This is a genomic window from Deltaproteobacteria bacterium (assembly GCA_026129095.1).
Lineage (GTDB): Bacteria > JAGRBM01 > JAGRBM01 > JAGRBM01 > JAHCIT01 > JAHCIT01.
The window spans coordinates 57,672-115,342 of record JAHCIT010000010.1 but is presented as its reverse complement, the minus strand read 5'-3'; the positions used below and the strand labels follow the sequence as shown (position 1 = coordinate 115,342).

Sequence of the window (57,671 nt, the reverse complement as noted above, 5' to 3'; positions counted from 1 at the left end):
AATGTTGTTCAGCAACACGCCCCGCCCCGGCGGGATTCCCAGCACACGGACCTGAGACTTGCGCTTGGCTGCCGACGGATCAGAACCGGCGGAGCCGCCACCGATCTGCCGGACAATGGCCGCGACCATCCGCGTCAGAAGCAGCTCAGACTGCACGGTGTCGGGGATTTCCGTCTTTTCCCGGAACAGTTGCGAGCCGCGCCGGACCTCGTATACCTTGGCGGTCACCACGAATCCCGACGAACGGAAACCCTCAATGTCCACCAGGATGAACTGCTGGACGCCCTGCGCACGGGCGCGGGCGGCCCAGCACCCGATATCCGGGCACGGCCGCTGCATGGCGAGTGAAACCGGCGCAATCCCCGCCTCCCGGAGCGCCTTCTCGAACTCCGACTGGAACTTCGCAATGGTTCCGGCATCACCCACTCCGGAGGCTTCATAACCGCCGATGCCTATCTGGCTGGCACGGGCCTCCAGCACCGGCACCATTGACAGGGCCACAACCAGTGCCAGCATGCGGAGCGGCTCCCTGCACCAGAAACGTACGGCTTCCATCCCGATACCTGCCTCAAATGACAGCGCCGCCGGATATTCCGGCGGCGCCTGAATCAAACTCAATGAAGGGCGGCCCTGCCCTTCTTCCATTGTCAGCGGAGCCAGCCCGCAGGTGCTCCGGCCTTGCGCCCTTCCTCACGGATGGCGGCGCACTGCCGCCTGAAATCCTGGAGCTGCGCCCGGGTCTTTTCGAGTTCCTTGAAACGCTCCTCGGCACCGGCCTCGGCACCCGTGAGTTCCTCACTGAGCAGACCCTCGCGGTGCTCGACCGTACGGAGGTCGCGCTCGCACTTCTCGATCCGCCCCCGCCAGTATTTTTCATCTTTGACCGGACCATCCGGCTTCTTCTCGCCTTCCTTGGCAGCTTCCCCCTCGGCCGGTTTGGCGGCGCCCTCCTCTCCGCCCTCCGTCTTTGCCTCCTCGGCGGGTGGAGCAGACGGCACTCCAGCCGGACGGCGGAGTTCCATCTGCTGCCGGTATTTCGGTGGCACCTTGTTCATGGAATCGACGACATGTACTTGCCCGTCATCATCAGTATATTTGTACATTTTCGCGCCGGCTGACCCGGCAGCAAGCAGCAAACACATGGCGGCCAGAATGGCCGCACTGGTCATGCCCATTGGATATTTCTGCGTCATCATCTTCTTCCAACGCCCCGTAACTGGATGGCCACTAACGCCATGCCTGCATGGTTTCGATACTAGCCGGTTGAGAGCCGTCTGGCGAACCCCCTTCCCTCGCTTCAGCACATTGACGAACCGGCAGCCGGTCATTCACCTTGCCTTCCGTCATGGCATCCAGAACGCGTAAACCTGCTGCAGTCTCCACAAAACGGTCGGCCAAGGCGCTGCGCCGCGCCCAGAACCAGTTCCCGGGCGGGGTTAACTCTCCCGTCCGAGCATTCGGAAACGTGGGCGGCACTCCCCGGTTCATCGCCCGGGCACGCGGGGCCTACCTCACTGACATCGATCACAACATGCTGGTGGACTACGTGGGCTCCTGGGGGCCGATGATCCTGGGACACGCCGATCCGCGAGTCGTGAAAGCGCTCCGCGAGGCCGCCGGACGAGGCACCAGCTATGGCGCCCCGACGGAAGCGGAAAGCGAACTTGCCCGCATCATCCAGTCGTTTTTCCCGTCACTGGAGATGATGAGATTCACTTCGTCGGGAACAGAGGCTGCAATGGGGGCGCTCCGGGCCGCCCGCGGCTTCACCGGCCGCGACAAGATCATCAAGTTCGAAGGATGCTACCACGGCCATGCCGACTACCTGCTCGTCAAGGCCGGGAGCGGCGCCCTCACGTTCGGCGTGCCTGATTCGGCTGGCATTCCCGCCGCGATGGCCGGGCTGACCCTGACGGCCCGCTACAATGATGCCGCCCACGTCGAGGGACTCCTCAAGGCCAATGCCGGCGAGGTGGCAGCTGTGATTGTGGAACCGGTCGCCGGGAACATGGGGTGTGTCCCCCCCGTGCCGGGATTCCTCGAATCGCTGCGGACGCTCTCCAGAAAGCACGGCGCGCTGCTCGTCTTCGACGAAGTGATGACCGGCTTCCGGGTTTCGGCCGGGGGAGCACAGGAACTCTACGGCATCCGGCCGGACCTCACCTGCCTTGGCAAGATCGTGGGAGGCGGAATGCCGCTCGGAGTTTACGGCGGACGCCGGGAGATCATGGAAAAGATCGCTCCACTGGGTCCGGTCTACCAGGCCGGCACCCTGTCGGGGAATCCGATGGCCGTCGCCGCCGGTATCGCCACGCTGAAACAGCTCCGGCCCAGCCTTTACAAGCGGATCGACAACTACGGGGAGCGGCTGGAACACGGCTACCGTGAACTGCTGGCCAGGCACCGTCTCACGGCGGCGTTTAACCGCGTGGGTTCGATGTTCACGCTGTTCCTCGGCGTCGGAAAGGTAAATAGCTTCGAGACAGCCGCCCGGAACGACCGTGACCAGTTCCGCCGCTATTTCCACCGGATGCTGGAACTGGGCATCTACCTGCCGCCGAGCCCCTTCGAGGCGGCCTTCGTGTCGGCCGCCCACGGCAGCCGCGAATACCAGCGGACGATTCGTGCCGCGGATGACGCACTCGGCCTGCTAAATGGGGCTTAACTAGTTGATATTTAACATGTTTTATGCCGGTTGCATTTAATCATTGCTCCGCTAACATCCGCCCGGCCAGCGAAGGGCCCGAAGGCCATCCCTGATGCCCGAAAATCCGAAACCGCCGCCGCACTGGGCCTCCGAACTGGGAGCACTGTCAGGTGTCGGGATGACGATCGGCATAGCCACTGCCGCCGGGGTTTTCGGCGGCCAGTGGGCCGATGGGAAATGGGGAACCGGTCCCTGGCTCACTGTCGCCGGGGCATTTGCCGGGTTCGCGGCGGGAATGGTGAATCTTGTCCGGGTCTACCAATACTTCAGCAGACAGCCCGGGAAACGGCCAGATGGCGCCGAATGATCCGCTTCTGGCGGCCCGGCGCATCCGGCACCGGACGCTGTTCATCGGGCTCGCCGCCACGGCGATCAGCATCGTTGCCGGAGGCGGATTCCGGCTGGCAGGGAGCATTGCTGCCGGGACGGCCCTTGCGGCCGGAAACCTGTGGGTTATCGAGCAGATCGTCCGCCGCTACTTCCGGTCGGGAACAAAACGGTCAGGCGGGGGAATGGTGCTGGCTGGCAAATTGCTGGCGATGGTGTTGATTCTCTACCTCATCGTCCACTATGTGCCGGTCCACCTGCTCGCCTTCATGGGCGGGTTCGCGGCCCTCGTTGCCGCTTCCCTGTGGGAAGGGCTGGCGCAGGCGCCGCAGGGCGCGGCGAAGCCGGAGGTGAACTAGAGTGAACCTGATTCCGATGCACCAGATCGTGACCCAGGCCGGCGGCCATGCCACCTGGTTCAACCTGTTTCTCGACGAGCACATCACCCACAACTACACGAACGTCCTGATGGGCGCGACCGCCCTTACCCTCATCATCCTCTGCGGGCTGATCGTTCGCGGCGCTTCGGTAGCCCGGTCGAAAGAACTGGTCCCCGAAGGCCGCACCACGTTCCTCAACTTCTGGGAAATGTTCGTCGAGGGGCTCTACAACATCGTCGTGTCAGTGCTCGGCGAGAAAGAAGCCCGCCGCCAGTTCTGGTTCTTCGGCTCGATCTTCGTCTACCTGTTCTTCTCGAACGCACTGGGCCTCATCCCCGGCTTCCTGCCCTCGACCGACAACCTGTTCACGAACTTTCCTGTCGCCCTGTCGGTGTTCATCTACTACAACTACCAGGGTATCAAATCACACGGCGTCAAGAACTATCTGGCCCACTTCTGGGGACCGCTGTGGTGGCTGGGACCGCTCCTGTTCGTGATCGAGATCGTGTCCCACTCGGTACGGCCGGTATCGCTGTCGCTGCGTCTTTACGCCAATATCTTCGGCGATCACAAGGTGCTCGGCGCGTTCCAGGACATCTTCGCCTATGTGCTTCCGATACCGCTGATGGCGTTCGGCCTGTTCGTCTCGCTTCTGCAGGCCTACGTCTTCATGTTCCTGTCCCTCATCTATGTCGCACTGGCGACCGAGCATGAGCACGGCCACGACGAGCATGGCCACGGGGAGACCCACGAGGGCGCGCACGCACACGCCCACTAAGAGGAAAGGCAAAAGCGTCTATCTCCGGCGCGGCACGGGAGGCTCCATCCAGAATGAGACCCCCGAACGCTCCGGCGGCCAAGACAGTCCGATAAACCAAGCAAACGAACCAGGGAGGTTCACTGAAATGTCCAAGCTAAACCGTATTTCCGCATTCATCGTCGCCGCCATCGTCCTGGCCCCCGCCATCGCGATGGCCGCCGAGCACGACGGCGGGGCATCCAGCCAGGGCTGGATCGCCATTGCCGCCGCCCTCACCATGGGCATCGCCGCCGCGGCGGGCACCTACAGCCAGTCCCGTGCGGCCACCGCCGCGCTGGAAGGCATGGCCCGCAACCCGTCGGCCTCCGGCGACATCCGCGGCTCGATGATTCTCGGCCTCGCGCTGATCGAGTCACTCGTGCTGTTCGCCTTCGTGATCGCGTTCCTGCTGCAGGGCAAGATCTAGGTCGCACGGCGCGGCCCCTGGGCACCGGCCAGCAATGAACCGGATTCCAGCGGCTTTCGGAACGGCTGTCCTGGCGTTTGCCGGGGCAGCCGTTTCCGTTTCCCGTCCGGCGCATGCTAACGACCCCGCCGCGCTGACGGCATCACGATCCCCAAAGCCCGCCACCGCCAAGGAGTCACCCATGACACAGGAACGCGCCGGCGCCATCACCGCCCGCGGCAACCCGCTTACCCTCATCGGCCCCGCCCTGAAGGCCGGCGACAAGGCCCCCGCCTTCACGCTCACCGGACAGGACATGAAGCCCGTCACCCTCGCCGACACTGCCGGCAAGGTGCGTCTCATCTCCGTCGTCCCGTCGCTCGACACGCCCGTGTGCGACACTCAGACCCGCAAGTTCAACGAGAAGGCCGCCACCATCCCAGGTGTGGAGATTCTCACTGTCAGCATGGACCTGCCGATGGCGCAGAAGCGCTGGTGCGGAGCCGCCGGCGTGGACAAGGTGAAGACCGCATCCGACTACAAGGATCACGGTTTCGGGAAGGACTGGGGCGTCCGGATCAAGGAAACCGGGCTCCTCGCCCGCGCCATCTTCGTCGTCGGAAAGGATGACAGGATCACCTACGTTGAGCTGGTACCGGAACTCACCCAGGAACCCGGTTACGACCAGGCGCTCGAAGCGGCCAAAAAGGCGGCCAACTAGCCCCCGATTTTCCTGCCATAAGGTCCCAAGGAAGACGCCCGGCGCCCGGAAAGGGGCCGGGCGGCTTCATTTTCGGGCGGCCTGCAAACGGTGTACACTGGTCCCGTGAGCGACATGTGGACCACGCCCGTCGAGGAGGCTGTCGACCGGGGCGCCTACGAGGAAGCCTTGGGGCTTCTGGATGGGTTGCGCACCGGTTACGGCAGTACGCCGGAGTTCCTTTACTGGACCGGCTATTGCCAGCTGCATCTCAGCCGGTACGATCTGGCGCGGGAATCGCTGACCAGCGCACGCCGGGCGGACACAGACAACGCCAACCGGTTCCGGATCACGATTGCGCTCGCCAACCTGATGCTCCGCACGGGCAAGTACCGTGATGCCGCCGTGCTGCTGGAAGAGCTGCTGGGTTCCGGCGGACATGAGGACACCGACAGTGTCGTCCTGAACTATTCGCTGGGACAGGCCTATTTCTATCTTGGCAACTTTTCGCAGGCGCTTCCCGCCTTCAACCGGGCGCTCGACACCTACGAGAAGCTCGGCAACCGGCGCGGCATCATCAGCACCCGGCAATCGATTGCCGCTTCCTGCCAGCTCATGCACGAGCCCCAGGCAGCCATCGAGCAGTACCTGAAAGCCTACCGCCTCGCCGAGGAACTGGACGATCCGCTCTCGCTTGGCCTCATTTACCTGAACCTCGGGTCGCTCTACCAGGACCGAGCCCACTACCAGAATGCCCTGTCCTACTACGAGCAGGCACTCGCCCTGATGACCCGGCTGGGGCGGGCCAACTACCAGGCGGCGCTCCTCAGCAACCTCGGAAATCTCTACTCGATCATCCGCCAGTTCGACCGTGCCCGCGACTGCTTCAACCGGGCCGGCGAGATCACCCGCGTACCGGAACTCAGTCTCTACCAGGCCCATCTCGCTGTGTACAAGGCGGAAATGCTGCGGGAAACCGGCGAGCTGGAGGCTGCTGCCGCCGAGCTGGACCGTGCGGGAGAGATTTTTCAGGGCTTCAAGAACTCCAACGACTTCCTCCTGCTCCTCGGCGCCCGGACCGAACTGGCGCTCCGGAGCGGCGACACGGCTGCTGCCAGTGACTGGCTTGGCCAGTTCCGCTCGATGGCCGAGGGACTCAACACCCCGTCAGCCCAGCATCAGATGGCCATGCTGGAAGCAAAAGTGGCGATTGCCCCCGGCGGCCCGAAATCTTCCAAACGGCTGCAGAAACTGCTCGCCCAGGCATCCACCTTTTACCGGAAGGCCGGTTACCTCGCCCAGCTCTGGGAAGCGGAAGTCCTGTCTGGACGGATGGCGCTGGCCCGCGGGGAGGCAGCCCTTGCCCGCGAGAAGTTCATGCGTGCCTACGACATTCACGAGGAAATCCGGGGCAACGTGCCGGCGGCGGCCCGCGAGGGCTTCGACCAGCGCCCTGAATTTGCCGCCTTCGAGCGCGATTGCCGGCAACTGGCCCTCGACAAGTCGAGCTTCGTGCTGCTCAAGATCCTCGCTTTCAACAAGCGGCTGAACGCTGGACTGGACGATACAGACGCCGAGGGGTTCCTTTTCTCCATACTGGAAGAAGCGATGAACCTGTCCCAGCCCGATGAGGGGTACCTCTTTATTGGTGACGAGGTGCGTGCCGCCATGTCGGCCGAAACGGGCCGCATGAACCCCCATCAGGTGAAGGTCGCCTACTGGGATATCGTGCAGCCGCTGGCGGAGAAGGTCCGCGTCACCGGCGAATCGGCCCTCAGCATCGAGAGCGCGCTACCGGCCGATCTCGACCAGACGATGCGCGACCTCGAAGTCCTCTCGGTCATGGTGGTGCCGATTCGTGCCCTGGGACGGGTGCTGGGGCTTGTATACCTGCACAAGCGCCATTCGCCGGGTGCCTTCAGCACTGAAAACCTGTTCCTCATCGAGGCGTTCTGCGATCAGGCCGGACTCGCCCTGTCGAACTCCGACCGCATCCGGCGCGTACGTGAGCATGAGGCACAACTCTCCACGGAACTGAGCTACCTCAAGAACCAGATGGACGCGGAGTACGCAGTCGTAAGCCCCCAGTCTGCCCGTTTCCGCGAAACCCTGCGTCTGGTCCGCGCCGCCGCGCACGGCACTGGCTCCGTGCTTCTTCGCGGCGAAACCGGCAGCGGCAAGGAAGTGCTTGCCCGCGAAATCCACCGCCTGTCAGACCGTTCCGGCGGTCCGTTCGTCCGGATCAATCTGCCGGCCATCCCGGCGAGTCTGCTGGAGTCCGAACTGTTCGGACACGAGGCTGGCGCCTTCACCGGCGCCACGCGCCGCAAGACCGGCCTGCTCGAAATCGCATCCGGTGGAACGGTTCTGCTGGACGAAATAGGCGACCTGCCGCTCGCCGGGCAGGTGAAGCTCCTCCGTGTCCTGGAGGAAAAGGTCATCACGCGCCTTGGCTCCACGCGGGAAACGCCAGTCGATATCCGGGTCGTCGCTGCCACCAACCGGGATCTGGAGACCATGATGGCGCGGGGCGAGTTCCGCGAGGATCTTTTTTACCGCCTGAATGTTTTCTCTATCGATATCCCGCCGCTCCGCGAGCGGCGGGATGACATCCTGCCGCTCGCGAGTGGATTCCTGGAACAGCTTGCCCGTTCTTTGGGGCGGGACGTAACCGGGTTCTCCGAGCATGCCCGCGCCGCGCTGCTCGACTACCCCTGGCCCGGGAACGTGCGCGAACTGAAGAACGTCATCCACCGTGCCCTGCTGCTCGAGGACGGCCCGGTCCTGGAGCTGGCGAGCTTCGCGCCCGCACCGGGCAGCCTGCCCGGTGCCATGGACGGTTCCCGCTACCAGAACCGGCTGGGGCAGACCCGGGCCGAATCGGTCCGGGAGGCGCTCGCCATCACCGGTGGCAACCGCAAGGCCGCCGCCAAGCTGCTCGGTATCAGCCGGTCCCGGCTGTATGAACTCTTGAAAACGCTGGAGCCCGAGGCCGGTCAGGCCAACTAGACTCCCGCTGGCTCCGCACCTCAGAGCGGCAAGAATGTCCGTTTGGAGTGGGCTATGTCCGGTTTTCCGGACATAGCAGATCATGCTATGACGACAGCCTTACAGGTGTAGGCTAACTACTTGAAATAATTACTGAATACTGGCATTGGGGCGGTTCGGCCAGCGGCACGGGATTTGCGTATCCTTAGTACAGAAGCGCACGAAACAGCAGGAAAGGCCGGAAATTGCTGAGAATTTTCACCGGAGCCGCATCACGCACGGGGCGAGGACTCGCTCTCGCGGGCCTCTTTTGTGCTGCCGCCGTGATACCAGCCTGCCAGGTTGGCGGCCCGCCGCCAATCGTCGAGCCGGGCCCTCCGGTGCTCCGCGCCCAGGCCGAACGGATCGCTGTCGCCCCGTCGATCTTCCCCGCTTCCAACCCGCCCGCCTCAATCACAGTCGAGGTGAAGCTGCGCGGCGACCTGTATCCCGAGAGCATCCTGTTTCAGGCCGAGGCCCGGCTCTCCTACCTGTCGCCCGATGAAACCGGCGAGATCATCTCTACCGATCTGCTGACCATGACGCTGCAGGATCCGGCGCGGGAAAATCTCTTTACCGGCCAGTTCGACACGGCGGCACTGCTTGATGGCCCCGCCACCTCAGGCGGCACGATCCGGCAGCGTCTTGCCGCGCACGGCGCGGATCAGGTTTCGCTGCGGCTTATCGGGCGAATCCTCGCAGCCGGCATCGATGCCGACACCCCCTGGGACGAGACGAACGTGCTCGACAGTTCCATGCCGCAGCCGGAGATCGTGAGCCTGTCGGCAGCAGCAGTGCTGCCGGGCAACACGCTTGAGATCACCGTCACCGGACACAATCTGGAAACGGTCACTGCCGGCGTGATGGAAGGCTTGGCGGGACTCACCGTCGACTCCATTAGTGGTGCCACTGCCGACACGGTGCAAATCAGCCTGACCGCAGCTTCCACTGCCGGGCCCGGTCACAGAACCCTTCGGCTGCTTGGTTCGGGCGGGCTTTCCCCTGTGACCCAGCTTGCCCGGATCACCGTTATTGACATAACAAAACCCGCGATCCTGTCGCTGACTCTTCCCGCCGGAAACCAGGGGACTCCCTACTCGTTCCAGCTTCTTTCCAGCGGCGGCACCGGCGCGGTCAGCTGGGCGTTCCGCAGCGGTTCGTTCCCCTCGGGCATGACCATCAGCTCCGGAGGGCTCCTGTCGGGCACACCAGCGACTGCTGGTACTTATGTATTTGACCTCTCAGTCCGCGACCAGGATCTGAATGAGGATCGCCGCACGTTCCTGCTCACCATCGTCCCGCCGCCGGGCGACGGACGTGATGCACTTCTGGTTCCCTGTGATGCCTTTGCCGATTCCGTCGCCGCCCAGAACGGCACCCAGGAGGCCGACCGCGCCACCGGCGCGCCCGATCCCGTCACGGCGGTTCTCAGCGGCTCGCAGCCTCCGGTCGTGGGACTTGCTCCGGCGAATCTCTCGCTCGTCTCGCAACTTGCCAATGGAGCATATCTTCTCCTCGACATGGGCCCCGATCCCTGCGAATGGATTCAGGCCCGTCCCTCACGGGCAGCCGACGCCTGGCTCGATATGGCGGGCCCCTACCGGTCGTCGGTGCTGGTATGGCTGTCGCAGACCACTACCACGCTTGCACGGCTGGCGCTTGCACAGGCTCCCAACTCCGGTTCGATCGGCTCCGGCCGGTTCGCTCTCGATGCGGGCAGTGACGGGACGCTCTACCGGTACGTGACCATCGCCCTGAACGACAACACACCCGCCAAGGTGGACGCTGTTGAGCGGGCCAGCAACGACCTGCTGGCGCCAGAAACCTATTCCCCGGACATCGAGATCCTGGCGGGTGGAGTTCCGCAAACAAACGGCAACGACCTTCGCCTGACCCTTTACGGCGATGACACCCAGGGCGGATCCGACCCGGCGGGGAAAATCGCCTCGTTCACGATCCAGCTTCACAACCTCACGACCGGCATCACCGAGCCTGACGCCAGCGCCGAATCGGCAAACGGGTTCACCGCTGCTTACGAGGCAACTGGTCTCGATGACGGAAACTATGAATTTTCCGTCTATGCGGTTGACCTGTTCAGCAATGCTGACCCCGTCCCGGTTACCGGCGGTTTTACCATCGACACCACCGGTCCGGAGCTTTCGGACCTCGACTTCACCGCCTCCTCGACGGTGATCTCGACTGGCGGATCGGTTTCTTTGCAGGTGACCGTGCTTGCCGGCGATCCGCTTTCTGGAGTCGCCGCTGTAACGGCAGCAGTGTCAGGCCCCGGCGGGCCCTACAGCTTCGAGCTGGCAGCCCTTGGCGAAGGTCTGTGGGGCGGAACCCTCGATGATGTTGACCAGGCGGGTGCCTATACGGTCCTCGTCGAGGCAGCAGACGGGCGCAGCAATACGTCAGACCTCGCCGCCGGACCGGTCACCCTGACGGCCAACATGCCCCCGGCGGTAGATGCTGGCCCGAACTTCTCCGCTCCTGAACTCACGATGGTGATTCTCGACGCCTCTGGTACCAGCGACCCCGAGGGCGGTGCCGTCACCTTCGAATGGGTACAGACCGGCGGCTCTCCCTTCGTGACCATCCAGGGGGCGGGCGCCATTGTGAGTTTCTTTGCGCCGGAACTGCTGAGCAACACACCTGTCCTGCTCACGTTTCAGGTGACAGCGACTGACCCGGCAGGCGCTTCGGCGTCGGACTCAGTCATTGTGACGATTACCAATGTCAATCAGCCCCCACTCGTCAGTGCCGGACCAGACGTCACAATTCCGGATAGCGCGCCTTATTCGCTCTCCGGTTCGGCCGTGGACCCCGAAGGGGATTCCTACTCGCTTCTATGGACCCAGCTTTCGGGACCGGACGTGGGCATCACCGGACAGACCACTGCGGATCCATCGTTCAACCCGCCGGATGCATCGGGCGGCGACATTACGCTCATCTTCCAGCTCACCGCGACCGACGTCTTTACAGCCAGCGCATCGGATACCGTCATTATCACGATATCGACTTCCAACTACCCGCCGGTCGCCAATGCAGGTCCCGATCAGTTCGTTTTCGACACGACGCCCCTGTTTATTGATGGCACGGCCTCCTACGACCCGGAAGGCGGCGGCCTCACCTACCTCTGGAGCATGACCGCCGGCAATCCCGCGCATATTCCCGGCTGGGCCGCCGTGAACAAGACGACCTCGACCATTACCCTGGCTGCGATCAATGCCGGGACGGACACGGCATTCACATTCCAGCTTCAGGTAACCGACAACCAGTTCCAGACGCACACGGACACGGTGACGGTCAACGTGAAACGGCTGTGTGTGCAGCCGGTCAGCCTGACCAGCGCTTCAAGGCAGTATGGCCGCGCCCTCAACCAGGCTGTTGATGGCGAACTGCAATTCGTCCTCCAGCAGGGTGTTGCCTCGCTGTTCTACCGGGACTGGGCGGCAGGCACCCGGCACGATTTCGCCCTGCCCGGCGGCGCCGGGAAAATGATGGCGCACGACACCGTCCGCCGGCTTCTGTGGATAGCAGGCGATGCGTCTCTTGATCGGGTGAACCTGGACGACCTGTCGGTCACGACGGCCGCCACGCTTCCCGCGCCAGCGCTCGACATCGCCGTTGATACCGGCACCGGCCGGGTGGGTGTGCTCACCAGCAACACCGGAGGCCGGCTCGTCTTTTTTGATACCACAGGCGGACCCAGCACCGGCTCGGTCGATCTGGACCGTGCGAACCCCGGCGCGCTCTCGCTCATCGCATCACCCTGGTCCGGCCGGTTTGTGGTCGCCGACCGGGACAACCGGCGGATCGACTTCGTGAACCCCGCCATCCCGGCAGTGCTTTTCGATGTTCCCTTCACACCGGAAACAGAGATCACCGGAGTGACTGCCAACCCTGATACCGGGGTCATTGCGGTCATACATGCCGCAGGGATCACGGAGGTTTCCGATGACGGCGCGGTAATCGTGCACCGGAGTCTCGGGAACGATCCGCCCAGCCGTTACGACGCCATATACACGCCTGAAGGCGAACTGGTGGCTGTCCGTGGTCTGGGCTCCGGTGAGGCCACCACAAGCCGCAGCCTTTACCGGTCAATGCTGGCCTTCTTCACCGGCTCGGTGACTGACTTGCCCGATCTGGGAGATGTCGCGCTGAACCTTCCGGCGAAAACCCCCTCACGCGCCGGGGATTTCATCGCCACGGCCAGCGTAGACGAGTTTGCCATCCTGGAGGCGAGGAAATCAGGCGCTTCGCGCCTGACCATCGTTACGGGAACCGATGCTCCGTACGACACCCGGACGATTGATCTAACCAATGACGAGCCGCTGTCCATTCGTGCCGCCGGAGGCCGCTACTATGTGCTCACGGCGGGCGGCGACCTCGTTCGGGTCGTTCCCGGCGAGAGCGACGTCATCTCCATCGACCGGCCTGCGGCACAGGCAGGCATACTTGCCGTTGACGACACCGGGCGGCTGCAGGTCACCGACCGCCGGGCACGGCGGCTGTGGCAGGTTGCGGGCCAGAGTCCCACGATTACTGTCTCACGGCAGGAACTGCCGGGCCTGCCGGCAGCACTGGCCACAGCCGGCTCAGAACCGGTCGTCGGGCAGATTGATACAGGCCGTAGTGGCGGGCGTTACACGCTGCTCATGGCTGACGGATCCGGAACCGTCTGGTCTGGTCCCGACAGCTACACCGGTACGCATATTACCCCGCCCGTCACCGATGGGACGCGCACCTACTCATACCGGCACGGACAGGAGCAGATCGAGGTTTACCTGAACGATACCGGCATCCTGGACCGGGTCATTGCCGTCACGATCAGCCCGGTCCGGCTGGCTGTCTCGCCCGGCGGCGATACCCTCGCCGCCATTGATCCGGATGCCCGGATGGCGGGCCTCTACAGGCTGGACGATGACGATGATGAATACCTGATCCCGACCGGAGAAGGACCGGCTGAACTGGTCTTCAATGGGGACGGGAGCCGCCTCATCGTCAGGGAACGGACTACGAGCCGGGCGCTGGTCATCGACGTCGACAGTGCTGCCGCCATCGCCGAGCATGCGATCCCGGTGACGAACATTCCGGCTCCCACCGACCCTGCGGGCATTGGACGCCGGTCGCTCGTCTATCACCCGGCGAGCGGTTTCTTCTACCTGTCCTCCGGCATGAACCTGCTGAAGCTTTCCGGCAGCGGCTCCAGCCCCGCAGTCATCACGCCCGTTGCATTGCTTCCCATCACGTCGCTGGATGTGATCGGTAACTATGTCGCCGTCACGGACGGCGGCCGCCGGGTATTCCTTGTCAGTCCCGCGCAGAACCACCGGGCCTTCCAGATCAACATCCCGGTGACGCCGCCAGACGGGAATTTCCAGCGCGTGGCGGCGGATCCCAACGGGGAGTTGCTGTACGTGGCCGGTGAGCACACCGTCACGGTCATCGATTTCCGGAATGGGTGCACCTACCCGCGCCCGGTCAACTATGCCTGGGCAGCCCCATGGATCGAACAGGACCGCTTCGATCCTGACCGCACTGCGTACGCCTATGCCGGTCCGGAAAACCTGTGGAACCGGGTGCTCCGTCAGGCGAAGGCCGCCATGCGGGGCCTTTTCAGTTCCCTCTATTCATCCGTGCGGCCAGCTTCCGCCCGGGCAGAGTCCAAACCCAAGGTCTTCACCGTGGCCGAAGGCCACACCTGCCAATTCATGGAGAAAGGAAACCTCCCATGAAACTCAACCACCCTGTAAAACCCAACCAACTCGATGTTCCGTTCCGTGCACCGGCCTCATCGCTCGGCGCCCGGCTGGAACCGGCCGCTCCGCCCAACGGCGTTGCGAGCACGATGGCCTGGCAGAACCTGCCGCTGCCGCAGGAGGAGGAAACCCTCTCCCGGCCCCGGCGGGATCCCTACGAGGCATCCCGGCAGAAAAACCGGCGTGAGGCCATTCTTGCTGCCGGCAGTCTGCTCAAGGATGCCCTCAAGGACCGGGGAATCCCTGTCCGGACGCGGCAACCCCTCAAGCTGGTAGGCAAAAACAGCGGCTGACGGTCCTCTTCAGGGCATTATCCACCGCTGCTTGGGGCTCGGAATCCCCTGCCCAGCCAGTATTAACGCGGCGCGGTATTGATTTTACTGGCCATCCATGGTCTTAATGCCGACCCCTGTTTGCCAGCGGTGAGCCAGGGAGAGAGCAGTCAGTATCAGATGGCAGACCCCGGTTTCCGAATCCTGATCGCTCCTTCCGAACGGAAGGCTCCCGGGGGCACTACACCCTGGAGCCAGGTCAAGGCGGACCCGAAAGTAAACCGGTTTGCCGAGCTGGCAGGTGAACGCGATCGCGTCGCAACTGCTTTGAAGCAGGCCATAACCGCCAAGGTTCGTCTGGCTGACCTGTTCGACCTCAAGGGCAAGGCCCTCGAAAAGGCCATTGAAACGAATCTCGATCTGGCCAATGCGCCCACAATGACTGCCCTCGAACGATACGCGGGCGACATGTATGCGGCGATTGATCCGTCCAGCCTGCCCTCCGATGCGGTTCAGCTCTTTAAAAAGGCGGGCCTCATTGTTTCTGGACTGCTGGGGATTGTGACGCCAGGCGATCTCATTCCTGACTACAAGCTCAAGATCGGTGCCCAGCTCCCCGACGTGGGGCCTTTGACCCGGTACTGGAAGGGCGAACTGGCGCATCTGTGGATCCGTGAGCTGAAGGGCCGTGGCGTTCTCGACCTTCTACCCGAGGAACATGCCAAGACCATTGCCCCGCCGTCAGGTGCGATTGCCTGGGTTCAGGTGAAGTTCGGCAAGACGAGCGGCAAGGGTTCCAAGGTCAGGTTCACCTCGATTACCCACGGCGCGAAAGTCCTGCGCGGACAGCTCGTGCGGAGCGTGCTTGAAGCGGGCAAGTTCGACCCGAAGGGCTGGTCCCGCAAGAGCCCGGTCCCCAAGTTCAAGGTCTCGAAGGAACTGTCGAGCTACGACGGCGTTTCCGGCGAGATCGTCTTCGTCCAGGGATAACCGGTCAGTTTCTCAGGCTGGCTGAAGTCCAGGCTCCCCGGTCCGCTGCCGCTCGGCAGCGCGCTTTATCTCAAGCAGCATCAGTCCGATCACGAAATAGTGGACCCACTGGAAGAACAGCAGCCACACGAGACGGAACCATGGGTCTTCGATAGAACAGTCGGCGGTAAACTCGAGAATGGTCCGGTTGTCGTCCTTGGGATCAGGCTCCAGGGTCCAGGTCAGCTTCCCCTCCAGCGGCCCGTCCGTATAGCGCAGGCGCACGCGGTGGTCTTTTTGGACCTTGCTCACCTCGAATCCGATCTTCAGGCTCTCGAACAGCGGGTTCAGCGAAATAGCGTCCCCTTTGTCCATGCTGTCCCGGTCCGGAAAGGTGAAGCGGTAGCCCATCCGCGAAGCCGACACTTCTCCGCTGCCGGTTGTCTCCTGGGGCAATCCGAGCATCTGGCGCAGGAACCGGTATCCACCAATTACCTCAAACACGTCTTCCACCGGTGACGCGATACCGATCACGTACCGCTCCAGTTCCAGTTCTCCGGTGACTGGCCCGACGATGAACTGATCCAGCGGGTTGATCATGGGACTACCTCCGCTTCCATTTACCGGTGTCAGCCGAACCAGACACTCTCACGCCCGGCGAGATCCTCATTGACCATTTCCTGGACAGTGTCCTGTATCTCCCGTGCAATACGGCGCATCAGTTCGGGATCCTCGGTCGCATGCTCCGGGTATTCCCGATGAAGCTCGATTGGCGCTCCATAGCGAATCCGGTATTTGGTCGGAAGCGGAAGCCCCCACAGGGGAAGGGGCAGAAGCAGCATCTGGGGCGTGATGGGGAAATACGGAACACCCAGGGCTTTGGCGAGCGGCTTGATATTGACGAGCGCCGGATACTGTTCCTCGCCCCCGATCACCGATGTTGGAATAATCGGCGTCTTGTGCCTGATCGCCAGTTCCACGAAACCCACATTGAAATTGACCAGCTTGTACCGGTCGCTGAACGGCTTGCCGGGGCCCTTGGCCCCCTCTGGAAAAACCGTCACCAGTTCTTCCGATTCGAGAAGCTGTTCGAAGTTGTACCGGGTGCCTGTCACCTGGCCACAGCGCTGCATGAATGTTCCGACCGAAGGTATCCCCGAAAACACCTTTTCGATGATCCCCCTCATCAGCCGGGGATTGGGTGCCTTCTCCATGATGTCAATGTAAATCAGCAGGCCGTCGATCGGCAGCACGCCGGAGTGGTTCGGAACGACCATCGCCCGGCCCCTGGCTGGCAGGTTTTCATGTCCCGTGCTTTCTGCGCGGAACCAGCTCTGGTAAAGCGGCCGTGCCAGCAGGTAGCCCAGCAGGATTGATTCGCGCTCCATGCCGAACTGGTCGTAGCCGAAACCCAGATCGTTGAACGGGGCATTCAGAATGAGGTCCACGCGCTCGTCACCCAGCACCCGCCGGGCGAATTCGATCACACGATGCCTGTTCGACTGGTCCATAACCGTATCTACCGGCCACCTGAATGGGGCCGCCCTTCATGGGTGCCCCAGCCCCTGAAACTGCGGCACACCCAGGACGTGTGTAGCACGCGCCGGGCGCGGGACAACTGGGAGGGAAACTCATCCGCCGAACTGGCGGCGGATTTCAAGGAGAATAAGGTCGCGGGTAAAGGGCTTCCTGAGATAGCCGTCCATCCCGGCATCGAACGCCTCTTCCTCGGCGGTACCGGAGGTGTGGGCCGAAATCGCCACCACAGGGAGTTTCGAGCCATAGGACCGGAGGCGGATTTCGCGAGTGGCCTGTATTCCATCCATGCGGGGCATGGCGAGATCCATCAGGACAAGATCGAACTTCGACTTTTCCAGCTTGTTGAGCGCCTCGACGCCATCCTCTGCCAGAACCACCGCATATCCCTGCGGTTCCAGCATCTCCCGGAGCATTGTCCGGGTTTCCGGATCGTCATCCACCACGAGGATCGTCTTGCCCTTGCCCAAGCGAGAATCCCTCCACGCGCCCTTTCACTATATTCAAAATTTCACGACAAATATATGCCCGCCGCGTCAAGAGACTGTGAAAACCGCTCTTGGCGCGGCACGGCAAAGTCCCGGTTACTGCCTTAAACCGGATAAACTCCGTGTTTCCGATAGGGACGGAGCATCCGCTTGGACTCCGAAAAGAACAGGGCCTGGATGATCCGTTGCCGGGTTTCCCGGGGGTCGATCACGTCATCGACCATCGCCCAGCCGGCGGCAACGTAGGGATCTATCGTTTCCCGGATCTTGTCTGCCATCTGCTTGGCGGCATCCGGCCGCTGGGCCTCCGGCATGGCTTCGAGCATCTTCCGGGCGAAGATCGCCACCATTCCTTCCGGCCCCATGACTGAAATCTCCGCCAGCGGCCAGGCGAGGATCGCGTCCGGTTCATAGGCCGCACCATTCATCACGTAATAGCCCGCGCCGTAGCACTTGCGGAGCAGTATGGTCACCTTTGGCACCGTGGCGGTCGCTACCGCATGCAGCATTTTTGCGCCATGCCGGATGATCCCCTGCTGCTCAACCTTCGAGCCAACGACAAACCCCGGAGTATCCTGCAGAAAGACAAGCGGAATCGAGAAGGCATCACACAGCCACACAAAACGTGCGGCCTTGTCCGCGGCATTCACGTCCAGCGCACCGCCCAGGAACATCGGGTTCGAGGCGACGATTCCCGCCGGACGGCCCCCGAACCGGGCGAAGCCGGTACAGATATTCCGCGCCCATTTGGGCTTCATCTCGAAGAACGAGCCTTCATCGGCGATGAACCCGATCACCTTATGAACGTCATAAGCCCGTTTGGGATTGTCGGGAATCACATCAAGGATCTTGTCCTCAATGAGACCGTCCTTTCCGGTGTATGGAACGACAGGGGGCTTTTCCTCGCAGTTCGACGGGAAATAGGAAAGGTATTGCTTGATCTTCTCGATGCACTCCTGATCGCTGGCGGTTTCCAGATCGCCCACGCCGGAAATTTCCGTGTGAATCTGCGAACCGCCGAGATCCTGCTCCGACACGTCCTCGCCCACGGCCGCCTTCACCAGATACGGACCGGCAAGCGCCATGCTGGACGTGCCCTTCACCATTGGAACGAAGTCGGCAAGGCCGGGAATGTAGGCCGTCCCCGCCGCTCCCGGTCCCACCATCGCGCACACCTGGGGCACGACGCCTGAAAGCACTGCCTGTTCCTGGAACAGGAACCCGGTGCCGGCGAACCTCGACGCCTCACGGTCATGGCTGCCGCCGCCGATGCGGGCGCCGGCCGAATCGATCAGCCACACGATCGGAATCCGCCAGCGCAGGACCATCTCCCGCAGCCGGGCCATCTTGTTCTCGGAAACCTCTCCGATAGAACCGCCGAAGACCGTGAAGTCGTAGGCGGCCACCGCCACCTTCCGGCCGTTCACCGTTCCGTAACCGGTAACACAGCCGTCGGCCGGGGAGCGTGCCTTGCTGTCACCGTGGTGATAGCCCAGCCGCCCGAACTCCATGAACGACCCCGGATCAAGCAGCAGGTCAATGCGCTCGCGACAGGTCAGCTTGCCCCGTTCGTGCTGCTTCTGGATCTTGTCTTCCCCGCCCAGCAGCAGGGTATCGGCGCGCTTTTTGTCGAGTTCCGCAATCCGCTCACGCATGGTCGGCATGTTCAGGTTATCTCCGTTCCGTAAATGAATGGCCATTCAGCGGAAGGGAACAGTTACCCGTCCGGCCCGCAAGAGGTCAACGGGGAGGGGTTAACTGCCAGCCTACAGCTTGGTGGCGCCGCCCAGCTTGGTGTCGTCGGGGCTTTCCAGACGGTTGCGCAGACGGCGAAGCAGCTCGCCGAAGCCGTTATCCTTGATGATCTTGCTGAAACTCACCCGGTAGGTATCGACGAGAGAGGCATCATCGACCGAGTAGTCCGTGATCCGCCATTCACCTTTGGGGTTTTTCTCGAAATAGTAGTCGAGCCGGATCTCCTCACCCTTGTAGGTAATCTTTGCACTTACCACAGTGCGGCGGCCCACCTCCTCCGGCTTGCGGTACTGGATGCGCCCTTCCGAATAGTACTCGAGAGCCTTGTCCGAAACCGAGTTGTTGACAGTGACCTGCCGGAACAACGAGAGAAACTCGTCCAGTTCCTTCTTGCTGGCGAGCTTCTGGTTACGTGCGCCCAGTGCGTCCAGCGCGATGCGGTCGTAGTCGAACAGGTCATTCAGCAGCTGCTTGAGCGGCTCCTTGTCCTTGGCCGAAAGCGGCAGCGTCCGCTTGCCAATATACGCCCGTATCTCCTGGTCCCGCGACTGGATGAGCGGCAACGGACCCGCGTCCGAAGCAATCACCAGAGAGGGTACAAGACAGCAAACCGCCAGCAGAAGAGCCACAAACCGTTTCATTGTCATGGACTGGTGTCCTCCAAACCGGCCGCCTCAATGAGTTCGGCCCAGGCCTTGTTGTTCTCGAATATGGCACTCAGGAAACTTCCGCGCGTCTGGAGGTAGTTCTGGTAGGCAATCAGGAGGTTATCGGTCGTCTCGACGCCGACGCCCCAGTTCAGGCTCGCCGAACGGAACCACCGGCGGCTGGACAGGTTAGCCTCACGCAGCGCCTCCACAGTCCGCTGCGCGCGGAGCATCTCGTAGTAGGCCTGCCGCGCCTGGATACGGAGCCCCATGATGGCTGCCTCCTGGCCAATTCGCGCCTGCTCGTACTGCGCCAGTGCCTCGTCGCGCTTGGCCTCGTGCATCCACCCGCTGAAATCGAAATTCAGGCCCAGCACGACGCCACCACCAACCGACCGGAAATAGTCACCGGCGAATATCGAACGGACCTCACGCCGGGGGGCGTAGGCGGCAAACCCCTGCCCGGCGACGAACACATCCGGCTTCATCCATGACTTGAGCGTTCCCAGTTGTGCCCGGCGGGCCTCGACACCCACACCTGCCCGGCGGGCATTGAAATGGTTGATGGATGCGGAGTCCTCGTAAAATGTCACCGGGTCCAGATCGATCTCCACCGGGGCGATGTCCTCCTCGGCGAGCTGGAACTCGTCCTCCGGATCGAGGCCGAGCATCACTGCCAGCGTCGTCCGCGCCAGTTCCTGCTGGGCCCGTACCTTCTCGATCTGCATCCGGAGCTGGCCGAGGAAGATTTCCACGCGGTAGAGATCGGTCAGGGTGAACTCCCCGTCGTCCATCTCGACCTTTTCCTTGATTGTGTCCCGGTTGCTGGCGAGCTGCTTTTCGACATCGGCGACCAGGTCGATCCCGTCGCCAGCGGCAAGCAGTCCCCAGTAGAGCTCGCGTATCCGCTTGCGGATCTCTGCCCGCTTGAGCGCCAGTTCCAGTTCCGAATTCCGGATTCCGGCCTGTGCCAGCATTCTGGCCGACTCCAGCTTGCCCCAGGTGTAAAGGGGCTGGACCAGGTTCAGCTCGAACCGGAAGAACGGCCCCAGCCTGTCGAGCGCACGTGATTTTTCCACCTTGATGGTGGGACAGGCAGGATCGGTCGGATTGGTCAGGCAGACCGGCGCAGCCGCCAGGTCCGGCACACGCCGGATCTCCTGACCGGGAGCGGGCCCGACCAGGGCCCGGCCGGTGAACTCCGGCAGTATGCCCGCCGCCTGTGCCTGCCCCATCAGCGCATGGCTTTCGGCGATCTTCAGCCGCTGGATCATCACCTCCGGTGACACCTGATCGGCAATCCGGAGGCAGGCATCCAGATTGTAGATACGGGTGTCGATATCCGGCAGCGGTGGCCCCGGATAACGGTCCTGCCGCGGCTTACCAGCCTGAACTGCTCCGGTATCCGGATCTGACGCCTGGGCAAGCAGGGGAGAAAACGGTGCCGCTACAAGCAGCAAAAGCACCAGCAGGCAAGAGAGGCGCAGCAAACCGCTCATGCGGCCGCCTTTCCGGACATGACGGTGCCGTCCGGCGAACGCCACTGGTGGATTACCAGCACAACATAGCCCATCAGCGCGAACACCAGCGTGCGTGCCCGCCGGACAAGCCCGGTCGAGAGCCCGTCGCGCCAGCCGAGACCCACCGCCTTGAACAGCAGCCCATGCCCGCCCTCGTTGGCGCCAACCTGCTGCGGAATGAACGAAAAACTCACGTTGATAATGACGGTCGCCGCTGCGATCGCATGGGCCTCCCAGGCCGACATTCCGATACCAAATGCCCACGCCACCACCAGTACATCGAGCATCCGGCTCATCCGCCCGGCGAGGTGTGCCGTGAGCGCCGTCCAGAACCGCGCCCGGTGTGTCCGGTAAAAGATGGTGAGCTCGTCGTCGATCTGCTCGACCTTTTCCAGTGTATCGTCCGAAAACCGGATTCCAGCGCGGCGGAGCCATCCCACGAGCGACAGTAGCGTTTTTCCCCTGCGAATCAACGTGACCAGAATCACTGCTGCCATCATCAAAATGCCCGCCACGATAGCCTCGATCCAGGCGACCGATTCGGGCAGATCAAACACCCAAAAGCCGACGACAACGCCACTCACCATGTGGATGATTCCGGCGATTGTGAAAATCGATTTATCCAGAATGACCGTTGCCGCCGCCTGGTGGGTTTCCAGATGACGGCGCATCAGCGCGATTCGCACGGGTTCGCCGCCCAGGTTCATGAGTGGAGTAATGGTATTGATGCTCTCTCCCGCCCAACGAACGAAAAACAGCCGCCCGTAACTTACCGGCCGCACCACGCCGCCTGAACCGTCAAACGTCAGATACCAGCCGAGCGTCGAGCAGGCATTCCACAGGAACGACAGGGCCAGCATCAGGCCGAACGCCGCCACGCCGATCCGCGAGATGCGCGCCCACATCTCGCCAAAGCCTTCGTGGGCGAACACTGCTACCAGGAATACGAAACCGGCGGCCAGAAGTGCCGTCCGGACCAGCTTTCCCCTGGAGAAAGCCATATCGCATCACCCCGACACGTTCCGGCGGGCCACCGTGAAGTAGATGTTCATCAGCACAATGGTCCCGACCGTGGCGAAAAATATGAGATGGTAGAAAAACGCCGCCTGGAAAAGCCCGCCCAGAAGTGCCGCCACACCGATGGCGAGCGACCAGGAATCGCGTTTGCCCAGTATCTTGATGCTGTCCAGGAACCGGTAGACGAAGCCCGCCTTCTTTCCGTCCACCCGCGATTCAAAATCCTTGTAGACCGCCACCAGTGTGCCCGACTTCTTGTTCCGGTAGAGATAGAGATACATCCCGCCGAGGAGAAACACCGTCAGCCCCAGCGTGCCGAAACCCATCGCGTGCACGTACGGGGCCCATGCGTTGCCACGTTCCCCCGCAAACCGCGCATATCCGAGAGTAAGGCCTGTCAGATAAGCCACGTAGGTCACATTATCACCGACCGTATCCACCCATGCGCCCGAGGGCGAATCCATGTACTTGCTGCGGGCGATCTCGCCATCGCACCGGTCGAGCGCCGCACAGAGCTGGAACAGCACGCCGCCGGTGAGAAACCCGGCAAAGGTACCCAGCGAAAACGCCCAGGCACTCACAAAGCCGATGAGTGTCGTGAACACCGTGATCTGGTTCGGCGTCACCGGGGTTTCACTGAGCAGCCAGCTCACTGGAATCGAGAGTTTCGAGTTGAAATGGATGGATACCGGCCCGGATGTCGGCTTGAACACATTGCGGAAGATTGCCCGCTTGGCCGCCCACGCACCGGCGGAGTCGCTTGCCGGAATGGCGAAGTGGTTTTTCGACGGTGGTTCGCCGGTCCACAGGGGCTCCGGCTTGCCTTCCCCCAGCCGCCGCATGAGAGGCGCGCCGGGAACCTCCGCCGGGCCAGTCGCCTTGTCCAGAAGCTCCCAGACACCGCCACCCACCACGACATTCGCTTCGGTCTCCACGACCGGCAGTTCTTTCCGCGGCCCGGCCGCGGGGCCCCATGAGATATCCGCCCCACCCAGCCGCCGGTCCTGGGCAAAGAGACGCCGGGCCTCCTCAACACCCGGCCCCGTCACCTCGATCTGCTCCGCGCCCTGGCGATATCCTCCGATCAGGAGGCGCAGCAGGACGGGAACTCCCCCCACGCGAACAAATGCGGGGCTGGGTTCTGTTTCAGGAAGCCGGATGATCAGGCGGAATGCCAACGGGGCTCTCTTGACCTTTCTAGTACAGCCGGGGAAACCGGACCGGGGCAGGTGGTTATCCCACGGGAGCAGGAGCCGCAAGGAGGAATCAGGAATCGCCCAGATACAACGAGCTGTTTTCACGGACGCGGGCCAGGTCCTGCGGGAAGTCGATCTCCGCCCACTTGAGATCACCGATCGGACATATGCCCACCGGATACCCACGCCGGGCGATCCACTCGATGGCCCGGGTGTACCAGTCCGTCGCGGCCGACTGGCCGCGCACCATGTCCTCCAGTGTCGCCTTGAGCCGTTCGCGTCCCTCACCGGTAAACTTCATGATCCCGATCGATTCGCCGTCAGCCTGATCCAGTGGAATCCCCTTGTTGATCGCCTGGATCCGGTCCCCGTCCAGCAGGACTTTCATGTCGTCCTCGTCATAGGCGTCCTTGTGGGCGGTTGTGACGTGGATAGGATATTTGTTCGTTTCCTTGAGCCGCTGAAGGATGCGCCAGTCGAACACGTTATCGCCATTGATGGTGATAAAATCCTCGTCCATGTATTTCTGGGCGGACCAGAGCGAGATCAAGTTGTTGGTGGTGCTGAAGAACGGGTTGTAGGCAGTTTCGATCCGCATGCGGGCCAGCCCGTTCTGCCGCCAGCGGGAGACGTATGCCTCGACGAGCTGCCACTGGAAACCGGTCACGACGACCGTGTCGGAAATACCGGCCCGCCGGCAGTTACGGATCTGGTGTTCCAGAACGGTAGTACCGTTCAGGTCGAGCAGACACTTGGGCGTCCGTTCCGTGTGTGGAAGGAGCCGGGTTCCCTGTCCCGCTGCCAGAATGATCGCTCTCAACGCTATGTGCCCGCTACCCGCAGTCCGCCCGCTTCAAAGCCCAAAAACACGGTCCCCGCTTACCGCAAAAGACCGGTGCCAGTCTAGGGTCCAGAAGGATAGCTCACACGTGAGATTGATCACAATCCCAAGGAATTTCAATGGGTTCGGCAGTGTTATACCCAGTTTCCACATCCTGTGGATAAGCTGCGGAAGGTTTCCGATTTTGATAACGTCAGGGACCAAGAGAGTCGCATAAGTAACTGTAATCAAAGAATTATTTCCTCATATCCTCGCCGGGGTTCCCGTCCGGCAATGCCCACGATGCTGTGGAAAAACGCCGCCCTACTCCACAGCAGTCCCTGACGCCTGAACAACAGCAAAACACTTGCCCAAGGCCTCGCTCTGGAAGTGGAAAATGGACAAACGAAAATCGACAATGGCCGTCGCTCCCATCTCCGCCGCCCGGATCTGGAGGCGTGAGGAGGCCTGGTCCTTCGCCTGATCGAGGGCGCTTGCCATTCCGGGCTTCGGGGCTTTCGTGAGCGATTCGAAGAAGCCGTGCTCGTCGCACATGGCCTCGGATGACAGGAAACCCAGAACCCGTGATGGCCGGCCGCCTTCCAGGAGGGCCGTACTGGTCAGCAGCCGCACCTTTGCCCGCTGCTCGTCCTGGGTGCGTCGCTGGACGTTCGCCTCCCGATCCCGGCAGTCGCGGCATCTCGGAGCTTCCTTAAGGCAAACCGCACAGAGCGGTTTCCCGCACTCGGTGCAATGCCCCGCCCGGATGTCATTCGGATGATAGGGGCAGAGCATCCTTGGCGTGGGGCCTGACTCGATTTTCGTCCCGCTCTCCTGGGCAAGCTTCACCAGTGCCGCGTAGAGATCGGCGGTGAGCTTCTTCTGGACGTTCGGGAGCGCATCGAACTGCTTTTTGTACTGCTCGAAACTGATGCGCGTTCCGGCCCGTTCGGTAAGAAGTTTCGCCGACAGATGCCGGGTCCGGTCGCTTCCGAACTGCCGGTAGACGATCACGAAGTCGCTGGAAGGGGGCGGCTGCCACCGCTCGCCCGTCACCGGCGGGAGCGGTTCCTCGGCAGGCATGGGGGCGGTCGAGGCGGCGGCAGGGACTGGCGCAGATACCGGCGCGGGCCGGGCAGCGGGGGCCGATGCAGGCGCCGGGGGTGCTGACGGAGGCAGAACCGGGGGCGCGGCAGGCTCCACCGGCGGAGGGGGTTCAGATGCCGCGGGCGGATCGGCCGGGGGCGAAGCCTCGCTCTTCAGCACGAACATGTTTTCGCACGATCCGCACTTGAGCAGTATTTTCGCCGCGTTCCGCTGTGCGTCAGGTATAGGGACTGCCGCACCGCACCGGGGACAGGTCGCATCCATTGAAGTTACCTCGCCATTAAACTTGCCGTGACGGAAGTAGTATAAGCGCGCTCATGGGACGCCCACAACGGATTCCGGCGGGAGTTTATGGAATTACCGGGCCGGAGCACTGTTCTGATACGGTCAGCACCGTCCGGGCCTGGCTCGCCGCCGGGATCCGCACCGTGCAGCTCCGGTGGAAGGCCGCCACACCGAAGGACTACTTCGGTCTCGCCCGGACGCTTCAGGGGCTCTGCGCCCGAAAGGGTGGGCTCTTTGTCGTGAACGACCGGGTAGACGTGGCCAAGGTTCTCGGCACAGCGGTCCACATCGGTCCCGACGACCTGCCACTGGAGGCGGTCCGCCAGATCCTCGGCCCCCGCGCCATTATCGGTGTATCCACCAACACCCCGGCCGAAGCCCGGCGCATGGAAAGGCTGGGGGCGAGCTACGTTGGCTTCGGGCCGCTCTACCCCACCGCGAGCAAGGGGAACCTCCGCGCCCGGCGAAGCCTCTCCGAACTTGCCCGGACAGTCCGGGGAGTCAGCATCCCCGTCATCGGCATCGGCGGAATCAGTGAATCAAGCATCGCGGACGTCCTTGCCGCCGGAGCCCGTGCGGCGGCCGTGATCGGCGCACTGAACGGGAAAAATCCGGAATTGAAGGCACGAAAGCTCATCGAGGCCATTAGGGCCCACCCTCTCCCCTGAAACCGGCTATCATGTTTACAATGACCGACCGTTCCCCCCTTCCGTGGCTGGCGACGACCGTCGCCCTCGCCCTGCTCATCGCCTGTGGCGGCAAGACCGACCCGATGCAACGGCCCTCAACCGTGACTTCCAAGGCTGAACGGCTCATCAAGGCCGGGAACTACTACGAGGCGATCCGCGTCTGGCAAACCGCTCCGCCGGGGGCTGATACCGAGGAACGCGTGCGGGAAACCGAGAAGATCCTTGCCGAGGAGGTATCCCGGCGGATCAAGCGTGCTGGTTCGCTCCAGCGGCGCGGACGGATCGGGGAGGCGCTCCAGCAGACCTCGGAGGCCTATAAGCTGGATCCCCGGAAGACCGAGCTGGTCCCCCGGATGGATTCGCTCAGGAAGGATCTGGAAAAGCGCCGCGCCGAACTGCTCCCGCAGGCGGAGGCAAAACTGGCGGCAAAGGATATTGAGGGCGCGCACGAACTCCTGCTTCGCCTCAACTACCTCGACCCATTCGACAGCCAGACCAAAAAGCGGCTGGATGAAACCGAAAAACAGTGGAACCGGGAGGTGGCAGCCAGCTTCGAACGCGGCATGGACTTTTATGCAAAGCGTGACTTCGCCGAGGCGGCGAAAGAGTTTGAGAAAGTCCTCCAGCGTTGGCCGGGCAATACCCTGGCGCGGAACTACCACCAGCAGAGCCGCACTGATGCCGGGCCAGTACAGTCTGACCGTGAGAAGGCCGAGCGCACCGAACGGCAGCGGGTGGCCCAAGCCACCCAGGCCCTTGTCGCCCGGGCCGAGGCCTGCACAAAAAGCGGCGACTTCCGGTGCGCGCTGGAGCGGCTCAACGAGGCACTCGACGAAGACCCCGACAGCGTGAAGGCCGGGCGGCTCCGTCACGAGATTGTGGAAAAGCTCACTCCCCAGCTCGAGGAGATATACCGCCGGGGACTCGACCACTACCGGCGCGAGGACCACGAACAGGCCATCAGCGAATGGCGGCTCGTGATCCTCGTGGACCCCACCCACGAACGGGCCCGCAAATACATCGAACGGGCGGAACTGATCCTGAGGCGTCTCGAAAGGGTGCCGGGCGCGAAAGCACCAGAAGGGGGGTGAAGAAGGTTCCCGCCACGGCTCACCACGGCTCACCACGCATCGCCACGGTTTGCAGGTTTTCCGGCCTTGTTCTGAATCCAGCTGGAATCTCCAGTTATTTCAGCTAGTAAAGCCATTAGTTCAAAGTTTTCTGGATATATCACCAAAAAGGTTATATATAGAACGCGGGCGGTAATACCAAAAGCACATGACTGGACAAAAGGGTTTCACGATCTGGTTCACGGGGCTTTCCGGTGCGGGGAAGTCCACGATCACGGCTGCACTGGTCAAAGAGCTGAAAGACCGGCTGCATCTCAAGGTGGAGGTACTCGATGGCGACGTGGTGCGGACACACCTAACCAAGGGCCTGACGTTCTCCCGCGAGGACCGGGACACCAACATCCTCCGCATCGGCTGGGTGTGCGAGCTTCTCACCCGCAATGACGTGATCGCTGTCGCAGCCGTCATTAGCCCCTACCGGGAGACGCGAAGCAAGGTCCGCGAAATGGTGGGCGCGGGAAAGTTCGTCGAGGTATATGTCGCCGCACCGCTCGAAGTGTGTGAAGCCCGCGACGTGAAGGGTTTGTACAAGAAGGCCCGCGCCGGGGAGATTCCCCAGTTCACAGGCGTATCCGATCCCTACGAACCGCCCGAAAACCCCGAGGTCGTCTGCAATACCCACCAGGAGTCGGTCCAGGAGAGCACGGCGAAGATCATCGCCCGATTGCGGGAGATGAAGCTGCTCGACTAGAGCCTTCCCATGACGTCAGACCCTTCCACATTCACGCCCGCGGTCGAGGATATCGAGGCCGGCCTTCTTATTATCGGGGGAGGAGCGGCAGGCTCTTTCGCGGCAGCGCATGCCCGGAGCCTTGACCCTTCGCTCGATGTCGTCGTCGTCGAAAAGGCCAACATCATCCGGAGCGGATGCCTGTGCGCCGGAATCAGTTCCATCAATGCCTATGTCAACAAGGGCGAGACGCCTGAATCGTTTACCCGGTGGGTCGCCAACGACAACTTTGGTGTAATCCGCGAGGACCTGGTGCTTTCGCTGGCAAAGCGCCTCGATGAGGCGGTGAAAAAGGTCGAAAGCTGGGGCCTGCCCATCCTCAAGGAACCGGATGGCAGCTACACCCCCCGCGGCCGGGGTTCGATCAAGATTCGCGGCGAGCGCATCAAGCCGATCATGGCTCGCGCCGTCGCCCAGTCGGGCGCCCGGGTAATAAACCGTGTTGCGGCGACAAACTTCTGGATGGCCGGAGGGCGTGTCGCGGGCGTCCTCGGTTTCAATGTCCGCACGGGCGCGTTCGTGCGAATCCGGGCTCCCCATACCATCATCGCCACCGGCGGCTGCGGCGGGCTGTATCTGCCGACCAACACGGGCCTCGCCCGGCACAAGGTCTGGTATTCGCCTTTCAACACGGGTGCGGGACTGGCGATGGGGCTCAGGGCCGGAGCTGAAATGACCTCGTTCGAGATGAGGTTCATCGCCCTCCGGGTGCGGGATTTCATGTCGCCGACAGGAGTGCTGGCGCAGGGATTCAAGTGCAAGCAGGTGAACCGTCTTGGCGAGAACTACCTGGAAAAATACTACTCCGGCTGGGGCGGCCAGAAGATGTCCACCGCGCACCGCCTCCTGGCGACGCTCATGGAAGACCGCGCCGGGCGGGGCCCCTGCTACCTCGACACCAGCCACCTCACCGAGGCGGACATGGTGAAGATCAAGACCTCATATCTCGACATGTCCCCTTCAATTCTGCTCATGTGGGGCGACAAGCGGATCGACCCCAAGCTGAACCCCGTCCGCATCTGCGGGTCGGAACCCTACGTGCAGGGCGGGCACGGAATGTCGGGCTACTGGATCGGCACAGACCGCCGGACGACCATTCCGGGCCTCCATGCTATCGGCGACGTGGCGGGCGGCGCGCCCAAGAAGTACGCCTCCGGCGGCTGGGCCGAGGCGATGATCGCCGTTGATGACATCCTGAGCCGCCCGGACACCGGGAACAGCGGCAAAGCGGACCGCGATGAACTGGAAGAAAACGCCCGCCGGGAACAGGAGCGCGTCTACAAACCCTTCGTCCGGCGCGAGAAATACCGGGGCCCGGTGAGCGGCTACGTGCTCCCTGAAGAGGTGGAACTCCGCCTCCAGAAGCTGATGGATGAATATGCGGGCGGTATCTCGAAGGAATACGAACTCAGGGCCGACCGGCTCGACATCGCCCGCCATGCGCTGAGGAAGCTGGAAGGCGTGGTGGATCGCATGGCGGCACCGCAGATGCACGACCTCATGCTCGCCCACGAAGTGATTGACCGGATTCTCGTCGCCCGTGCACTGGTCGAGCACCTGGACTGCCGAAAGGAAACCCGCTGGCCCTGCTACCAGACGCGAACGGACTATCCCGAACGTGACGACGCGAACTGGTTGAAGTTCGTCAATACGGTTTATGACACCAAGAGTAACGAGGTCCGGGCCGTGACTCGCCCTCTGGAGAGCGGCCGGCCGTGAGCATCTTCATCGACGAGGATATCTGCAATGGCTGCGGGAAGGCTGAGGAAGCCATGTGCGTCATGGTCTGCCCCGGCGACCTGCTGTTCATGAAACCGGACCGCAAGGCGGCCATCCTGGAACGGCTGCCCGACTGCTGGGACTGCGCCGCCTGCGTGAAGCACTGCCCGGTGGGGGCGATCGACCTCAAGCTCCCGCTCGAAATCTCCGACGAGGGGATGGCCTTGCGTGCCAAGGTGCTGCACACCCGGACGCGATGGACGCTGGAGCACGCCGACGGACGGCAGGAGATTCTCGACATACCCATCGCCGATACCCGCGATCCGAGCCTGGAGATCAAGGGCGAGTCTAAGGAGTAGCGGGAGCGAGGTACAGATTCAGCCAGAAGGTTCCGCCGCATGGGCGTACTTCATCTGGCTTGCCGAGCCATCCGGGCAGGTCAGGACCGCCCCGAAAACCGAGGACAATCAGCGAACGCCTGTCTTCATGCTGACGGGAAACGAACTCCCGCCAGTAGGCGACTCCCCTCACCCGGTCATGCCGGAATCGCCAGAGCAGCGGCCCGTGGAGACGGTCAGGGACAACGGCAGCGCTGCCGGGGTAGTCCGCAACGCCCCGTTCGAGGCAGTCCCCGGCGACGCGGCTGTCCGACTGCACGGCGCGGTTCGACTCCCGCACCGGCACAAGCTCCCGGAGATCACCGAGATAGCCGCCGACCCCGGCAGCAAACAGAACGACGAAAGCGGATATCCGCCACTCTGGCTTCGCCGGGATACGCGCCGATATCCAGAACAGCCCGCCGGCCGAGAGGCACACAGCGAGCAGGACTTCCGGCAGCATGAACCGGTGGAACAACGGACTGCCCGTGATCCCCAGCAGAAAGATCACGCCGAGATGCGCCACCAGGGCAAGGCCCGGCCAGAGGAGCTTGCGGTGGACGGTCGAAACAAGCGCGATGGCGCCGCCCGCCGCCAGAAGAACGAGCCCGTCGCTCGTCATCGTGTAGATTGCGCCGCGCATCCAGACGAGAAGCTCCACCATGCCGAACCGGTGGGGGCTCGCAGCCCGCGAGTAGCTTTCCATGTTGGCGATGAGTCCGAGCCACTGTCCGTTCAGGATCCGGCCCAGCAGCAGCCAGATGGCGAGCGATGCCCCCAGTGCGGCCGCTGAACCGGCCATCCGGAAGCGCTGGTCCTTTCCGCTCTCGTCTCCGCTTTCACCCGGCCCAGGCGCTGCCAGTGCCCATGCCGGTCCCACGGCAAGCGCCACCGCTAGCCCGTCGATCCGCGACAGTGCCATCAGCACAAGCGCGGCCACCACTTCCCGGCGCCGGCCGCCCGTGGCGGCCGCCCCGAACCACAGTACTGCGGCAGAAAGCGTCGCCACCGAGTTCATGCAAAAACACAGTTCCCAGGCATGGGGATTGACCACCACGAGAACTGCTGCCAGCCACCCGGATGCCGGATATTCCTCGAACCAGGCCGCCGCAAGACGTATCGCCATCACGGCCAGCAGCCCCATATGTGCCGCACCCCAAAGGGTCCACATGATGGCAGGGTCCGGCCCTATCCGGACGGCCAGCCAGGAGAGCACTAGTTCCACCGGCTTATAGCTCGCCGCGCCAAGCCACCAGGCGCCGCCATCAGCACGGGCCAGTGCCGCATACCCGTCGTTGCCCGGGAAGGCGTGGGCCCATCGGGCGACCGCATAGCCACCCGCCGAAACAAGGCCCCAGACCGCCAACAGCAGGCCGGAGCGGCCGCTCGGGATAAATGCCGACATCATCCGGCTGTATATTCCCTTGTCGTTGCAAATTGAAGGAACAGTCCGTTAGGCTCCTGCTACGCGCCCCATCGACAACCTCACCTGCAGGAGTCCGGCGCCGGGCGCGAACTTTCGACCGGAGGGATTTTCGTCATGGCAATGAACAGCGGCTTGTACAACGACATTCTGGAACTGATTGGCAACACACCAGCCATCCGGCTGCGGCGCGTCGTCGAAGCGGGCTCGGCCGAAGTGTTCGGAAAGCTCGAGTATCAAAATCCCGGCGGATCGGTAAAGGACCGGATCGGGTTTTCGATGATCATGGGCGCTGAAAAGGCTGGACGCCTGAAACCCGGCATGACAGTGGTGGAACCCACTTCCGGCAATACCGGTATCGCTCTTGCCCTCGTGTGTGCGGTAAAGGGCTACAAGCTGATCCTCACCATGCCGGAAACCATGTCACTGGAGCGCCGCAAGCTGCTGAAAGCCTACGGCGCCGAACTGGTACTCACGCCGGGGCCGGAAGGGATGCGCGGCGCGATTGCCAAGGCGCAGGAAATCGCCGCCACCGGGCCCGACTATTTCATGCCCCAGCAGTTCGACAATCCTGACAACCCGAAGGTTCACCGCGAGACGACAGCACGCGAGATCATCCGCCAGATGGACGGGAAGATAGACGCGTTCGTGGCGGGCGTCGGGACTGGCGGAACCATTACCGGCGTCGGTGAAGTCCTGAAGCAGGAGGTGGGACCTCACGTTCAGGTAGTTGCCGTGGAACCCACCGCTTCACCCGTACTTTCTGGCGGCAAGCCAGGACCGCACCGGATCCAGGGCATCGGCGCGGGATTCGTGCCCAGCATCCTCAACACGAAAATCTACCAGCGTGTCATCCAGGTCTCCAACGAAGACGCCTTCGCCATGGCCCGGCGGCTTGCGCAGGAAGAGGGCATCCTCTGCGGAATCTCATCTGGCGCGAACGTGACTGCCTCCCTTCAGGTGGCCAAGGAACTGGGCGCCGGGAAGCGCGTCCTCTGCATCATCCCGTCTTACGGCGAGCGGTACCTGTCCACCGGCCTGTTTGACTGACGGCTTGGGCCGTCACGATCCGTTAGCGGATTACAGGGGGTCATCGGCTGGTGACCCCCTGATCTTTTTCCGGCTAGGATCGCCGCCATGAAGGTCACCATTCTGGGATCAGGAACCTCGACCGGTGTTCCCGTCATCGGGTGTCCATGCCGTGTCTGTACATCCGGAAATCCCAAGAACCGGCGACTCCGGGTTTCTGCCTACCTGGACACGGGCACTCGGAAAATTCTCATCGACTGTTCGCCTGACTTCCGCCGGCAGGCACTCGACAACGGACTGAAACGGGTGGATGCAGTGCTGTTCACCCATGACCACGCCGATCACTGTCACGGGATCGATGACCTCCGGATGATGAACTACCTTCAGGGTTACCAGCCCATACCCTGCTGGGCGCCAACACCATCTGCCGAACGGCTGCTGGGCCGCTTTGGATACGCGTTCGGCATGTCGTCATATCCCGGAGCCCCGAAACTGAAGCTGACTCCCATCGAACCGGGCCGGTTTGATTGTCTCGACCTCCCGGAAGTGGAAGCCATACCAGTGCCTCATGGACCCGCCGGAACGACCTTTGCCTACCGGATCGGCCCATTTGCATATGTAACGGACTGTAATGATGTGCCTGCCGCCGCTCGCGAACGGCTCCGGAATCTCGATGTACTGGTCCTGGACGCCCTCAGGTGGGATCCGCACCCCACGCACATGTCCATTTCCAGTTCGCTCGCCGTGGTGGAGGATCTTGCTCCCCGGCTGTGCATATTTACCCATATGACGCATGATGTTGACCATGATGAGCTGCAGGGGAAGATGCCGGGAAATGTGCTGGTCGGATACGACGGTCTCTCCTCCGAGGTCCGTGTCCCGGCCGCCTGAAGATGATGCCGGGTGCCTTCTTGATCGGTTCACTTCCATAGCCGACAAATGCACAGCTCCATATTGACAGGGGTTGGTCCTCTTTCTTACTGTTAACTTTCGGTTTTCATTGGCCTTCTGTCTTGTGGCGGTAAATTCCGGATGCCCCGAACTATTTTGATCGCAGATGCCGACCAGCCTTTTGCCGAGGCTATCAGGGACGCACTTTCCAAACGAAAGGTGCAGGCGGATATCGTCGCCTCCGGCAAGGAGACGACAGAGCGTATCGCCGGGAAGATGCCGGACCTGCTGCTGCTCTCGCTCGAACTCCCTGACGCCTCCGGATACGTCATCTGCAAGAAAATCAAGGAACAGAGCAGCCTGCCGATCATCATCGTCTCGAAGGAAGCGACCGACAAGGATTTCGAACGTCACAAGAAGCTGAAAGTCGCCGCGCAGGACTACCTCCGGAAACCGATTGATACAGCCGATGTTGTCCGGTCGATCGAGAACCTTGTCGGATTCGACGAAGGCGGCATCGACATGGATGAAGTCGCCTCGAAGATCGACGCAATGTTCGAGGAACACGCCACTGACAAGGAACTGGAGCTACGGGCCAAGGAAATCGACCGGCTGAAGAAAGAAGTAGAGGACGCCAAGGAGGAAACCGCCAAGGCGCTCCAGTCCGGCGAAGCGGGCCGTCAGGCATCGGCAAAAATCCTCCAGCTCGAGGAAGCCAACCGGAAGCTCACCAAGCAGGTCCAGGAACTGGAATCGGCCCAAGGGAATGCCGCCAGCCAGGCGACGGCTACCGAGCTCGTCCATGCACAGGAACGTATCAGCCAGCTCGAAGCCGAACTGGCGGCTGCCGCCGGCGGGGCCGATGAACACCGCCAGTTGCTTGAGCAACAGGTTGCCGAACTCAACCAGAAGCTCGCCGAAGCCGAAGCCCGCATCGCCGAATATGACAAGACACTTGAGGAGTTGCAGGCACAGGCAGCCGAGGCCGAAACGCTCAGGCAAAGCCTTGCAGAGTGGGAAAAATCATTCGAGCAGGCTCAGGCCCAGGTGAATGAATACCACGAGCTGGCTGAAAGCCGCGCTGCCGAACTGGAACAGGCGCAGGCACACGTCGCTGAACTCTCTGCCCAGGCAGAGGCCTACACAGAGGCCGCACAGGCACTGGAAGCCAAGAACGCCGAGGTAGCGGAACTGGAGCAGCGGCTAGAAAGTTTCAACGCCGAACTCCAGAAACAGGTTGAAATCGCCCAGGGACTCGAAAGCCGGCTCCGGGACGAAACCGAACAGCTTCGCGAGGAAATGCAGGCCCAGGAAGAGGAAGCAGCCAGCCAGATCGTCCAGTTCCAGCAGCGGCTTCCCGAACTGGAAGCCCACGCGCAGGCCCTGGAGCAGCAGAATGCCGAACTTCAGGCCGCCGCACAGAACGCCGACAGCCATTACCAGCAGCAGTTCCAGGAGATCGAGGCCAGCTACCAGAAACAGATGGAGGATCTGGCCAAACAGTACGAAGAACAGATGCAGTCCCAGATCGCCGATTACCAGGCGCAGCAGGAACAGTACATCCAGGAAATCCAGCAGCAGTCGCAGCAGGCCATGGAAGAATACGTCAAGCAGGCCGAGGCGGTTACGAACCAGTACAACGAACTGGTTGCCCAGTACGAGGAACTCCGCAACCAGTACGAAAACCTGTCAAAGATTTATGAGGACTCCAAGGCCCGGGCCAAGCAATCCCTGGCACAGGCGATGGCCATGCTGGAACAGCAGCAAGTGGATTGAATCTTTTGACAACCCCGGCGGCATCCAGCACCATCGGCGCTGACATGACTGGCGTTGCTCCACCGTTGGCGGATTTTCTCATTGGATGCCCCACCTGCAGTTACCAGCAGGGGGGAAATCCCGGCGCGGAGTTTTTCCTGTACATGATGCTGGCCATGCCGTGGCTCATCCTCGGCCTTTCCGGATACTATTTGTATACCATGCGCCGCCGGGAAACGGATGGCGGCACCGACGAGCAGTGATTACAGGCTCACGACCGGACCTTTCACCGTTCCCATCCCTCGATAACCAGCTGGTCGGTTTCTGGTTCATAGGCCAGCAGTATCCGTACCGGCGGCGGACGTGACCCGGCTAGTGACGGCGTGAATTCGCGGGGAAGCCCCGGCATCAGCGTTTCGTTGACCGTGCGCTCGTAACTCAGCCGGACCCGGCCGCCCATCGCTTGCAGCGTCTGTTCGGGTGATGGCACTTCAATTTGTTCGACAAATTCAACCATACGGGCAGCTGCTCCTTCCGGGTCTGGCGCCGGTACATTTCCGGCTTGCGAAAACGGGGCCACCCGCCCGTACCGGCCTACCAGGATCATTTCCCATCGCACAGGCTCCTGTGAAAACCGGATTGGCGGATAGGACCGGATGCGACGGGCCAGTTCGAAATCAATAAGAATACGACGGGAAGACCCGTTGTCAGCAAACCGGTTGATCAATCCGCCCAGCGACGCAAGATCGGCCTCGACAAAACCTCGCGGCCGAAGCAGGAACCGGTAACTGGCTTCCGACGGCCGGATCAGCCGCCGGTCCACGGCAAGGTCGTCAAACAGGAAGTCCCAGTTTCCTTCGGGTGATCTTGAAACCCGGAAATTATCCACGGCCAGCGAATTACGGAACAGCCAGGCGGTGATCTTGTCACGCCGCTCGGAAAGTATCCGGACCAGATCGCGCTGGGCGGCCGGATCGGTATATCCCGCAGCCTCGACAGCCGCCTCTATTTCCCGTGTGCCAAAGGATGACAGGATTTTTGCGGCCCAGTAACCGTCGAGTGCCGTGGCGCTCTGGAATGCCGGATTGGGAAAGTACCCGCGCCAGGTTTCCGGGCGGAACCTGAGCGATTCGAAATGGCCGATCCCGCGAACTCCGGATGCCCGGTCATTCTCGAAATCCTCCTGGTAAAAACCCAGCGTGCCGATCTGCCTGAGTACAGCCCAGGGATTGAAGTAGTATCCGTGCCCATCTCGTGGAGATCTGGGACGGCTTTCGTTTGATCCCAATGACTGTTCAAGCCGTTCAAGGAAATGGATCAGAAGTCCATTGCCATCGTCATCGGATCTGACCCAGCGGGAACTGGTGAAATGCTGGCTGGATCCGATCATATTCAGCCATGCCGCGAACCACCGGAGCCCCCGGAGCGATCTGCGGTGCTGGTTCATCACAATTCCGTTCGGGTCGTCCTTCCGTTGCCCCGAAAAGGGCCACGGCCCGCAGACTTCACCCGGTGGAACAAAGACGGCTACAGCCCGGAGCGAACCATCCGGGTTGCGGGACAGACGGGCAAACACCTCCTCCAGCGGAGGTCCGTGATCGCGCACCTCGCCATACTTGTCGATCCAGACGATCTCCTTCGCTGTCCTGAATTCGGATGTCTGGATGCGTACCAGTGCCGATGGACGGACGAAATAACCGGCTGCCCACAGCAGGCGCGATGAGACCAGATAGGCTCCTGTAGCCATCTCGGGATAGGCGCGTGAGTCGAAGAGCAGTTCCCACCGGCTGCCATTGCGATCCATCGCGGTCAGGCGCGGAACCGAGCGTTCATCTACCTGAACCACTGTCCACGGCCCTTTGAGGGAAGCCACCGCGAGCGGGCCGCGAACAATTTCGTCTGCCGTGAGCTGCCGCTTGCCCATGCGATTGATGAAATAAGCCGAATCTTCCACTTCACCGTATGGCGTCAGGTCGCTCGCCTCCCGGTCATCGAGGAGTGCCGTCCAGTACCCCACCGCCCGCATCCACTCGACTGGCCGGAGCAACGATCGCACCGGCCTGATAGCCGTCTGATCGATCATGTCGGTGCGGCGGCCAATCTCGCGCCGGGAACAGCCGCCAGTAGTCAGCCCTGGCACTGACGCCACCCAGCCGATTTCCGGTGCAGGATGCCCAGCAAATACCGGCGGGGCCATGCCCAAAAGCCCCGCCGTCACAACTGTCACTAGCTGGATCGCCCGATTCACCTAAAACTCCTGATTGAAGGAAAGATTCAGCCGAATCCCTTCCTTGCTCTGTGCAAAAACGAACCGCCAGAGGAACAGATCCCGCCGCCGGGACCGGATGCTTGCACCCCACGACAGATGCATGTCTGCAAAGGAGATCGAACCGGGGCCGGACATGACCCGGCCCTCATCAGCAAACACCGTAAAATCCATAAATCGCCAGACCGGAAACCGGTACTCCTGCGAAAATACCATCGCCGTCCGGTCACGGAACCGGCCGGTGGGAAACCCCCGGAGGAAATTGTCCCCACCGGCTGCAGGCAGGTCGAACAAGCCAACCTCGCCTCCACTCAGAGGATGTACGGATTCAATCCATGCCCTGAGCACCAAGACACGCCCCCGGTGAATCAGCGGCTGGAACCAGGCCGCATCCACCGACCATTTCAGAAACCGGCTGGGGTTTCCGCCCGGAGAGGCAAACATACCAAGCGTCGCCAGCAGCCGGTACCCCTCCAGTGTCTCTGCCCGCCAACGACGCCGGTCGAATCTGGCCACACCGGCAACTCCCAGCAGCGTCTTGTCATGAATTACCCCAAGCTGCTCCGGTGTCACTCCAGCTGTTGTCCCTGGCGTGGCGGGCACTGATGGCCGGATCTCCGAATGGTCAACGGACAGGGCGATACCCACGCCCAGGTTACGTCCTTGACCATAGCCAGACTGAATCGTCACTGATTCGTAATCCGACCGGAACGAATACCGGTTCGCCTTCAGGCTCTGGTTGCCCAGCCCGTAATAGCGGGTGTCCATGTAACGCCCGAACTTCTGATCCATGCCCGCATAAAAGCTGGATCCAAGCACCGAGGGATCGGTATAGCGAAACCGCTGGGTGACTGAACGGTCCATGTCCCAGTCCATGGAAATCCGAGCCACCTTGCGTTCATTGAAAAGGTTCCGGTGAAACGCCCGGATGCCGACCCGGTTCAGCCCTTCATTACCAAAACTGGCGAACGGGTAAATCGCCGCCGTTCGTTCGTCATTGGTGAGAAGATCATAAACCCGACGGTGGATCCGGTACCGGTCAATGAATTCCACGGTCCAGATAACCGGCCGGGCAGCACTTTCGAAACCCATTGCGGGCCAGTTGAGAGGGAACCATTCAGAATCGAGAAAATCGTCTACCGGCTTTTCGTTACTTTCCGGGCGCTCCGGTGTTTGCTCGTAGGCCTTATCGCCCGGCCCTTCACCGGCTTCCATGGCGTCAGGAACGGATTTCGCATGGGTTGCACCAGGGCCTGCCGTCAAAGCGACAGCCGCACACAGACCTGCTAACCTCCGCAGCCGTGAAGAACCGGCACGAAACCCCGGCAAACCGAACGCCTCTCTGGATCACGCTCGCCCTCGCGGCCGTGCTGACCATCGCCACCATCGGCGTGATTCTTGTTTCCAACCCTAGTGTGCCGGAAACGGCAGCAGAACGGCAAGAACGGCTCAGCCGCCCGCTTTCTCAGCCAGAACCAATGCCGCCAGATCTGGACCGGGCCGTCCATCCGTTCGGGCATCCCAAATCGACGGAGTAAGCCTGGCCGGGGTGTTCACAAAGGCTTCCTTAACCCGGCAATCCCGAACCAAGGGTGCTTACAAAACGGACTCTAGATTCCCGTCCCTGAACCCGGCTCGTGCTCGCCGCCGCGCAGCGGCGGATCAATTCCGATCCAGTAGGAAATCTCGTCGAGCGCCACACGGATGCTCCGGAAGTCACCCAGCACTGTCCCCCGCTCCGGGTGGCCAAGCGCGAGCCCGCACATAACGCGTTTTTCCTTGCCCATGTGCAAATGCTTTCTCACCACATCCGGATAGGCGGTAATCGACGCCTCGGCACAGGTGCCGAGTCCCAGTTCAACCGCCGCCAGCATGATGTTCTGCAGGCAGCAACCCATGTCGAGCACCGACCAGGTTCCATCCAGTTGCGAATCCATCAAGAGAATTATTCCCACCGGCGCGTCAAAGAACCTCAGCATCGACAGGTTGAACTCCTCGCGCTGTGCACTGTCCTCGCGTGGGATATTCAGCGCCGAAAAGAGCATCTTCGCGTTCAGCCGGCGGCGGTTCTGGTGCCGGTCGGGAAAGGTCTTGGGATGCGGGATATCCGGATTGCGCGGAACCCCACGCCGACCGGTTTCGTACATCTCCTTGCGGAGTGCATTCAGCGGTTCACCGGCGATAACGGCAAACTCCCAGGGCTGGGAATTCGACCACGACGGGGCCTTCCGGCCAGCCTCGAGGATTTTCCAGATCAGTGCCGGATCAACCGGCTGCTTCGCAAATGCCCGGACACTGTGGCGCGCCTCGATTGCCTGCAATACGTTCATGGAGCGGAGTTCTCCCCTGTCTTCTTTTTGCTGGCGAATAGCCCAGATCGCCGGGGCTCACCATACCCCACTGCGGGGCGGCTGCGCCAGATAGATGCCAAAGCTGCCCCGGACAGGTTCTGCCAGGCACTGAACAGCGCTGCCGGAAGCCCCGCGCCTGCCGGGAAATGGACCGCCGCCAGTGCCGCGGCAAGCCCGGAGTTCTGCATTCCCACTTCAATTGCCATCGTACGGCACTCGGCCGGGGATCTCCCCATCAACCGGGGGGTTAGCCACCCCACACACAGACCAAATCCATTATGAAGCAAGACTCCCAGAAAGATTGCCACTGGTACGGCCAGCAGCCGGTCCCGGCTTCCGGCGACAATGATGGCGATGATGAAGGCCACGATCGCGCCCGAAATCAGCGGCATGACTTTACCCGAAAGTTCGCGCAGTCGAGGTCCCGCACTGCCCGCAAGCATGCCCAGAACAACCGGTATCACGACAATCTGGAACGTGCTTTTCGCCATGCCCAGAAAATCCACCGGAAGCGCGTGTCCGGCAAGGAGCTTTGTCCAGAACGGCATGAAAAGCGGTGCCAGCATCGTGGAGATGGCAGTCATCGTCACTGACAGGGGCACATCAGCCCGGGCGAAATAAGCGATCACGTTCGATGCAGTACCGCCAGGAGCCGCCCCCACGAGCACGAACCCCAGAAGTACCACCGGCTCCGCACCGGTCAGCCACGCTGCTGCCAGGCCTGCTACCGGCATCACTCCATACTGGAGGCAGGCGCCAAGAAGGACCGGGAGCGGACGCCGGACTACCCGGCCAAAATCCCCCGTTTCCAGCGTTACACCCATGCCGAACATCACTACCCCGAGCATCAGGGGAATCCACTTTCCGGCAGATGCAAACCACTCCGGCTGGGCCGTTGCCACGCCCCCCAGCACCAGAATAAGCCCCAGGAATATCCAGACGTCCCGCATGAATGATTGCCCGAAAGTTGGACAGCCGGGGATTTCGGCCATACGCTGTCTTCAGGCGCCCTTCAGTTCCAAAGCTGCTTCTATATAGGCTACAAACAGGGTCCGGGGTAATCCGTCTTGAAACGCATCCTGATCGCCGATGACGACTCCACTCATGTTGAGACGGTGAGCCAGGCCCTTTCCGGGGTAGGCTACGAGGTCAAGACGGCCGCCGATGGACGCACGGCGCAGAGCCTGTTCGAGGCGGAGAAATTCGATCTTCTCATCGTCGATGTCATCCTGCCGGTCATGACCGGTGCCGAACTGGTCCAGCTCATCCGGATGACAGAGAAAGGAAAAACGGTTCCAGTCCTGATGACCACGGGTCTGTTCAAGTCTCCCGGCGAAAAGACCCACGCCATCGAACGCTACCGGATATCGGGATATCTCACCAAGCCATTTCCAACCGACGAACTGCTCTCCACTGTGTCGGGCCTTATTGGCGGCGGCGTAAAGACGGAAAAACCCGGTACAGTGAGCGGCGAAATCGCCGGGATCATCAACGGCACGACGACCAGCAAACTTCTCACTTATGTGCATCAGAACCGCGTAACCGGCATTCTGCAGCTTGAGCAGGGTGACTACTACCGGAAGATCTACATGATGGGCGGATTTCCGGTGTATGCCGCGTCGAATATCTCCGGTGAAGTGCTTGGCCGGCACCTCGTTGCCATCGGGCTCATCAGCCATGCCGATTACGAGCGGTCCATCGAGACCATGACACGCACTGCCCGGCGGCAGGGCGATGTGCTGATCGAAATGGGCGTTATTACTTCAGATGATCTTTACGAGGCCCTCCGCTCCCATATCCGGGAAAAAATACTGAACGCATTTGGCTGGAACACGGGACACTACATACTTCGCCGGACCGATGCCGAATTCGGTAATATCGAAGTATTCGAATACGACATCAATGATATCATGCTGACCGGAATTCGCCGGTTCTATACGGCGGACATCCTGCTTCCGGAACTGAAACGGCTGACCAGCCTTCGTCTCATGAAGGCGGACAAATCCGATACGGTCATCTCCCGGCTCTCCCTGATGCCGGCGGAAAAAATGACGTTGGACGCCGTGGACGGGAAACTGACGCTGGGCGAAATACTGGACCGCCGGAAGGACCGCCTCCTCTCGGCACTCCAGTCCATTTACGCGCTGCTCCTCCTGGGAGTCCTGAGAATCCACATTCCCGACCGCACTGGCACCGCCAAGACCAGTTCATCCCTTCCGCCCCGGTCCGAAGGGCATGTCGCGGCCGAGCAGGCAAGGCTTGAGCAGATGGTCAGGGACCAGACGGCCACACTCCGCAAGGATTTCCAGAGCCAGCTGGAGCAGATGGACCAGCGGCCAGCCGAGTCTGCGAAAGCCCCGGTCAAATCGAAGCTTGCCGCCAGCATACACAGCCGCTTTGTGGACGTGATGAAGAAAAACCTTTTCGACGTGCTAGGCGTGAGCGCCAGTTCACGGGAAGTGGAAATATCGGCAGCCTATCAGCGCGAAGCATCCAAATACCCGCCGTTCAGCCTCCCGCGGGATATCGAGCCCGAGGCCCGGCAGGAAGCCGAAGAAGCATTCGCCCGGGTGCAGCTGGCCCGGGACACGCTTCTCGATCCTGAGCGCTGCAAGCAGTACCTGGCCGAACTTCATGCACTGGAGGGACGTACCAACCCGCCTCCCGCTGTTCATGCAAATGAAACCGAGCGATGGTTCGCCAAGGGACGTGACCTGCTGGAACAGAAACGGTACATGGCTGCGGGCGAGGCTTTCCAGAAAGCCTTTGAACTGAATACCAGTGAACTGGAGTCTTACGCCTTCTGGGCCTGGACACAGTATCTGGAAAACCGCGAAAGCAGGCCGCCGCTGCTTTGCCGGCAGGTGACGGACATGATCGATGGTGTGCTCCGCGACCAGCCGGGCAGCGAGGCCGCGAACCTCATGCGTGCAGAGATTGCCCTGGATAATGGCGAACCGGAAACTGCACGTATCTGGATCCAGGCCGCCATGCAGACGAACCCGTCTTCCGCATGGGCCCGCGAACTGCTGAAAAGGATCGGGCAGTTGGGTTCCTAGGCCAGGAGTTTTTCCACACGGGCCAGAAACCTGGTCCCCCGTATTTCCGGCGAGTCCCCCGGCTGCCCCAGCCGCCGCGCCATGAGATCAGCCAGTGTCCGGTCCACGCCCATGATGGACTGAACCAGCGCCAGAATCCGCTTGCGGTCGGCTCCCGGAACCGGTCCCCGTGCACGAAGTTTCCTTACCAATTCGACCACTTCGGCCTCAATTCCTGCCAGTGTGTGCATTGCCTCACGGAGATGAGGATTACGGGTCGGTATCTGTGTCACTTCGCCGTCATCGAGATCGGGCACCAGGCCGATCCGGCCCTGTATTTTCCCGAGACGTTCCCCAATGGCATCCACCAGGATATCCAGCGAACCGGACAGTTTCCGGGTGACTTCCCCCGCGTCTAAATTGTCATCCTCAAAGCGGCGGGGGCCCCGACGCCGGTCGCTGGCAACCGGTATTTCCGAGCGGCGGCGGTCCAGCCCCCTGATACGGAACGATTTTGCTGTTGTCACTGGTCATCCCTCCATCAGGAACACAAGTGTCGTATCGCCCACCGTTATCCGGTCGCCCGGTGCGAGGCGGGCATATTTCACCATCACCCCGTTAACCGCCGTTCCGTTGCGAGAGGCGAGGTCCTTGACGAATATCTGGTCCCGCGACAGCAGCTCGACCTGACAGTGCTTGCGGGAAACCTGCCGGTCGGAGAGCCGTATGTCGGGGGCTTCACGCCCGATCAGGAGGCTCGCCTGTTCAAACCGGTAGTGACGTCCCGTATCCGGACCCTCAATCACATCAAGTCCGGCACAGACCGGGGTGTCCCCCTGTGCGGCCGCTTTCACTGGCCGGAGCCGGCTCAGCGAGAGCGTCAGCTCCGATACCGGCAAGTCCCCAGCCGGTACGGGTGCAATCCGGACCGGCTCCGAGGCCAGGAAAAGCATCCGGGACCGTCCCAGTTCGATCTGATCCTGATGCCGGAGCTGCACTTCGCCGATCCGTTTCCCGTTCAGAAACGAACCGTTGGTTGAACCGAGGTCGCGTGCGAATGGCTCGTCCCGCCAGAGCAGTTCCAGATGACGGCGGCTGATCTCGATGTCCCGCAGGTTCAGGTCACATCCTTCACGACCGATCACAAAAGGTGATGCCCGGAGCTGAACCGCACGGCCCTGCCCTCCGCCGCTGTCCATCACAACGAGCGTTCCCCACGACTTTGCACCGGTTTTCCGGGCCGCCACGGCGTCAGGTTCGCTCACGATCTGCCCCAGGATCGTCGCCGCACCGATGTCGGGTTCCTGCGACCTCTCATCGAAACCCGTTCGGTCCAGAATTGCGTCTGGAGATTCCTGGAGTGAACGGGCCTCACTGAGAGCCCGGCGGCGTGCCGGGGGCAGATAATCGCCCACTGCAGCGCGCTCAAACCGGGCGAGCCGGGCATCCTCGCCAGCCTGCCCCTGTTTGCGCTGCCACAACTCCTTCAGGTTTTCCAGCGAAACAACGAAGACGTTAAAACACTCGGAACAACGGACAAGGCCATCATCCACGAGTGAATTCACATCGACCTTCTGCTTGGCGCGGCAGGAGGGGCAGAGGATAACCACGGGTTCGGATCTCCTACCGCATCAGCCAGATGCCGGCCAGCAAAATAGCCGTCCCGGCCGCCAGTGCAGCCCACGGCCACCAGTCCTGCCGGGTCCTGACCATACCAACGGTCCGGGCACTGTAGGTGAGATTCTGGAAAACACTCTCAATCTGCGAGGGTGCAAGCGGCACAGGCGTCGAATCCCTGGATCGCCGGGGTTCGGAACCCTCACGGCCCTTTTTGGCGTAGGAAAGCTTAAGCCCCCGCAGTTCGTCCAGATCGATCTTCCGGAGTTCGGATGCCAGCTGGCCACCGGACTGGAAACGCCGCTCAGGCTCCTTCTGGAGCGCCTTTTCCACAATCCGGTCAATACGACGCGGAAGGCGCGGGTTCAGCTCCGACGGCGGCACAAATGTTCCATTCACAATCTGGTGAGTGATGGCCGCCACCGTTGATCCCTTGAACGGCTTTTCTCCAGTGAGGAGCTGATAAAGAACCACACCAAGGCTCCAGAGATCACTGCGGCCATCAATCACGCGGCCATCCACCTGTTCGGGGGACATGTACGACGGAGAACCGAGGCGGCCGCCCTCCTGGGTAATGGTACTCGTCGACAGCTTGGCAATGCCGAAATCGGCCACCTTGAGCTGGCGATCCGCTGACACCAGCAGGTTCGCCGGCTTGATATCACGGTGAATGATCCCCTGTGCATGGGCATAGTCGAGCGCCGCTCCTGCCTGACCGATGAAATGAAACACTTCATCCGCAGGAGGGGCCTCGCCAGCGCGGATCACCTTGTCAAGCGAACGGCCGTCAATCAGTTCCATCACGACATAGAGCTGGCCGTCGGCCTCGCCCACATCGTATACCGTGACGATATTTGCATGGTTAAGCTTTCCCGCGGCCTGTGCTTCGCGGAAGAGACGGCGGCGGAATTCCTCGAAGTGCTCGTGATCCGGTGTTACCGTCGTTGGAATCGTCTTGATGGCAATGTGCCGACCGATGTGCGGATCCCGTGCCCGGTAAACCACGCCCATACCGCCCTTGCCCAGTTCGGGCGGAAGTATCTCGTAACGGCCAATCCGGAAGGATGGTTCCACACTTGCCGGTACCGCCTGCGCGGCCGGCTGTGGCGGCGATTGTACCGTTGCGCCGCCATCGGAAGCAGTGGACGGGATTTCAGGCATCTTAGAGGGTGCACCGGTTCCGCTCCCGACAGACCCATGGCTCTGCCTGGAAGCATCATGCCGTCCCGCCAAACTCTGACGTGGACGAGCGCCCTCACACTCCAAGTATAGATCATATCTTACGCGGAAGCCGCGAATATTCAAGCGGTTTTCGGCCTTGGCAGGCACTGGCAACTTATGGAAGCCGCATCTCAGGGAAGATAGCTGACCACAACTTCGATGAAGTCGGTAGACTGAAGCGCTCGAACCATTGCTGACGAACTGGACGCCGAGGAGACGGCCACATGAACCCGGCCCCTCCGGATATGGCCGGATCCGGGCAGGGACGCAGTGATCGTCCGATCCAGCGCACACTGGCCCGGATCGGCATCGTGTGCACAAAGCCTTGGCGCTTCGCTGTGACCTCCGGCGTAGGTCCATGCCCCGCTGCTATCCTGGACGTAGACGTCGGTCCCGTCTCCACCGCTGCCGCGGCCTGCACCCCGCACTGTGACCGCCACATTGGTCACGACTGTCGATGAAGGCAGGTTCACCGGAAACTCATAGAGTTCAACGGCAAACCGGCCCGCTTCCCAAGGGTTTGCCTGCGGCAGCGGGAACAGGATCGTCTCGCTGGCGGTGCCTCCGGTTCCCCCGGCGATCACTACCATCTCGGTCATTTCATCATAGGCGACCGCCGCGAGCCCACGGCCAGCGGATGAATCAAACGTGCCGAGCTGATGCCAGTCCATCCCATCCCAGAACCACTCACCCGGTACGGAGGCCCCGGATGCATCCGTTCCTCCGGCCAGTATGAGCCCCAGTCCGCCGGCCCGCGCAAGCGAAGCGTCGCGCATGGGAGGTGGCGTGGAACCGGTCGTCGCCAGCACGGTCCAATACTCGCCGTCCCACAACCAGGTGTCGCTGAGCAGGCCGGAAGTTCCCTGTCCACCGAACAGAAGCACGGCGCCCGATACCGGATCGAACGCCATCGCTGCTCCCTCGCGGTGGCGCGGCCGGGGAAATCCCGATACTGGAACAAAAGACCATGCCGAACCGTCCCAGAGCCACGTCTCGGCGGACAGTCCGCTGGTAAGAGCGCCTCCAAAAACCACGATACTTCCGTTTACCTCGTCGTACGCCGAGGCGGCGCCATGCCTTTCCGGCGGAAGCCCGAACCCGCCCGCACCCGGATCTACCCATGCGCTGAACTGCCACAAAAGCCGATTCGCTGATGGCTGCGATCCGGTATCGGCAACTACAGTCGAAAGCCGTGCCAGGTTGCCGTTAACCACTTCGGACACGACGGCACTGGTTCCATCTACCTCGACAAATTCCCCGGGCGAAAGTTCCGCCACCAAATTGCCGTCACCGGACTCCACGATCAGCTCATCCGCATTCATCCGGAACTGGATTCCCGTCAGCGGCACTGGCACCCGCCGGAGATCCCATATCTGCCGGACCGGGCCATGGGCAGCGGTGCCGCCATACAACACCAGGCGTCCGCGGCCGGAGTCAAACGACAGGTTCGCGCCAGACATGGGCGGCGGGAATGACGTTCCATCGCTCTCCACAGCCACGGGCGACCAGAGATTCCCGTCGAACATCCACAAGTCGTTCCGGAGCGTGCCGCTTGTGCCATCACGCCCACCGAACAGCAGGATCCGGCCGATCGCAAATCCGCTTTCATCATCGGGCATGTAGGCCATTGCCGCGCCACCCCGTTCAGAAGGCCCGGCACTGCCTGGGGCAAGGTCGGTTACGGCCAGCCGTGTGGCTGAATTCCATCGGTAAATACTGCGGTTCAGTGCAGCCGAAGGCATACCGCCACCTGCCACCACGAGTACGCCGCGTATCTCGTCAAAGCAGCCGGCTGCTCCGGAAAGCGGCGGCAGCCCACCGGCGCCGCCCGAGGTCGCCCACTCGGGGCCATTGATGCTGTTCTCGTCGAACTCCCACAGATTTGCAGCGACCGCCGGATTGGTTGAACCGGTAATCCCGCCCTGCACCATGACCACTTCCCGGCCGGTATCGAACACGGCTACGTGTGAAGTCCGGCCGGGTGGGACGGTACTGATATCAACCCCGTTGCGCCTGGCCCATATCCAGGTACCGCCAGGCCAGACACCGGAATAGGAAAGCTCGTAATGATCCTGCGCAAGCCCGGACGGCGAACGCCCCCCAGCCAGCACATGTGTTGCACGGACCGGATCATACACCAGCTTCGCACCAGCACGCGCTCCCGGTGGTGGTCCGGTCACTGGCTGGAGCGACCATGCCGCACCATCCCATGCCCATAACTCGGCACTATCACCCGTGGCCGTCTCGCCGCCGAACACAATAAGTACGCCCGCATTCTGGTCATAGGAAACCGCCGCACCCAGCCGGGGGGACGGCGCACCTGTCTGGGCGGGTTGCATCCACGTGGCGCCATCCCAAAACCACAGGTCGTTGACCCGCTCGCGTGCCGTAAGACCGCCGAATACCGCCACTCCCATTCCGGGTACGTAGGCCATACCGTGTGCCGTGCGTGCTTCGGGTCGCGTATCCCCGGCACTCCCCGGCGAAACCTGCTGCAAGACACTGCCATCCCATTCCCAGGTGTCCTCGAACAGGTCGAAGCCGTTCTGGCCGCCGAACAGGACCATCTGGGAACGCGCCGAATCATACGCGCAGGACGTACCTGTCCGGGACGGGAACATGAACTCGGCTGTTGGAGCCCCGCCAAGGCGCAGCAGACGGCGCGGCGTGTCGGGTGCCCCTGACGACGTGACGAGGCCGTCGCCCGCCACCTTAACGGCGCGGTAGTCGGCCGAGGTGAACTCCTCGCCGGTTTCCGTGGGGGTCGGTGTCTGCGCGGCTGCATCCAGCCTGTAGGCGGCAGGGCCACCCAGATATGCCTGTCCCGGCGTAACACCCGTAAAGTTCAGCGTCAGCAGGACCGGATCAGGTGGATCGATATCAAACATTTCAGATGAAGCAACAGGGAGCACGTTACCCGAGGCATCAAGCTGCTGGCCTGCCTGCGCCGAGCGCGCTGCCACCGTGAACGATGCCTGCCCAAGAGTGAGGTTCAGGCGGCTGACCGGTATCTGCGTGCCGGGTGCCGACGTGTTGAAAAGCTCGATGGTATCTGTAGCTGCGGAAACCACGTTGCCAAAAATATCGACCGCCGCCACCCGGACGGAAAAGCTCTGTCCCACCTTGAGAGTGTTGGCAAACGGGGTCAGAAGGAAACCGCCCGGTGTCGGCTGGATCACCTGCCCCGGCAGGGCAACAGCCAGTTCTGCCGCACCACCCGGCTCGGCGCCGACAGCAAAAAATGCCGTATCCCCCCGGGCAAGCAAGAGTGCCTGGTCAACTACGCTCACCCGCTGGGTAGGCGCAGCCCGGTAGATCGTCATGGTATAGATGCCGGGAGCACCCAACTGAGGCGCGACATTCGGGTCGAACGGGGCTTCGACCGACACCGTAGGCGTATCTACAACCGTATTGCCGAGAGCATCGGTCACGATCACCTCGACGTCGAATGGCACCCCGGCCCTCAAGCCCAGCGGGCTGCCCACAACCTGCGGGCCGGTAGCCGACGGCAGGATCACCTGCGCCGGATTGAGCGGATCACCGGGACTGATGCCCAGCACCCGGACCGCAAGGCGGGCCGCCGGCCCCAGTGTCACATCGAACGGTGCGCTGGGACTGCGTGCGCCACGGACCGCCGGTGTGTCAGCGGTGATGGTGAGGCCGGTCCCTGCCGTGACGGCCCGCTGGTTCAGGAAGGTGACGCACCCGCCAGATGCCGCACGTGGCGCAGTCGTTCCGTCGTTGGGATCTGAGCTGGAAAGCTCCACAAGGCCATTGAAGACCGGGGAGAACCCGCTGCCACCCTCTCCCAGGGCAACCACCAGCACGTTGTAGGCATCACCGGCCGCCAGTGGACCGAACGCCGGCGGCGCAGAGGCGTCACAGGCTGGCGGTGTCGAACCGGTATAGGGCTTCACCAGAAAGGCGCCGACGGAGACAGCTTCGGGCTCGACAGGTATTTCAGGCAAGCGCCCACCACAGGCCATCGTGTGCGCGAACAAGGCCATCGCGGCCAGCCACCGGGCCGTACGCCAACGTCCGCAGCCCTGCTGCGAGAGCCTGTTCAAACGAGAAAACCCGTCCATATATACTTAACGGCAGTATGCCACGGCCCAGCAATGACCTGCGAGACGGCTCACAGGGATTTGTTAAAAGTTTACAGCCCGGTGGAATCGCTAAGGATTTCCCAGCTTCAGCCCGCTATTGTTGCTGGCTGCTGCGGTTTGGCCCGGCATGTCCACGAAGGAGCCTGTTTTATGGACTGGAAGGTATTTAGCGCCACCTTTGGCGTCATCTTTCTTGCCGAGCTTGGAGACAAGACCCAACTCGCCGCCATTACCGCCGTTTCTGAAACCCACAAGCCTGTCGCCGTATTTCTGGGCGCGAGTCTCGCACTCGTTGTCGTCACGCTCCTCGGCGTCCTGTTCGGCGAGGCACTCACTCGCGCCATCCCCGCTCCGGTCCTGAAGAAAATCGCCGGGACAGCTTTTATAGTGATCGGCGTACTCGTGTGGATGGACCGGGTGTAGCACTCTCCCTCCTGTTGCCCCCATGCTCTTTCCGGGCCCCCTCCCCTTTAGCCGCCGGACCGGGCTAGGCTTTCCCTGTTGAACCTTGGGGGGACCGTCATGACGAGCGAAGCAAGAACCGTTCACAAGACCTGCAACCTGTGCGAGGCAACATGCGGCCTTCTGATTGACGTGGAGGACAACCGGGTCGTCAAGATCCGTGCCGACGAGAACGACCCCTTCAGCCGCGGCCATATCTGTCCCAAGGCATTCGCCCTGAAGGAGATACAGGAAGACCCTGACCGCCTGAAATTCCCCATGCGGCGAACGGCGAGCGGCTGGCAGCGGATTTCGTGGGAAGAGGCGCTTTCCGAGACGGCGGAGAAGCTCGCCGGCATCCAGAAGCGGCACGGCGAGAACGCCGTCGCCGCCTACATGGGTAATCCGTCGGCCCATAACTTCGGGACGGCGATGTTCGGCATCCAGCTACTCAAGACCCTGCACACGAAGAACAAGTTTTCGGCAAGCTCGGTGGACCAGAACCCCAAGCACGCCTCCAGCCTGTTCCTGTTCGGCAACATCCTTTCGATGCCCATACCAGACCTGGACCGCACCCAGTTTCTGCTGGTCCTTGGCGCCAACCCCATGACCTCCAACGGCTCGATCATGACTGCGCCCGATATCCGTACGCGTCTCAAGGACATCCAGCGGCGAGGCGGGAAGATCGTCGTCGTGGACCCGCGGCGCACCGAAACCGCCAGGCTCGCCAATGACCACATCGCCATCCGGCCAGGGTCAGATGCGCTGCTGATCGCGGCAATTCTAAACACGATCTTCGCTGAAAAGCTGGAGAAAGACAGCCCCGCGATGCGGCTGACGACCGGCCTTGACGCCGTGAGATCGAAAACGGTTCCTTTTACGCCGGAAGCCGTGGCTCCGGCGCTGGACCTCCCCGCCGAAAAGATCCGGCAACTCGCACGGGACTTCGCCGGTGCGCCATCGGCCGTCTGCTACGGCCGCATCGGCACCTGTCTGCACGAGTTCGGCACGCTTTCGTCGTGGCTGGTGGATGCGCTCAATCTGGTCACAGGTAACCTGGACCGCGAGGGCGGTGCCATGTTCACCCATCCGGCGGTGGATCTGCTCCCCAACGCCCCGCGTCTGGGGCTTCAGGGTCACCGCGACGTCTGGCGGAGCCGGGTACGTGGCGTCCCGGAGTTCAACGGCGAACTGCCGGTCGCCTGTCTCGCCGAGGAGATTCTCACCCCCGGTGACGGGCAGATACGCGGCATGGTCACGATCGCAGGTAATCCGGTGCTCTCCACGCCGAATGGCAACCAGCTCGACAAGGCGTTCAGCCAGCTTGAGTTCTATGTGGCATTCGACATCTACACCAACGAAACCACCCGCCACGCGCACATTATCCTGCCGCCCACGTGGTCACTGGAGCACGACAACTACGAGTTCGCTTTCCATATGTTCGCAGTCCGGAATACGACGAAATACTCCCCGCCGGTGCTGGAGCCCGAACCCGGCACGATGCATGAATCGGATATCCTTACTGACCTAAACCTGCGCCTCATCGAGAAAAAGTCGAAAAACCCGGCCGCAAAACTGGCGGCAAGGGCCGCCCGGATGGCAAAGGTGATGCCCACTCCGCGAACGATCCTGGATCTTCTGCTCCGCACCGGTCCCTATGGCGACAAGTTCCTGCCGTGGAAGCGCGGCCTGTCGCTGAAAAAGCTGGAGGAAAATCCCAAGGGAATAGATCTGGGGCCGCTTCGCCCCGCGCTCGACCGGGTGCTGCAGAGCAAGGACCGGAAAATCCACCTTGATCACGAGCTGATGCTCGGCGAGCTCAGGCGCCTGGAAGGCCAGATGCGTGAACTCGCTGCGGCCAACGGGCAGAAGCCCAACGGCAAGCTGCTGCTGATTGGCCGCCGTGACCTGCGGACTAACAACTCCTGGGCCCACAACGCCAGATCGCTGGTGAAAGGCGGCGTCCGGTGCGATCTCATCATGCACCCGGACGATGCCGAAAGGCTCGGTTTCAGGAATCACGACAGTGTCCGTATCAAAAGCCGCGTGGGAGAAGTCACAACGAAGATTGCTGTTTCCGACGAGATACTGCCCGGAGTCGTGAGTCTGCCCCACGGATGGGGCCATGCACGGCCAGGTGTCAAACTTGGCGTCGCCAGCGAATTTGCCGGGGTGAGCTGCAACGATCTCACCGATGACAGGCTGCTGGAACCGATTGTCGGCAACGCCATCCTGAACGGTGTACCGGTGGAAGTGGTAAGGGCGTAACTACCCTTTTATGAACGCCGCCGCTGTCGCCACGACGACGGCGACGAGCAGAAACCATCTCAGTGCCTGCTGGCTGGCACCGATGGCGAACCGGACACCCAGACGCGAGCCCACTACGGTCGCTGCGGCGAGTATGAGCCCGGGTATCCAGAGGACCTGCCCGGCGAACAGGAACACCGCCAGTGGCACGACACCGAATACTCCAGAAATGGCAATCTTGAGCGCGTGGGCACGGACAAGATCATAACGAAGCAGTCCGCACAGCAGCATCAGCGACAGGAAGCCAACCCCACCCTGCACGAAGCCGCCGTAAACTCCGACACCAAACAGCCAGAAGACCGCCGACGGCCGCTCTGCCACGGTATAGGGCCGCTGATCCTCCGGCGGAGTCATCCAGTCGGGACGGGCAACAACGAGGACCGTGATCGCCACCATCGAAACCAGCAGAGCGGGTTTGAGGATTCCTGGGGGAAGCCAGGCTGCGGCCACCGAGCCGGCAAGGGAACCAGCGACTGCGGGCCCCAGTATCGCCACCGCCGCTTTCGTATCGAACTTTCCGGCACTGTGGAAACCATGCACGGTCGAAGCCGACTGGGCCAGCACCGACAGGCGGTTCGTTCCGTTGGCCAGGTCCGCCGGAAGCCCGATCAGCATCAGCGCCGGGAGCGTGAGCAGGGAACCGCCCCCGGCCACGGTATTGATGAAGCCGGACGCGATACCGGCGGCAATCAGCGCGGCCAGATGGAATTGGGAAAGATCGTATGTCCCGTACACAGGGGGCCGAGCCTAGCGGCAGCAGCAGGTTTCGGAAAGAGCGGGGCCAGAACCCAACTTGCCCTACCCGAACGGGCTGGCTAACGCACATCCATAAAGGCAGGAGGGTTCCGCCGGTTTCCGCCGTCCCGTTCCACCTTTTGCCAAGCACATGAGTTCCACCCCCCCATCACCCCCACAAGGCCCGGACGCCGCCAGTTCAGCCGGCAGCACAGCCGGACGTTCCCCGGCGGGCCACGGCCGGCTTGGTGTCCTTGTTCTCGGCAGCCTTGGCGTCGTATTCGGCGACATCGGCACAAGCCCCCTCTATGCCATCCGGGAATGCTTCAGCGGCAGCCATTCGGTTCCGGTGAGTGAAGGCTCGGTCATGGGTGTTGTTTCACTCATCTTCTGGGCCCTGACGCTGATCGTATCGGTCAAGTATCTCGTTCTGATTCTCCGGGCCGACAACAAGGGCGAGGGCGGCATCCTGTCGCTCATGGCAATGATTGCGCCTCCCCGCGGCGAGTCTCCGGCCAGGCACCTCCACTGGTTTGCCATTCCTGTGGGTATCTTCGGCGCAGCGTTGCTGTACGGCGATGGGCTCATCACCCCGGCCATTTCAGTCATGAGCGCCGTCGAGGGGCTCGAGATCGCCGCGCCCGGACTTGGACAATATGTCGTTCCCATTTCCATCTGTATCCTGTTCGGACTCTTTTCTGTGCAGAAGTTCGGTACAGGAAAGGTGGCATCGGTATTCGGCCCGATCATCGTGGTCTGGTTTGCCACCCTGTTCGGCCTCGGCGTCAATGCCATCGGGGCCGCGCCGCAGATCCTCGGGGCAGTGAATCCGGTCCATGCCGTCCGGTTTTTCCTGGATTATGGGCACCAGGCATTCGTGGTCCTCGGCTTCGTGTTTCTGGCCGTCACCGGATGCGAGTCGATCTATGCCGACATGGGACATTTCGGGAAAAAACCGATCCGGATCGGCTGGTATGGCCTTGTATTCCCTGCCCTGCTTGCCAACTACTTTGGCCAGGGCGCCCTGCTGCTCACCGATCCAGAGGCAGCCCGGAACCCTTTTTACCTGCTGGCGCCCCGCTGGTTCCTCTATCCGCTGATCGTGCTGGCCAGCACGGCGACTGTCATCGCCTCGCAGGCGCTCATCTCCGGCGTCTTCTCGATCACACGGCAGGCGGTCCAGCTCGGATACCTGCCCCGGCTCGAAATCCGCCACACCTCCTCCGAGGAAATCGGCCAGATCTATGTCCCGGTCGTGAACTGGCTGCTGCTGGCAGCGACCATCCTCGTTGTGCTCGAGTTCCGCAGCTCCAGTTCGCTCGCGCATGCCTACGGCGTCGCCGTGACGACTACGATGGTCATCACCACCACGCTCGCATTCATCCTCATGCGTCACCTCTGGAAGTGGCCCGCCTGGGCGGCGATTCCGGTCACCGTTCTGTTTCTGTCCATAGATCTGGCGTTTTTCTCCACCAACATCATCAAGGTCCATGAGGGTGGGTGGCTTCCGCTTCTGGTTGGCGCCCTCGTATTCACGGTGATGACCACCTGGCGCCGCGGACGGGAGATCCTGGGTGAGCGGCTGCGCGAACTGCATATCCCGCTGGAAGTGCTGCTCCGTGACATCCATGACAACAGCATTCCGAGGGTCAAGGGGACGGCGGTATATCTCACCGGCAGCGCGGCCGGCGTGCCCCACTCGCTGCTCCACCTGCTCCGCTACTCCCGCGTGGTCCATGAGCGGGTGGTCCTGCTCACAGTCGAAACCCTTGAAACCCCGTTTGCCAACATCCGCGAGGGCATTGAGGTCCAGGAACTGGGCGAGGGGTTCTACCGCGTGCTGATCCGGTACGGTTTCATGCAGTCACCGAATATCCCGCTGATCCTTCCCCTGTGCAAGGATCATGGGCTCAGCCTGAACCCAATGGACCTTACCTATGTCCTCGGACGGGAGACGCTGATCCCTTCAAAGCGCAGGGGAATGGCCATCTGGCGTGAAAAGCTGTTTTCACTCATCTCACGAGCAGCCCGGCAATCGATGGCCTACTTTGGCCTGCCCCCCTCCCGCGTGATCGAGGTCGGCGTCCAGATCGAGATGTAGTGCGACGGCCGTTTCACGCCTTGGGAAAAAGTGCCATTCAAGCTATACTGGCAGCCAATCAGCGCCCCGCTTATATGCGGGGATAACTATCAACCCTTAGGACCAATTTGAGGACTTCCGTCATGGCTACTCCAGCCACTGGCGGTCCACAGGACCGCCCTTTTGCCATCAAGGATTGCGCGTTGATCTCTATCGCCACCGGCCGGCGGGCCCAGAACCTGCGTGAGTTCCGCGACCACCTGCTCACGGTGGATGCCGAGAGCATTTACCATCATTTTTGGGGCGGACTGCTCCGTCCGCAGTTCGACGACCCCGAATACAGCAACGACTTCGCCGTCTGGGCACGGCACGGCCTGCATGATGCCGTGCTCGCCGAACGGCTCGCAGTCGTTGACCCCTCCGACTTCCATGACCTGGATGAACTCCGCCGCGAACTGGTGGATATCATCGAGGAACGGCTCGACAGCATGGAGCATGTGCCGTGGGCGAAATCAGGGGAGGCGATCCACTTCATCCGCGGACAGCTTGTGATTCTGGACACCCACTTTTCAGCCGCCCGCCCGGAAGACTTCATTGACCTGATGCCAAAGCTGTCTCTTGGCAGCATTTACTACCATTTCATCGATGCCCGCCGCCGCGAGCCGCTCAAGACGGATGACTTCAGCGTCTGGCTGGAAGGTCTCGGCCCGGCGTACGACCAGCTTCGAACGAACATACGAAGTGTCGACCCGTACCTGGCCTCGCTCGCGGAACTCCGTTCCCGTCTCGGTTCACTGTTTGCACGTCATCTCGGCGGGAAAGGAGCGTGACGGCATGGGAATACTGAAACTCGACGACTATCTCCCGGCCACCGGTCCGGATGTCATCAACCACCTTCGCCAGCTTGGCCGCCATCTGAAAGGCCTCAAGGTGGTTCACGTCAACTCCACCCGCGCCGGAGGAGGTGTCGCCGAAATCCTTCACCGGCTCATACCTCTCAAGCACGAACTGGGAATAGATGCTTCCTGGGAAGTCATTGATGGCAATCCGGACTTTTACGTCTGCACCAAGAGTTTTCATAACGCCTTGCAGGGTGAGCACATTGCGATTCCGGATTCACTGCTCCGCTCCTATGAGGAAACGAATGCCCGGAATGCCGAGCGTTTGCGTCCTGTTCTTGAAGAAGCCGATATCGTTTTCATCCATGATCCCCAGCCGGCACGGCTCCTGGAGCATTGTCCAAACCGGCGAGGCAAATGGGTCTGGCGCTGTCATATCGATGCGAGCCGTCCTCATCGGCCGGTCTGGAAATACTTGCGTGAAATTGTAGGCCACTATGATGCCAGTATTTTTTCGCTGGCCGACTTCGCTCAATCACTCCCGCACCCCCAATACCTGATTCCGCCCAGCATCGATCCCCTGAGCGAGAAAAACACAGATCTGCCCGAGACGGAAATCGTCGCCACCTGCGAACGGTTTAATCTCGATCGCAACCGGCCGATCATCACCCAAGTGTCCCGCTTTGACCGTTTTAAGGATCCGGTCGGCGTGATCGCCGCCTACCGGCTGGCGAAAAGCTATGTGCCGGGACTTCAGCTCGTACTGGCCGGCGGCGGTGCCGACGACGACCCGGAGGGAGCCGCAGTCCTGAACGAAGTCCGCAATGCCGCCGGAGACGACCCCGACCTGCATCTTCTCCTGCTGCCTTCCGATGCACACCGGACGATCAACGCGCTCCAGCGGGCTTCCGATATCGTCCTGCAGAAATCGACCCGTGAGGGGTTCGGCCTCACCGTCACGGAAGCGCTATGGAAAGGGAAACCGGTAATCGGCGGAGACACCGGTGGAATCCGGCTCCAGGTGATCAATCACCACACTGGCTTCCTCGTCAGCACTCCGGAAGGTGCGGCCATCCGTATCCGTTACCTGCTGGGACATCCCCAGCTGGCATCTTCAATGGGGAAGACGGCCCGGAAGTTCGTTCGCGACAACTTCCTGATCACCCGGCACCTGAGAGAATACCTCACACTCATGGTTGCTCTC

Annotated in this window: 48 protein-coding genes (2 of these 48 cut by a window edge); 26 read left to right on the top strand and 22 right to left on the bottom strand. The window is 61.9% G+C overall.

The window, feature by feature from the left end; all coding sequences use genetic code 11:
- Window positions 1-555 carry the 5' end (the start) of a hypothetical protein gene (locus KIT79_13995; protein MCW5830415.1) on the bottom strand. 1,188 nt of this gene lie to the left of the window's left edge, so the window shows 555 of its 1,743 coding nt (coding positions 1-555); its start codon is at window positions 553-555; the stop codon falls past the left edge of the window.
- A gap of 92 nt (window positions 556-647) precedes the next feature.
- On the bottom strand, window positions 648-1,196 hold the full coding sequence (locus tag KIT79_13990) for a DUF4124 domain-containing protein (GenBank protein MCW5830414.1): 549 nt from the start codon (window positions 1,194-1,196) through the stop codon (window positions 648-650).
- A 149-nt stretch (window positions 1,197-1,345) separates the two neighbouring features.
- Between KIT79_13990 and hemL the strand changes: the two genes are divergently transcribed.
- The 10 genes from hemL to yaaA all read left to right on the top strand — a co-directional run bounded on the left by hemL (window position 1,346) and on the right by yaaA (window position 15,373).
- Window positions 1,346-2,665: a glutamate-1-semialdehyde 2,1-aminomutase gene (gene hemL / locus KIT79_13985; GenBank protein MCW5830413.1), complete on the top strand. Its 1,320-nt coding sequence runs from the start codon at window positions 1,346-1,348 to the stop codon at window positions 2,663-2,665.
- Between the two features lie 94 nt (window positions 2,666-2,759).
- Complete coding sequence (locus KIT79_13980; GenBank protein MCW5830412.1) at window positions 2,760-3,014, top strand: AtpZ/AtpI family protein; 255 nt, start codon at window positions 2,760-2,762, stop codon at window positions 3,012-3,014.
- On the top strand, window positions 3,001-3,393 hold the full coding sequence (locus tag KIT79_13975; GenBank protein MCW5830411.1) for a hypothetical protein: 393 nt from the start codon (window positions 3,001-3,003) through the stop codon (window positions 3,391-3,393). Before KIT79_13980 ends, KIT79_13975 begins: the two co-directional genes overlap by 14 nt.
- Window position 3,394: 1 nt before the next feature.
- Complete coding sequence (gene atpB / locus KIT79_13970; protein ID MCW5830410.1) at window positions 3,395-4,192, top strand: F0F1 ATP synthase subunit A; 798 nt, start codon at window positions 3,395-3,397, stop codon at window positions 4,190-4,192.
- A gap of 127 nt (window positions 4,193-4,319) precedes the next feature.
- Window positions 4,320-4,640: an ATP synthase F0 subunit C gene (locus KIT79_13965; protein ID MCW5830409.1), complete on the top strand. Its 321-nt coding sequence runs from the start codon at window positions 4,320-4,322 to the stop codon at window positions 4,638-4,640.
- Between the two features lie 181 nt (window positions 4,641-4,821).
- Window positions 4,822-5,340, top strand: coding sequence for a thiol peroxidase (gene tpx, locus KIT79_13960; protein MCW5830408.1), 519 nt, complete (start codon window positions 4,822-4,824; stop codon window positions 5,338-5,340).
- Window positions 5,341-5,445: 105 nt separating this feature from the next.
- Window positions 5,446-8,328, top strand: coding sequence for a sigma 54-interacting transcriptional regulator (locus tag KIT79_13955; protein ID MCW5830407.1), 2,883 nt, complete (start codon window positions 5,446-5,448; stop codon window positions 8,326-8,328).
- 224 nt (window positions 8,329-8,552) lie between these two features.
- The gene (locus tag KIT79_13950) at window positions 8,553-14,087 is read left to right on the top strand and encodes a putative Ig domain-containing protein (GenBank protein MCW5830406.1); all 5,535 of its coding nucleotides are present in this window, start codon (window positions 8,553-8,555) and stop codon (window positions 14,085-14,087) included.
- On the top strand, window positions 14,084-14,404 hold the full coding sequence (locus KIT79_13945) for a hypothetical protein (GenBank protein MCW5830405.1): 321 nt from the start codon (window positions 14,084-14,086) through the stop codon (window positions 14,402-14,404). Before KIT79_13950 ends, KIT79_13945 begins: the two co-directional genes overlap by 4 nt.
- A 159-nt stretch (window positions 14,405-14,563) precedes the next feature.
- Entirely contained in the window at window positions 14,564-15,373 is an 810-nt protein-coding gene (gene yaaA, locus KIT79_13940; protein ID MCW5830404.1) for a peroxide stress protein YaaA, read from the top strand.
- Window positions 15,374-15,385: 12 nt separating this feature from the next.
- On the opposite strand, the gene KIT79_13935 is transcribed toward yaaA, so the two are convergent.
- The 10 genes from KIT79_13935 to KIT79_13890 form a co-directional block, all read right to left on the bottom strand.
- Window positions 15,386-15,952 carry a hypothetical protein gene (locus KIT79_13935; protein ID MCW5830403.1) on the bottom strand — a complete coding sequence of 189 codons (567 nt, stop codon included), beginning with the start codon at window positions 15,950-15,952 and terminating at the stop codon, window positions 15,386-15,388.
- A 29-nt stretch (window positions 15,953-15,981) separates the two neighbouring features.
- A complete protein-coding gene (locus KIT79_13930) occupies window positions 15,982-16,863 on the bottom strand; it encodes an acyltransferase family protein (protein MCW5830402.1) in 882 nt (293 codons plus the stop codon).
- Between the two features lie 120 nt (window positions 16,864-16,983).
- The gene (locus KIT79_13925; protein ID MCW5830401.1) at window positions 16,984-17,358 is read right to left on the bottom strand and encodes a response regulator; all 375 of its coding nucleotides are present in this window, start codon (window positions 17,356-17,358) and stop codon (window positions 16,984-16,986) included.
- A 122-nt stretch (window positions 17,359-17,480) separates the two neighbouring features.
- Entirely contained in the window at window positions 17,481-19,031 is a 1,551-nt protein-coding gene (locus tag KIT79_13920; GenBank protein MCW5830400.1) for an acyl-CoA carboxylase subunit beta, read from the bottom strand.
- 111 nt (window positions 19,032-19,142) lie between these two features.
- Entirely contained in the window at window positions 19,143-19,778 is a 636-nt protein-coding gene (locus tag KIT79_13915) for an ABC transporter substrate-binding protein (GenBank protein ID MCW5830399.1), read from the bottom strand.
- A complete protein-coding gene (locus tag KIT79_13910) occupies window positions 19,775-21,277 on the bottom strand; it encodes a TolC family protein (GenBank protein MCW5830398.1) in 1,503 nt (500 codons plus the stop codon). The genes KIT79_13915 and KIT79_13910 overlap by 4 nt, the downstream gene beginning before the upstream one ends.
- Complete coding sequence (locus KIT79_13905) at window positions 21,274-22,299, bottom strand: flippase-like domain-containing protein (protein MCW5830397.1); 1,026 nt, start codon at window positions 22,297-22,299, stop codon at window positions 21,274-21,276. The genes KIT79_13910 and KIT79_13905 overlap by 4 nt, the downstream gene beginning before the upstream one ends.
- A gap of 6 nt (window positions 22,300-22,305) precedes the next feature.
- A complete protein-coding gene (locus KIT79_13900; protein ID MCW5830396.1) occupies window positions 22,306-23,493 on the bottom strand; it encodes a CDP-alcohol phosphatidyltransferase family protein in 1,188 nt (395 codons plus the stop codon).
- A gap of 88 nt (window positions 23,494-23,581) precedes the next feature.
- Complete coding sequence (locus KIT79_13895; GenBank protein ID MCW5830395.1) at window positions 23,582-24,331, bottom strand: phosphocholine cytidylyltransferase family protein; 750 nt, start codon at window positions 24,329-24,331, stop codon at window positions 23,582-23,584.
- Between the two features lie 324 nt (window positions 24,332-24,655).
- Window positions 24,656-25,702 carry a heavy metal-binding domain-containing protein gene (locus KIT79_13890; GenBank protein ID MCW5830394.1) on the bottom strand — a complete coding sequence of 349 codons (1,047 nt, stop codon included), beginning with the start codon at window positions 25,700-25,702 and terminating at the stop codon, window positions 24,656-24,658.
- A 53-nt stretch (window positions 25,703-25,755) separates the two neighbouring features.
- Between KIT79_13890 and thiE the strand changes: the two genes are divergently transcribed.
- From thiE to KIT79_13865, 5 genes are all read left to right on the top strand, one after another.
- Window positions 25,756-26,391: a thiamine phosphate synthase gene (gene thiE / locus KIT79_13885; GenBank protein ID MCW5830393.1), complete on the top strand. Its 636-nt coding sequence runs from the start codon at window positions 25,756-25,758 to the stop codon at window positions 26,389-26,391.
- Between the two features lie 20 nt (window positions 26,392-26,411).
- Entirely contained in the window at window positions 26,412-27,503 is a 1,092-nt protein-coding gene (locus tag KIT79_13880) for a tetratricopeptide repeat protein (GenBank protein MCW5830392.1), read from the top strand.
- A 187-nt stretch (window positions 27,504-27,690) separates the two neighbouring features.
- Window positions 27,691-28,233: an adenylyl-sulfate kinase gene (cysC, locus tag KIT79_13875; protein MCW5830391.1), complete on the top strand. Its 543-nt coding sequence runs from the start codon at window positions 27,691-27,693 to the stop codon at window positions 28,231-28,233.
- 9 nt (window positions 28,234-28,242) lie between these two features.
- Window positions 28,243-29,991 (top strand): adenylyl-sulfate reductase subunit alpha, encoded by a 1,749-nt coding sequence (locus KIT79_13870; GenBank protein ID MCW5830390.1) that lies wholly within the window; start codon window positions 28,243-28,245, stop codon window positions 29,989-29,991.
- Window positions 29,988-30,350 carry an adenylylsulfate reductase gene (locus KIT79_13865; GenBank protein MCW5830389.1) on the top strand — a complete coding sequence of 121 codons (363 nt, stop codon included), beginning with the start codon at window positions 29,988-29,990 and terminating at the stop codon, window positions 30,348-30,350. Before KIT79_13870 ends, KIT79_13865 begins: the two co-directional genes overlap by 4 nt.
- On the opposite strand, the gene KIT79_13860 is transcribed toward KIT79_13865, so the two are convergent.
- Window positions 30,340-31,776, bottom strand: a complete 1,437-nt coding sequence (locus KIT79_13860) for a hypothetical protein (protein MCW5830388.1) — start codon at window positions 31,774-31,776, stop codon at window positions 30,340-30,342. The genes KIT79_13865 and KIT79_13860 overlap by 11 nt on opposite strands.
- 138 nt (window positions 31,777-31,914) lie before the next feature.
- On the opposite strand from KIT79_13860, the gene cysK reads away from it, so the two are divergent.
- The 4 genes from cysK (at window position 31,915) to KIT79_13840 (ending at window position 35,729) form a co-directional block, all read left to right on the top strand.
- Window positions 31,915-32,841, top strand: coding sequence for a cysteine synthase A (cysK, locus tag KIT79_13855; protein ID MCW5830387.1), 927 nt, complete (start codon window positions 31,915-31,917; stop codon window positions 32,839-32,841).
- A gap of 87 nt (window positions 32,842-32,928) precedes the next feature.
- Window positions 32,929-33,711 carry an MBL fold metallo-hydrolase gene (locus KIT79_13850; protein ID MCW5830386.1) on the top strand — a complete coding sequence of 261 codons (783 nt, stop codon included), beginning with the start codon at window positions 32,929-32,931 and terminating at the stop codon, window positions 33,709-33,711.
- Between the two features lie 141 nt (window positions 33,712-33,852).
- On the top strand, window positions 33,853-35,487 hold the full coding sequence (locus KIT79_13845) for a response regulator (protein MCW5830385.1): 1,635 nt from the start codon (window positions 33,853-33,855) through the stop codon (window positions 35,485-35,487).
- A complete protein-coding gene (locus tag KIT79_13840; GenBank protein MCW5830384.1) occupies window positions 35,484-35,729 on the top strand; it encodes a hypothetical protein in 246 nt (81 codons plus the stop codon). Before KIT79_13845 ends, KIT79_13840 begins: the two co-directional genes overlap by 4 nt.
- 23 nt (window positions 35,730-35,752) lie before the next feature.
- On the opposite strand, the gene KIT79_13835 is transcribed toward KIT79_13840, so the two are convergent.
- Together KIT79_13835 and KIT79_13830 are read right to left on the bottom strand one after the other, a co-directional pair.
- A complete protein-coding gene (locus tag KIT79_13835) occupies window positions 35,753-37,714 on the bottom strand; it encodes a hypothetical protein (GenBank protein ID MCW5830383.1) in 1,962 nt (653 codons plus the stop codon).
- Complete coding sequence (locus KIT79_13830; GenBank protein ID MCW5830382.1) at window positions 37,715-38,995, bottom strand: BamA/TamA family outer membrane protein; 1,281 nt, start codon at window positions 38,993-38,995, stop codon at window positions 37,715-37,717.
- A 38-nt stretch (window positions 38,996-39,033) separates the two neighbouring features.
- Here KIT79_13830 and KIT79_13825 point away from each other — a divergent pair, with 38 nt between their 5' ends.
- Window positions 39,034-39,270 (top strand): hypothetical protein, encoded by a 237-nt coding sequence (locus KIT79_13825; protein MCW5830381.1) that lies wholly within the window; start codon window positions 39,034-39,036, stop codon window positions 39,268-39,270.
- Window positions 39,271-39,342: 72 nt separating this feature from the next.
- Here KIT79_13825 and KIT79_13820 read toward each other — a convergent pair whose 3' ends face one another.
- Window positions 39,343-40,062 (bottom strand): nitroreductase, encoded by a 720-nt coding sequence (locus tag KIT79_13820; GenBank protein ID MCW5830380.1) that lies wholly within the window; start codon window positions 40,060-40,062, stop codon window positions 39,343-39,345.
- Complete coding sequence (locus KIT79_13815; GenBank protein MCW5830379.1) at window positions 40,059-41,033, bottom strand: bile acid:sodium symporter family protein; 975 nt, start codon at window positions 41,031-41,033, stop codon at window positions 40,059-40,061. Before KIT79_13815 ends, KIT79_13820 begins: the two co-directional genes overlap by 4 nt.
- Window positions 41,034-41,150: 117 nt before the next feature.
- Here KIT79_13815 and KIT79_13810 point away from each other — a divergent pair, with 117 nt between their 5' ends.
- Complete coding sequence (locus KIT79_13810; protein MCW5830378.1) at window positions 41,151-43,142, top strand: response regulator; 1,992 nt, start codon at window positions 41,151-41,153, stop codon at window positions 43,140-43,142.
- Here the strand turns inward: KIT79_13810 and KIT79_13805 are convergent.
- From KIT79_13805 to KIT79_13790, 4 genes are all read right to left on the bottom strand, one after another.
- Entirely contained in the window at window positions 43,139-43,648 is a 510-nt protein-coding gene (locus tag KIT79_13805) for a hypothetical protein (protein MCW5830377.1), read from the bottom strand. The two genes, KIT79_13810 and KIT79_13805, sit on opposite strands and share 4 nt — an antisense overlap.
- 3 nt (window positions 43,649-43,651) lie before the next feature.
- On the bottom strand, window positions 43,652-44,731 hold the full coding sequence (locus KIT79_13800; protein MCW5830376.1) for an FHA domain-containing protein: 1,080 nt from the start codon (window positions 44,729-44,731) through the stop codon (window positions 43,652-43,654).
- A gap of 13 nt (window positions 44,732-44,744) precedes the next feature.
- On the bottom strand, window positions 44,745-45,899 hold the full coding sequence (locus KIT79_13795) for a serine/threonine protein kinase (GenBank protein MCW5830375.1): 1,155 nt from the start codon (window positions 45,897-45,899) through the stop codon (window positions 44,745-44,747).
- A gap of 191 nt (window positions 45,900-46,090) precedes the next feature.
- Entirely contained in the window at window positions 46,091-50,026 is a 3,936-nt protein-coding gene (locus tag KIT79_13790; GenBank protein MCW5830374.1) for a hypothetical protein, read from the bottom strand.
- Window positions 50,027-50,215: 189 nt separating this feature from the next.
- On the opposite strand from KIT79_13790, the gene KIT79_13785 reads away from it, so the two are divergent.
- Together KIT79_13785 and KIT79_13780 are read left to right on the top strand one after the other, a co-directional pair.
- Window positions 50,216-50,488: a TMEM165/GDT1 family protein gene (locus KIT79_13785; protein ID MCW5830373.1), complete on the top strand. Its 273-nt coding sequence runs from the start codon at window positions 50,216-50,218 to the stop codon at window positions 50,486-50,488.
- A gap of 99 nt (window positions 50,489-50,587) precedes the next feature.
- Complete coding sequence (locus tag KIT79_13780) at window positions 50,588-52,774, top strand: molybdopterin-dependent oxidoreductase (GenBank protein MCW5830372.1); 2,187 nt, start codon at window positions 50,588-50,590, stop codon at window positions 52,772-52,774.
- On the opposite strand, the gene KIT79_13775 is transcribed toward KIT79_13780, so the two are convergent.
- Window positions 52,775-53,548 (bottom strand): sulfite exporter TauE/SafE family protein, encoded by a 774-nt coding sequence (locus tag KIT79_13775; protein ID MCW5830371.1) that lies wholly within the window; start codon window positions 53,546-53,548, stop codon window positions 52,775-52,777.
- Window positions 53,549-53,699: 151 nt separating this feature from the next.
- Here KIT79_13775 and KIT79_13770 point away from each other — a divergent pair, with 151 nt between their 5' ends.
- The 3 genes from KIT79_13770 to KIT79_13760 form a co-directional block, all read left to right on the top strand.
- Entirely contained in the window at window positions 53,700-55,649 is a 1,950-nt protein-coding gene (locus tag KIT79_13770; GenBank protein ID MCW5830370.1) for a potassium transporter Kup, read from the top strand.
- A 122-nt stretch (window positions 55,650-55,771) separates the two neighbouring features.
- Window positions 55,772-56,458, top strand: coding sequence for a hypothetical protein (locus KIT79_13765; GenBank protein MCW5830369.1), 687 nt, complete (start codon window positions 55,772-55,774; stop codon window positions 56,456-56,458).
- 4 nt (window positions 56,459-56,462) lie between these two features.
- Window positions 56,463-57,671: the 5' portion of a glycosyltransferase gene (locus KIT79_13760; GenBank protein ID MCW5830368.1), read on the top strand. 36 nt of this gene lie beyond the right edge of the window; the window shows 1,209 of its 1,245 coding nt (coding positions 1-1,209); it begins with the start codon at window positions 56,463-56,465; the stop codon falls past the right edge of the window.

What these genes read in the sequence shown, in the direction of transcription:
- KIT79_13990 (MCW5830414.1), bottom strand. Translation starts at nt 1,196, where the DNA reads ATGATGACGCAGAAATATCCAATGGGCATGACCAGTGCGGCCATTCTG.
- hemL (MCW5830413.1), top strand. Translation starts at nt 1,346, where the DNA reads ATGGCATCCAGAACGCGTAAACCTGCTGCAGTCTCCACAAAACGGTCG.
- KIT79_13980 (MCW5830412.1), top strand. Translation starts at nt 2,760, where the DNA reads ATGCCCGAAAATCCGAAACCGCCGCCGCACTGGGCCTCCGAACTGGGA.
- KIT79_13975 (MCW5830411.1), top strand. Translation starts at nt 3,001, where the DNA reads ATGGCGCCGAATGATCCGCTTCTGGCGGCCCGGCGCATCCGGCACCGG.
- KIT79_13965 (MCW5830409.1), top strand. Translation starts at nt 4,320, where the DNA reads ATGTCCAAGCTAAACCGTATTTCCGCATTCATCGTCGCCGCCATCGTC.
- tpx (MCW5830408.1), top strand. Translation starts at nt 4,822, where the DNA reads ATGACACAGGAACGCGCCGGCGCCATCACCGCCCGCGGCAACCCGCTT.
- KIT79_13945 (MCW5830405.1), top strand. Translation starts at nt 14,084, where the DNA reads ATGAAACTCAACCACCCTGTAAAACCCAACCAACTCGATGTTCCGTTC.
- yaaA (MCW5830404.1), top strand. Translation starts at nt 14,564, where the DNA reads ATGGCAGACCCCGGTTTCCGAATCCTGATCGCTCCTTCCGAACGGAAG.
- KIT79_13935 (MCW5830403.1), bottom strand. Translation starts at nt 15,952, where the DNA reads ATGATCAACCCGCTGGATCAGTTCATCGTCGGGCCAGTCACCGGAGAA.
- KIT79_13930 (MCW5830402.1), bottom strand. Translation starts at nt 16,863, where the DNA reads ATGGACCAGTCGAACAGGCATCGTGTGATCGAATTCGCCCGGCGGGTG.
- KIT79_13920 (MCW5830400.1), bottom strand. Translation starts at nt 19,031, where the DNA reads ATGCGTGAGCGGATTGCGGAACTCGACAAAAAGCGCGCCGATACCCTG.
- KIT79_13915 (MCW5830399.1), bottom strand. Translation starts at nt 19,778, where the DNA reads ATGACAATGAAACGGTTTGTGGCTCTTCTGCTGGCGGTTTGCTGTCTT.
- KIT79_13910 (MCW5830398.1), bottom strand. Translation starts at nt 21,277, where the DNA reads ATGAGCGGTTTGCTGCGCCTCTCTTGCCTGCTGGTGCTTTTGCTGCTT.
- KIT79_13905 (MCW5830397.1), bottom strand. Translation starts at nt 22,299, where the DNA reads ATGGCTTTCTCCAGGGGAAAGCTGGTCCGGACGGCACTTCTGGCCGCC.
- KIT79_13890 (MCW5830394.1), bottom strand. Translation starts at nt 25,702, where the DNA reads ATGGATGCGACCTGTCCCCGGTGCGGTGCGGCAGTCCCTATACCTGAC.
- thiE (MCW5830393.1), top strand. Translation starts at nt 25,756, where the DNA reads ATGGGACGCCCACAACGGATTCCGGCGGGAGTTTATGGAATTACCGGG.
- KIT79_13880 (MCW5830392.1), top strand. Translation starts at nt 26,412, where the DNA reads ATGACCGACCGTTCCCCCCTTCCGTGGCTGGCGACGACCGTCGCCCTC.
- cysC (MCW5830391.1), top strand. Translation starts at nt 27,691, where the DNA reads ATGACTGGACAAAAGGGTTTCACGATCTGGTTCACGGGGCTTTCCGGT.
- KIT79_13870 (MCW5830390.1), top strand. Translation starts at nt 28,243, where the DNA reads ATGACGTCAGACCCTTCCACATTCACGCCCGCGGTCGAGGATATCGAG.
- KIT79_13860 (MCW5830388.1), bottom strand. Translation starts at nt 31,776, where the DNA reads ATGATGTCGGCATTTATCCCGAGCGGCCGCTCCGGCCTGCTGTTGGCG.
- cysK (MCW5830387.1), top strand. Translation starts at nt 31,915, where the DNA reads ATGAACAGCGGCTTGTACAACGACATTCTGGAACTGATTGGCAACACA.
- KIT79_13850 (MCW5830386.1), top strand. Translation starts at nt 32,929, where the DNA reads ATGAAGGTCACCATTCTGGGATCAGGAACCTCGACCGGTGTTCCCGTC.
- KIT79_13845 (MCW5830385.1), top strand. Translation starts at nt 33,853, where the DNA reads ATGCCCCGAACTATTTTGATCGCAGATGCCGACCAGCCTTTTGCCGAG.
- KIT79_13820 (MCW5830380.1), bottom strand. Translation starts at nt 40,062, where the DNA reads ATGAACGTATTGCAGGCAATCGAGGCGCGCCACAGTGTCCGGGCATTT.
- KIT79_13815 (MCW5830379.1), bottom strand. Translation starts at nt 41,033, where the DNA reads ATGCGGGACGTCTGGATATTCCTGGGGCTTATTCTGGTGCTGGGGGGC.
- KIT79_13795 (MCW5830375.1), bottom strand. Translation starts at nt 45,899, where the DNA reads ATGCCTGAAATCCCGTCCACTGCTTCCGATGGCGGCGCAACGGTACAA.
- KIT79_13785 (MCW5830373.1), top strand. Translation starts at nt 50,216, where the DNA reads ATGGACTGGAAGGTATTTAGCGCCACCTTTGGCGTCATCTTTCTTGCC.
- KIT79_13780 (MCW5830372.1), top strand. Translation starts at nt 50,588, where the DNA reads ATGACGAGCGAAGCAAGAACCGTTCACAAGACCTGCAACCTGTGCGAG.
- KIT79_13770 (MCW5830370.1), top strand. Translation starts at nt 53,700, where the DNA reads ATGAGTTCCACCCCCCCATCACCCCCACAAGGCCCGGACGCCGCCAGT.
- KIT79_13765 (MCW5830369.1), top strand. Translation starts at nt 55,772, where the DNA reads ATGGCTACTCCAGCCACTGGCGGTCCACAGGACCGCCCTTTTGCCATC.